Origin of the sequence: Streptomyces sp. NRRL B-1140 (assembly GCF_001280065.1) — a bacterium.
Taxonomy (GTDB): Bacteria; Actinomycetota; Actinomycetes; order Streptomycetales; family Streptomycetaceae; genus Streptomyces.
Genome location: NZ_LGEA01000090.1, coordinates 170,219 through 224,552, shown reverse-complemented (window position 1 = coordinate 224,552; position 54,334 = coordinate 170,219). Strand labels below are relative to the sequence as shown.

The 54,334-nt window shown below is 70.9% G+C and carries 47 protein-coding genes, 3 tRNA genes and 1 pseudogene (1 of these 51 only partly in view); 27 read left to right on the top strand and 24 right to left on the bottom strand.

Features of this window, described 5'->3' with window-relative positions:
* The 7 genes and pseudogenes from ADK65_RS39205 to ADK65_RS11850 form a co-directional block, all read left to right on the top strand.
* Nucleotides 1-248: pseudogene (locus ADK65_RS39205) on the top strand (hypothetical protein); the annotation flags it as partial.
* The gene (locus ADK65_RS11875) at nt 199-1,398 is read left to right on the top strand and encodes a hypothetical protein (RefSeq protein WP_053669947.1); all 1,200 of its coding nucleotides are present in this window, start codon (nt 199-201) and stop codon (nt 1,396-1,398) included. The pseudogene ADK65_RS39205 and the gene ADK65_RS11875, both read left to right, overlap by 50 nt.
* Nucleotides 1,389-2,981 (top strand): hypothetical protein, encoded by a 1,593-nt coding sequence (locus ADK65_RS11870; protein ID WP_053669946.1) that lies wholly within the window; start codon nt 1,389-1,391, stop codon nt 2,979-2,981. The genes ADK65_RS11875 and ADK65_RS11870 overlap by 10 nt, the downstream gene beginning before the upstream one ends.
* Nucleotides 2,978-4,312 carry an AAA domain-containing protein gene (locus ADK65_RS11865; protein WP_053669945.1) on the top strand — a complete coding sequence of 445 codons (1,335 nt, stop codon included), beginning with the start codon at nt 2,978-2,980 and terminating at the stop codon, nt 4,310-4,312. The genes ADK65_RS11870 and ADK65_RS11865 overlap by 4 nt, the downstream gene beginning before the upstream one ends.
* 175 nt (nt 4,313-4,487) lie before the next feature.
* The gene (locus ADK65_RS11860; RefSeq protein ID WP_053669944.1) at nt 4,488-4,856 is read left to right on the top strand and encodes a hypothetical protein; all 369 of its coding nucleotides are present in this window, start codon (nt 4,488-4,490) and stop codon (nt 4,854-4,856) included.
* 134 nt (nt 4,857-4,990) lie between these two features.
* The gene (locus tag ADK65_RS36620; protein WP_063788004.1) at nt 4,991-5,629 is read left to right on the top strand and encodes a bifunctional DNA primase/polymerase; all 639 of its coding nucleotides are present in this window, start codon (nt 4,991-4,993) and stop codon (nt 5,627-5,629) included.
* A tRNA-Lys gene (locus ADK65_RS11850) sits at nt 5,620-5,696 on the top strand. Before ADK65_RS36620 ends, ADK65_RS11850 begins: the two co-directional genes overlap by 10 nt.
* A gap of 55 nt (nt 5,697-5,751) precedes the next feature.
* Here the strand turns inward: ADK65_RS11850 and ADK65_RS11845 are convergent.
* Nucleotides 5,752-7,017 (bottom strand): M6 family metalloprotease domain-containing protein, encoded by a 1,266-nt coding sequence (locus ADK65_RS11845; protein WP_053669942.1) that lies wholly within the window; start codon nt 7,015-7,017, stop codon nt 5,752-5,754.
* Between the two features lie 309 nt (nt 7,018-7,326).
* On the opposite strand from ADK65_RS11845, the gene ADK65_RS11840 reads away from it, so the two are divergent.
* On the top strand, nt 7,327-9,192 hold the full coding sequence (locus ADK65_RS11840) for a putative bifunctional diguanylate cyclase/phosphodiesterase (RefSeq protein WP_053669941.1): 1,866 nt from the start codon (nt 7,327-7,329) through the stop codon (nt 9,190-9,192).
* On the opposite strand, the gene ADK65_RS11835 is transcribed toward ADK65_RS11840, so the two are convergent.
* From ADK65_RS11835 to ADK65_RS11820, 4 genes are all read right to left on the bottom strand, one after another.
* Nucleotides 9,162-10,280: an LLM class flavin-dependent oxidoreductase gene (locus ADK65_RS11835; protein ID WP_053669940.1), complete on the bottom strand. Its 1,119-nt coding sequence runs from the start codon at nt 10,278-10,280 to the stop codon at nt 9,162-9,164. The genes ADK65_RS11840 and ADK65_RS11835 overlap by 31 nt on opposite strands.
* 81 nt (nt 10,281-10,361) lie before the next feature.
* Nucleotides 10,362-10,631 carry a hypothetical protein gene (locus ADK65_RS11830; RefSeq protein WP_053669939.1) on the bottom strand — a complete coding sequence of 90 codons (270 nt, stop codon included), beginning with the start codon at nt 10,629-10,631 and terminating at the stop codon, nt 10,362-10,364.
* A 301-nt stretch (nt 10,632-10,932) separates the two neighbouring features.
* Nucleotides 10,933-11,664, bottom strand: a complete 732-nt coding sequence (locus tag ADK65_RS11825) for an aspartate/glutamate racemase family protein (RefSeq protein ID WP_053669938.1) — start codon at nt 11,662-11,664, stop codon at nt 10,933-10,935.
* The gene (locus ADK65_RS11820) at nt 11,661-12,476 is read right to left on the bottom strand and encodes an aspartate/glutamate racemase family protein (protein ID WP_053669937.1); all 816 of its coding nucleotides are present in this window, start codon (nt 12,474-12,476) and stop codon (nt 11,661-11,663) included. The genes ADK65_RS11825 and ADK65_RS11820 overlap by 4 nt, the downstream gene beginning before the upstream one ends.
* A gap of 197 nt (nt 12,477-12,673) precedes the next feature.
* On the opposite strand from ADK65_RS11820, the gene ADK65_RS11815 reads away from it, so the two are divergent.
* Nucleotides 12,674-13,621: a D-2-hydroxyacid dehydrogenase gene (locus ADK65_RS11815; protein WP_053669936.1), complete on the top strand. Its 948-nt coding sequence runs from the start codon at nt 12,674-12,676 to the stop codon at nt 13,619-13,621.
* A gap of 16 nt (nt 13,622-13,637) precedes the next feature.
* The gene (locus ADK65_RS11810) at nt 13,638-15,047 is read left to right on the top strand and encodes an amidase (RefSeq protein WP_053669935.1); all 1,410 of its coding nucleotides are present in this window, start codon (nt 13,638-13,640) and stop codon (nt 15,045-15,047) included.
* On the opposite strand, the gene ADK65_RS11805 is transcribed toward ADK65_RS11810, so the two are convergent.
* The gene (locus tag ADK65_RS11805; RefSeq protein WP_053669934.1) at nt 15,028-15,522 is read right to left on the bottom strand and encodes a DUF3830 family protein; all 495 of its coding nucleotides are present in this window, start codon (nt 15,520-15,522) and stop codon (nt 15,028-15,030) included. The two genes, ADK65_RS11810 and ADK65_RS11805, sit on opposite strands and share 20 nt — an antisense overlap.
* Nucleotides 15,523-15,628: 106 nt before the next feature.
* Here ADK65_RS11805 and ehuB point away from each other — a divergent pair, with 106 nt between their 5' ends.
* From ehuB to ADK65_RS11775, 6 genes are all read left to right on the top strand, one after another.
* On the top strand, nt 15,629-16,558 hold the full coding sequence (gene ehuB, locus ADK65_RS11800; RefSeq protein ID WP_053669933.1) for an ectoine/hydroxyectoine ABC transporter substrate-binding protein EhuB: 930 nt from the start codon (nt 15,629-15,631) through the stop codon (nt 16,556-16,558).
* Nucleotides 16,555-17,271, top strand: coding sequence for an ectoine/hydroxyectoine ABC transporter permease subunit EhuC (gene ehuC, locus ADK65_RS11795; protein ID WP_053669932.1), 717 nt, complete (start codon nt 16,555-16,557; stop codon nt 17,269-17,271). Before ehuB ends, ehuC begins: the two co-directional genes overlap by 4 nt.
* The gene (ehuD, locus tag ADK65_RS11790; protein WP_053669931.1) at nt 17,268-17,918 is read left to right on the top strand and encodes an ectoine/hydroxyectoine ABC transporter permease subunit EhuD; all 651 of its coding nucleotides are present in this window, start codon (nt 17,268-17,270) and stop codon (nt 17,916-17,918) included. Before ehuC ends, ehuD begins: the two co-directional genes overlap by 4 nt.
* Nucleotides 17,908-18,705 carry an ectoine/hydroxyectoine ABC transporter ATP-binding protein EhuA gene (ehuA, locus tag ADK65_RS11785; RefSeq protein WP_053669930.1) on the top strand — a complete coding sequence of 266 codons (798 nt, stop codon included), beginning with the start codon at nt 17,908-17,910 and terminating at the stop codon, nt 18,703-18,705. The genes ehuD and ehuA overlap by 11 nt, the downstream gene beginning before the upstream one ends.
* Before the next feature lie 208 nt (nt 18,706-18,913).
* Nucleotides 18,914-19,672, top strand: a complete 759-nt coding sequence (locus ADK65_RS11780) for an IclR family transcriptional regulator (protein WP_053669929.1) — start codon at nt 18,914-18,916, stop codon at nt 19,670-19,672.
* Between the two features lie 108 nt (nt 19,673-19,780).
* Nucleotides 19,781-19,854, top strand: a tRNA-Lys gene (locus tag ADK65_RS11775).
* Here the strand turns inward: ADK65_RS11775 and ADK65_RS36615 are convergent.
* The 5 genes from ADK65_RS36615 to ADK65_RS11745 all read right to left on the bottom strand — a co-directional run bounded on the left by ADK65_RS36615 (nt 19,820) and on the right by ADK65_RS11745 (nt 25,402).
* Nucleotides 19,820-21,484 (bottom strand): long-chain-fatty-acid--CoA ligase, encoded by a 1,665-nt coding sequence (locus tag ADK65_RS36615; RefSeq protein ID WP_078955920.1) that lies wholly within the window; start codon nt 21,482-21,484, stop codon nt 19,820-19,822. The genes ADK65_RS11775 and ADK65_RS36615 overlap by 35 nt on opposite strands.
* Before the next feature lie 40 nt (nt 21,485-21,524).
* Entirely contained in the window at nt 21,525-21,989 is a 465-nt protein-coding gene (locus ADK65_RS11760) for a DUF3592 domain-containing protein (RefSeq protein WP_053669926.1), read from the bottom strand.
* 106 nt (nt 21,990-22,095) lie between these two features.
* Nucleotides 22,096-22,701, bottom strand: coding sequence for a lytic polysaccharide monooxygenase auxiliary activity family 9 protein (locus tag ADK65_RS11755; RefSeq protein ID WP_053669925.1), 606 nt, complete (start codon nt 22,699-22,701; stop codon nt 22,096-22,098).
* A gap of 101 nt (nt 22,702-22,802) precedes the next feature.
* The gene (locus tag ADK65_RS11750; RefSeq protein WP_053669924.1) at nt 22,803-23,924 is read right to left on the bottom strand and encodes an SPFH domain-containing protein; all 1,122 of its coding nucleotides are present in this window, start codon (nt 23,922-23,924) and stop codon (nt 22,803-22,805) included.
* A gap of 164 nt (nt 23,925-24,088) precedes the next feature.
* Complete coding sequence (locus ADK65_RS11745; RefSeq protein ID WP_053669923.1) at nt 24,089-25,402, bottom strand: peptidoglycan-binding protein; 1,314 nt, start codon at nt 25,400-25,402, stop codon at nt 24,089-24,091.
* A 198-nt stretch (nt 25,403-25,600) separates the two neighbouring features.
* Between ADK65_RS11745 and ADK65_RS11740 the strand changes: the two genes are divergently transcribed.
* From ADK65_RS11740 to ADK65_RS11730, 3 genes are all read left to right on the top strand, one after another.
* Nucleotides 25,601-25,674 (top strand) — tRNA-Lys (locus tag ADK65_RS11740).
* A gap of 678 nt (nt 25,675-26,352) precedes the next feature.
* Nucleotides 26,353-28,353: a glycosyltransferase family 2 protein gene (locus ADK65_RS11735; protein WP_053669922.1), complete on the top strand. Its 2,001-nt coding sequence runs from the start codon at nt 26,353-26,355 to the stop codon at nt 28,351-28,353.
* Entirely contained in the window at nt 28,350-30,290 is a 1,941-nt protein-coding gene (locus ADK65_RS11730) for a kelch motif-containing protein (RefSeq protein WP_053669921.1), read from the top strand. The genes ADK65_RS11735 and ADK65_RS11730 overlap by 4 nt, the downstream gene beginning before the upstream one ends.
* A gap of 89 nt (nt 30,291-30,379) precedes the next feature.
* Here ADK65_RS11730 and ADK65_RS11725 read toward each other — a convergent pair whose 3' ends face one another.
* The 6 genes from ADK65_RS11725 to ADK65_RS11700 form a co-directional block, all read right to left on the bottom strand.
* Nucleotides 30,380-31,417, bottom strand: a complete 1,038-nt coding sequence (locus ADK65_RS11725) for a glycoside hydrolase family 6 protein (protein WP_053669920.1) — start codon at nt 31,415-31,417, stop codon at nt 30,380-30,382.
* A gap of 237 nt (nt 31,418-31,654) precedes the next feature.
* Complete coding sequence (locus ADK65_RS11720; protein ID WP_053669919.1) at nt 31,655-32,332, bottom strand: class F sortase; 678 nt, start codon at nt 32,330-32,332, stop codon at nt 31,655-31,657.
* A 2-nt stretch (nt 32,333-32,334) separates the two neighbouring features.
* Nucleotides 32,335-33,078, bottom strand: a complete 744-nt coding sequence (locus ADK65_RS11715; RefSeq protein WP_053669918.1) for a hypothetical protein — start codon at nt 33,076-33,078, stop codon at nt 32,335-32,337.
* Nucleotides 33,079-33,202: 124 nt separating this feature from the next.
* The gene (locus tag ADK65_RS11710) at nt 33,203-33,982 is read right to left on the bottom strand and encodes an HAD-IIA family hydrolase (RefSeq protein ID WP_053669917.1); all 780 of its coding nucleotides are present in this window, start codon (nt 33,980-33,982) and stop codon (nt 33,203-33,205) included.
* Between the two features lie 109 nt (nt 33,983-34,091).
* Nucleotides 34,092-34,904, bottom strand: coding sequence for an LPXTG cell wall anchor domain-containing protein (locus ADK65_RS11705; RefSeq protein ID WP_053669916.1), 813 nt, complete (start codon nt 34,902-34,904; stop codon nt 34,092-34,094).
* A 150-nt stretch (nt 34,905-35,054) separates the two neighbouring features.
* Nucleotides 35,055-36,272 (bottom strand): ROK family transcriptional regulator, encoded by a 1,218-nt coding sequence (locus tag ADK65_RS11700; protein WP_078955919.1) that lies wholly within the window; start codon nt 36,270-36,272, stop codon nt 35,055-35,057.
* Nucleotides 36,273-36,368: 96 nt separating this feature from the next.
* On the opposite strand from ADK65_RS11700, the gene ADK65_RS11695 reads away from it, so the two are divergent.
* The 3 genes from ADK65_RS11695 to ADK65_RS11685 all read left to right on the top strand — a co-directional run bounded on the left by ADK65_RS11695 (nt 36,369) and on the right by ADK65_RS11685 (nt 38,935).
* Entirely contained in the window at nt 36,369-37,460 is a 1,092-nt protein-coding gene (locus ADK65_RS11695; RefSeq protein ID WP_053669914.1) for a Gfo/Idh/MocA family oxidoreductase, read from the top strand.
* Nucleotides 37,457-37,978, top strand: coding sequence for a heme-degrading domain-containing protein (locus ADK65_RS11690; protein WP_053669913.1), 522 nt, complete (start codon nt 37,457-37,459; stop codon nt 37,976-37,978). The genes ADK65_RS11695 and ADK65_RS11690 overlap by 4 nt, the downstream gene beginning before the upstream one ends.
* 90 nt (nt 37,979-38,068) lie before the next feature.
* A complete protein-coding gene (locus ADK65_RS11685) occupies nt 38,069-38,935 on the top strand; it encodes an LLM class F420-dependent oxidoreductase (protein ID WP_053669912.1) in 867 nt (288 codons plus the stop codon).
* A 98-nt stretch (nt 38,936-39,033) separates the two neighbouring features.
* On the opposite strand, the gene ADK65_RS11680 is transcribed toward ADK65_RS11685, so the two are convergent.
* The 3 genes from ADK65_RS11680 to ADK65_RS11670 form a co-directional block, all read right to left on the bottom strand.
* Nucleotides 39,034-39,891, bottom strand: coding sequence for a fumarylacetoacetate hydrolase family protein (locus tag ADK65_RS11680; RefSeq protein ID WP_053669911.1), 858 nt, complete (start codon nt 39,889-39,891; stop codon nt 39,034-39,036).
* Nucleotides 39,892-40,036: 145 nt separating this feature from the next.
* The gene (locus ADK65_RS11675) at nt 40,037-40,747 is read right to left on the bottom strand and encodes a YidC/Oxa1 family membrane protein insertase (RefSeq protein ID WP_053669910.1); all 711 of its coding nucleotides are present in this window, start codon (nt 40,745-40,747) and stop codon (nt 40,037-40,039) included.
* A 71-nt stretch (nt 40,748-40,818) separates the two neighbouring features.
* On the bottom strand, nt 40,819-41,148 hold the full coding sequence (locus ADK65_RS11670) for a DUF6412 domain-containing protein (protein WP_053669909.1): 330 nt from the start codon (nt 41,146-41,148) through the stop codon (nt 40,819-40,821).
* 223 nt (nt 41,149-41,371) lie between these two features.
* Between ADK65_RS11670 and ADK65_RS11665 the strand changes: the two genes are divergently transcribed.
* Both ADK65_RS11665 and ADK65_RS11660 read left to right on the top strand, forming a co-directional pair.
* Nucleotides 41,372-42,847: a beta-1,6-galactanase gene (locus ADK65_RS11665; protein WP_107092268.1), complete on the top strand. Its 1,476-nt coding sequence runs from the start codon at nt 41,372-41,374 to the stop codon at nt 42,845-42,847.
* A gap of 141 nt (nt 42,848-42,988) precedes the next feature.
* Nucleotides 42,989-44,005: an SEC-C domain-containing protein gene (locus ADK65_RS11660; RefSeq protein WP_053669907.1), complete on the top strand. Its 1,017-nt coding sequence runs from the start codon at nt 42,989-42,991 to the stop codon at nt 44,003-44,005.
* A 133-nt stretch (nt 44,006-44,138) separates the two neighbouring features.
* Here the strand turns inward: ADK65_RS11660 and ADK65_RS11655 are convergent, their stop codons facing one another.
* Complete coding sequence (locus ADK65_RS11655; RefSeq protein WP_053669906.1) at nt 44,139-45,308, bottom strand: MrcB family domain-containing protein; 1,170 nt, start codon at nt 45,306-45,308, stop codon at nt 44,139-44,141.
* A gap of 118 nt (nt 45,309-45,426) precedes the next feature.
* Here ADK65_RS11655 and ADK65_RS11650 point away from each other — a divergent pair, with 118 nt between their 5' ends.
* Nucleotides 45,427-48,594 carry a DUF3427 domain-containing protein gene (locus ADK65_RS11650; RefSeq protein ID WP_078955926.1) on the top strand — a complete coding sequence of 1,056 codons (3,168 nt, stop codon included), beginning with the start codon at nt 45,427-45,429 and terminating at the stop codon, nt 48,592-48,594.
* Nucleotides 48,595-48,716: 122 nt separating this feature from the next.
* On the opposite strand, the gene ADK65_RS11645 is transcribed toward ADK65_RS11650, so the two are convergent.
* Nucleotides 48,717-49,115, bottom strand: a complete 399-nt coding sequence (locus ADK65_RS11645; protein WP_053669904.1) for a hypothetical protein — start codon at nt 49,113-49,115, stop codon at nt 48,717-48,719.
* A 482-nt stretch (nt 49,116-49,597) separates the two neighbouring features.
* Here ADK65_RS11645 and ADK65_RS11640 point away from each other — a divergent pair, with 482 nt between their 5' ends.
* Nucleotides 49,598-50,353, top strand: a complete 756-nt coding sequence (locus ADK65_RS11640; protein WP_053669903.1) for a DUF5919 domain-containing protein — start codon at nt 49,598-49,600, stop codon at nt 50,351-50,353.
* Complete coding sequence (locus tag ADK65_RS11635; RefSeq protein WP_053669902.1) at nt 50,346-50,813, top strand: NUDIX domain-containing protein; 468 nt, start codon at nt 50,346-50,348, stop codon at nt 50,811-50,813. The genes ADK65_RS11640 and ADK65_RS11635 overlap by 8 nt, the downstream gene beginning before the upstream one ends.
* Nucleotides 50,814-50,823: 10 nt before the next feature.
* On the opposite strand, the gene ADK65_RS11630 is transcribed toward ADK65_RS11635, so the two are convergent.
* On the bottom strand, nt 50,824-53,487 hold the full coding sequence (locus tag ADK65_RS11630; RefSeq protein WP_053669901.1) for a beta-galactosidase: 2,664 nt from the start codon (nt 53,485-53,487) through the stop codon (nt 50,824-50,826).
* Nucleotides 53,484-54,334: the 3' portion of a carbohydrate ABC transporter permease gene (locus ADK65_RS11625; RefSeq protein WP_078955917.1), read on the bottom strand. It continues 67 nt past the right edge of the window; the window shows 851 of its 918 coding nt (coding positions 68-918); its start codon lies beyond the right edge, outside the window; the stop codon is at nt 53,484-53,486. Before ADK65_RS11625 ends, ADK65_RS11630 begins: the two co-directional genes overlap by 4 nt.

The following is a 54,334-nucleotide window of genomic DNA, read 5'->3' as shown; positions in this document are numbered from 1 at the left end:
CCCCCCCCCCCCCCCCCCCCCCCCCCCCGGACCCCCCCGCCCCGTCTCCCACCGGCTCCCCCGCCCCGTCTCCCACCGGCTCCCCCGCAGCCTCTTCCGCCGCGGGTTCCTCGATTGTCAGTGGCGGATGCCAGACTTCCGCGGGTGAGCGAATTCCACGGCAGCGCGAGTCGCGGCTCGGAGCGGGAGCCGAGCCGGGTGCCTCCCCCAAGGACGCGGGGGACGGCGCTCCGGCACCGGCTCGCTGAGCTGCGCGGCCACGACGTACCCGCGAAGGCACTGGACGCGCGCGCTCTGGCGGCGCTGGCCGCCAACCCCGGTTGTGCCCGGCGCGCGATCCTCGACGGCGCGGGGGTGAACAAGGCGGCGCTGGCGAGCGCGCTGGGTTCGCCGTCGGCCTTCGGGCAGTCGCAGTTCGCGCTCACCCGGGGCAACGCCTTCGAGGCGAAGGTCAAGGCCGACGGTGGCGCGGAGCTGCTGCGGCTGGTGCACGACAAGCTCGACCGGTCCGCCGAGCCGCCCGTCGACGCGCGCGTGCCCGACCTGACCGCGACCGGCCCCCGGGGGCGTACGGCCCGTACGGAGCTGGAGCTGCGGGAGGCCACCGCGCACCCCGGCGCCTGGACGCTGCTCGACCATCCGATGCTCGCGCTGGAGGTGGCGGGCTCCCCTGCGTTCCTGGAGCCGGACGCGGTGGTGGTGCACCCGGACGGCAGCTGGACGGTCGTGGAGATCAAGTCCTTCCCGCTGCTGGACGGTTCGGCGGACCCGGCGAAGGTCGGGGCGGCGGCCCGCCAGGCGGCGGTGTACGTGCTGGCCCTGGAGGAGCTCGCCACGCGGCTCGGCGCCGAGCCGGAAGGCGGTGCGGAGCCGGAGGGAGACGGGGAGCCGGAGGGAGACGCCGGTGCCGAGGGGGCGACCGTGCCCACGCCGCGGGTGCGGCACCGGGTCCTGCTGGTCTGCCCCCGCGACTTCTCCAACCAGCCGGCCGCGTCCGCCGTCGACATCCGCAAGCAGCGGGCGGTGACGGCCCGCCAGCTGGCCCGGCTGACCCGCATCGAGGACATCGCCGACGCGCTGCCCAAGGGCACCTGCTTCTCGCCCGAGCTGCCCGCCGAGGCGCTGACGGCGGCCGTGGAATCGGTCCCGGCGACGTACGCGCCCGAGTGTCTGTCCGCGTGCGAGCTGGCCTTCCACTGCCGGACCCGGTCGCGCCAGGAGGGTGCGGTGACCGCGCTCGGGCGTCCCGTACGGGCGGAGCTGGGCGGCCTCACCACCGTCGAGGACGTCCTCGCTGCCGCGCGCGGCGAGGCCGGCGATCCCGACGACCCGGCCGTGGCCGCGCTGCGGCGCGCGGCCGCCCTGCGTGCCGAGGCACTGGAGGCGGCGTGTCGCTGATCTCCACCCTGGCTCGCCTCGAAGCCGTGAGCACGGGCCGCGCGCAGCCCGCCGCCACCGTCCGGCACCGGCATCTCGGCGACCGCCCACTGGTGTTCGTGCCGCTGGCCACCGCCGGTGAGGCCGGTGCCCCGCTCGGCGCGCTGGTCGGCACCGACCGGGACGCGCCGCGTCTGCTGGCCGTCCCGCAGCCCCGGGACCGTGACCTGAGGTTCGCGTTCCTGGCCGAACTGGCCGACGTGGTGCTGCCGTACGTCGACACATACGCCGACGCCGTGGAGGCCGCCGAGCGCACCGAGACCGACCCGGAGACCGGCAAGCGTGTCAAGGTCGAGGTGGATCTGTGCGCGGACGCGCCGCAGCTGATCGTGCCGAGCCGGGCGGGCATCGACCTGGTGCGGCTGCTCGGGCGCTCGATGCGGTTCCGGCGGACCGCCGAGCAGGACCCGGAGGCTCCCTATCCGGCGCCGCCTCGGGTGCCGCTGCTCGGGCGGTGGCTGACGCACTTCGGGGAGCGGGCCCGGGTGCCCGGCTCCTCGCTGCTGCTGGCGATGACCGACGTCCTGGGCCGGCACTGGGTGACCGGGCAGTCCAGCCTGGAGGACCAGCACCTGGGGGCGTTGCTCGCCTGGATCGACCCGCCGGAGGGCGCCGATGGTGCCGAGGCGGCGCTGCGGGCCGAGCTGGAACGGGACGCGCAGGGGCAGCTGACCTGCCCCCCGGCCGGTCCTGCCACCGACCCGGCGTTCGACAACAAGCTGCTCGCCCCGGCCATCGAGCGGTACGACCGGGCCCGCACCGCCCTCGCCGCGGCCGAGGACGGGCTCGAGGCCGACGACCGGCTCGGTGCGCTGGCCGCAGCCGAGCGGGAGATCCGGGACCTGGTGCTCAGCCGCACCCGGCCCACCTGGGACGCGGTGTGGCGGGGCCTCGACCTGCTGCGGGAGCTGCCCGAAGGGGCGCGGGTCGAGGAGCGGTGGACCCGGGACCGCTGGTCGTTCACCGGCCACCGCGACCGTGTGCTGGCCGGTGAGCCGCCGCAGCCGCGCCGCGACGACGCGGTCACCGCGGCGAACAAGCTCGCCACGCGCGAGCGCGAGCAGGCCCGGCTGGAGGCGCAGGAGGCCCTCGACGACCCGCTGGTGATGGCGGGCCGGCGGCTGTCCGGGGAGGCGTTCGCGGGCGAGGTCACCGATGTCGTGATGGCGTACAGCGAGGGCAAGCGGCCGAGCCCCCGCCCCCTGGTCACGGTGCGCACGGACGACCGGCCGTATCTCGGCGAGCGTACGAAGGTGTACCGGTCGCTCGGCGGGAAGCCGCAGTCGGCGGAGTTCGTCGCGGCCGAGGAGGACGGCGCCTGCCTCGTCCTGCGGGTCCTCGACAAGATGGGCCGCGGCAAGGAGCCCGAGCCGGGGTCGGTGCCGGAGAAGGGCGACCGGGTCTGCTTCACGCTCTTCGAGCACGAGCAGCGGGGCGGCGCGAAGCTGCCCGACCCTGAGGAGACGCCGTGGACGCACGGCGGGCCGCCGGGCGAGGCGACCTTGGAGGCGGCGGACCCGGTGACCGAGGAGGATGTGCTGTGACCACGGTGTTCGACCCCTCGGCCGCCGCGGCCCGGGCCACCGACGCGATCCTGCACGACACGCTGCACGGCACCGCGCGCGGTGTCGTCGTGGACTCCCCGCCGGGTGCGGGCAAGTCCACGCTGGTGGTCCGGGCGGCCCTGGAGCTCGCGGAGGCGGGCCACTCCCTGATGGTGGTCGCGCAGACCAACGCCCAGGTCGACGACCTGGTCCTGCGGCTCGCCGAGAAGAGCCCCGAGCTGCCGGTGGGGCGGTTGCACAGCAGCGACTCCGACCCGTACGACAAGGCGCTCGACGACCTGCCGAACGTCCGCACGTCGGCGAAGGCGGCCGACCTCGCCGGACTGGCGGTGGTGCTCTCGACGGCGGCGAAGTGGGCGCACGTGAAGGTGGACGAGCCGTGGCGGCACGCGATCGTCGACGAGGCCTACCAGATGCGCTCGGACGCGCTGCTGGCCGTGGCCGGGCTGTTCGAGCGGGCGTTGTTCGTGGGTGACCCGGGGCAGCTCGATCCGTTCGCGATCGTGGGCAGCGAGCAGTGGGCGGGCCTGGCGTACGACCCGTCGGCATCGGCGGTGACGACGCTGCTCGCGCACAACCCGGACCTGCCCCAGCACCGCCTGCCGGTGTCCTGGCGGCTTCCGGCCTCCGCGGCATCCCTGGTCTCCGACGCGTTCTACCCCTACACGCCGTTCCGCAGCGGGACCGGCCCCGGCGACCGGACCTTGTCCTTCGGTGTGCCGTCGGACGGCTCGGGTCCCGACCGGGTGATCGACGAGGCGGCCGAGTCGGGCTGGGGCCTGCTGGAGCTGCCCGCCCGGCACACGCCACGCACGGACCCGGAGGCGGTCCGGGCGGTGGCGACGGTCGTACGACGCCTGCTGGACCGGGCGGGTACGGCGACCTCGGAACGCTCCTCCGTTCCCTCGCCCCTCACCGCCGACCGGATCGCGGTCGGCACGGCCCACCGGGACCAGGCGGCCGCGATCCGCGCGGCCCTGGCCGACCTGGGCGTCACCGACGTGGTCGTGGACACGGCGAACCGGCTGCAGGGCCGCGAGTACGACGTCACGGTGGTGCTCCACCCCCTCTCCGGCCGCCCCGACGCCACGGCCTTCCACCTGGAGACGGGCCGCCTCTGCGTCCTGGCCTCCCGCCACCGGCACGCCTGCATCGTGGTCTGCCGGGCGGGTGTGACCGGCCTCCTCGACGACTATCCGTCGACGGAGCCGGTCCAGTTGGGGACGGTGGTGAAGTTCCCGGACGGCTGGGAGGCCAACCACGCGGTGCTGGCGCACCTGGCGGAACACCGGGTGGTGTGGCGATCTTGATCCGGCCGATCCGGCCGATCCGGCCGGAAAGCGGTGTATCCCCGAGGCTCGGACGAACAGCGGGGGGTGTGGCGGCCGTACCCACTACCGCGATGCCCACTTGCGCGCCCGCGAGACAATGGACGGTGGCCCACTCCACCGAGAGGGTCAGCGCGACGTACGAGGAGGAGAAGACATGGCGGAGCCCACGCCGCGTCGGAACGAACCGCGGCTACGCCCCGCGCCCCTGCTCTTCGAGCCCGCGGAGGCGGCCTCCGACCCTGAGCACTTCTTCGACCTCGAGTCGATCGACGACCCCCGGGCCCTGCTGGCCCGGGCGACGGAGCTGACGCTGGCGTTCCGGGCCGCGGCGGACCGGGCGCTGGAGTTCCAGGCGATGGCGGCGGCGCAGCTGGCCGATCCGCGCAGGTTCGACCGGCTGACGACGGCCGACATCGCCGAGCGGGCGGAGTGGACCGAGGACTACGCCAAGAAGATGGTCGAGTTCGGGCGGGATCTGATGCGGGGCGGCGTCGAGGGCCAGGGGCCCGGCGGCACCGCCTGAGAGGCCCTGCCGTCCCCCCTTACCGATCACGTGGCATATGCCAGGCGGGCAAGATACTCTCTCCCACCCCCTCCTGTCCCGATTTCGCACAACCCTCGGGAGCCGGACGCTCACGCCGGGTAGACATGTCTGCCATGAGCAGCGCATGGAACGCCTCCGATGTCACCCCGGACGGGGCCGCCTGGCTCGCCTCGGCAGGAACGTATCCGCGAAGCACGCTCGCCCTCTGGGAGGAGCGGCCGGACGCACCGGTCGTGCTGTCCTGCGGCTCGGTCTTCGACGTGGTCAGCGCGCCCGCGATGTTCGGCCGGCGCATGCTCGACCGGCTGTGGGACGACGGCCCCGGCTCGGGGCCGGTCGCGGAGTTCCGGGGCCGGATGCTGCTGTTCGCCGCCCCGGGGACGGCGCAGCGGCTCCCCGTACTGCTGGAGTGGGAGGAGTGGGGCACCCGCGACCGGGGCCGGGACGCCCGTGAGGCCTGCCGCACCAACGCCGTACCGCCCCTGCTGTGCCACGGCACCGGCGACGCGGTGACCGTCCCGGCCCCGTCCGAGAGCACCTCCCCCACCGGCCGGGCCTCCACGGTGACCACCGCCCCCGCCCGCTCCGCCACCCGCTGGCTGGTCGCCCCCGACACCCGTCAGCCCTGGCTTCCCGGGCCCGAGGTACTGCTCTGGGCAGCCGTCCGGGCGGCCCGCTCGGCGGTGCGGATTTCGATTTTTCCTCCCGCCGACCAGGGTGCTAAGGTCTACGACGTCAGCAGGCGCCGCTAGCTCAGTTGGTTAGAGCAGCTGACTCTTAATCAGCGGGTCCGGGGTTCGAGTCCCTGGCGGCGCACCAGACGGTAAGAGGCCCCTCGCGAGAGCGAGGGGCCTCTTGCGTATCCCGCGACACCTCAGCGACCCACCGCGATCTTCACCGTCCACGCCCCCGAAGCCGTACGCCCCTCCACCTTCACCCGCACCCCTTCTCCCGGCACCGTGAAGCTCTCCCCGAGGCCGATCGGGGCGTCGGCGAGGGGCGGGTAGACGGAGTTCTCCCAGCACGCGTCGGTGCGTGGATGGGCGTCGATCACCTCGACGGGTCCGCTCCCGGACTGCGCCCCGCCCCGCACCCGGTACACCAGCACCCCCTGCCGGCACGCGCCCGCGTCGTTGCCCGCCGGCACCCGCGCCTCGAAGGCGAGCACGCTGTCGACCCCCGTCCGCACCACCGCGAGCTTCGCGCCCCGCCCGAGCCCGAAGGCCTGCGCCCCCGCCGCCCCCGTCAGCGGCGTCCCCGGCCCCGCAGTCAGCGGCTCCAGGGTCAGCCGGGCGGGCCCGGCGTCCTGCACGCACCGCACCTGTCGCGAGTCCAGCCAGCCCAGTTTCCACTTGTGCCACGCGAAGAGGTCGGGTGCCAGGCCGAACTGGCTGCCCATCAGGTCCCAGTCGCCGACGTGCGTGTCCCAGTCGCCCTTGCCGTCGGCGGGCCGGTGGTACAGGTCGGGAAGGTCGAAGACGTGCCCGGTCTCGTGGGCGAGGACGAGCCGGTCCGGCGGATGCTGCTCGAACACCGTGACGATCCGGCGCAGCTCGGTGCCGTCGGCCCGCAGCGGGCTCGTCAGGTTCACCACCTTGGTCGCGTCGGAGTCCACGCCGGGCGCGTCCGGGTCGGCGACGAAGTACACGACGTCGTAGCGCGAGAAGTCGACCCGGGGGTCGGCCGCGGCGAGGGCGTCGCGCAGGTAGGCGGCCCGGCGCGCGGGGCTCCAGTCCCGCCTTATGTCGTACGCGGTGGACGGCTTCGGCATCCGGATCCAGTGCCGCAGGGCGTGCGGACGCAGGGTGAAGCGGCCGTAGGAAGCCTGTTCGAAGAAGCGGGTGGTGGCCGGGAAGTGGTCGGCGGTCAGCTCCTGCGGGGTGGTCAGCGGATGGGCGTCCGGGAAGGACAGGAAGACCATGACCGCGTCCAGGGACCGGGCCGGGCGCGGATAGGCGGCGTTCCAGGTGTCCAGGCCCTCCGAGTGATGGGCGTCGGTCCGGGTCAGGGCGCACGGCGCGGCCGAGCCGGGCTCGGCGGCCGAGGGGCCGGCGCCGAGGGAGGTGGCGGCGAGCGCCGACATGGTGGTGAACACGGCCGCGGTGCTGCGCAGTCGGGCGCGCGGAAACGGACGCGGCACGGGTATACCTCCGGGTGCGGATCGCGGGACACCGCACCCAGCCTGTGATGATTTGTCATACTGCGTCCTGTTTGACTGCACCGGTCGGGTGAAGGGGCCGAAAAATCGCGGAAGCCGACATCCCCGAAGCACTCACAGAACGTCACAACTGGTCGGGGGCCTGAAGAAGCCGTCCAGGTGCGCGCAGAAACGATCTGGCAGAAGGGCCGGTTGGCCGGGAAGACTGGACACCGGCTGGAAGGCCCTGGGGCCAGCCTCTATGATCGGCACACTTTCCTGACCTTTCCTGCACGGACAGAGATCGAATACATGCGGGAGCGAGCGGTGAGCGGAACCTCCGAAGGGCCGGCGCCCGCGGCAGACCTGGACCGGCCGGTCGTCACAGAGAGTGAGATCGACACGTCTCCCCGTACCGAGCCGCCGTCCCGGCAGCCCTACCGCTCGGTCTTCACGGCCGCCCCGCTCGCCATGGCGGTCGTGGACCGAGAGGGCACGGTCGTCAGCGCCAACGACGCGCTCGTCGCGCTGCTCGGAACCGGCCCGGACGGGCCGGCCGGGGCCGTCGCCGCCGACCTGGTCGACCTCACGTCCGACGCCCGGACCTGGCACGCCTACCGCGAGGTGCTGCGCGGCCGGCAGTCCCGGCTGCGCTGCACGCGCCGGCTCAAGCACCCCGACGGACACTCGCTGTGGGTGCAGGTGACGGTCACCCCGCTGCCCGACGAGGACAGCGGCGTCCTGCTGTCCGTCGCCGACATCAGCGCCCGCAGGGAACTCCAGGCCCGGCTGCGGCACTTGCAGATGCACGACCCGGTGACCCGGCTGCCCAACCGCACGCTGTTCTTCGAACGGCTGTCGGCCGCGCTGGAGGCGGAGTCCTACGAGGAGAGCGGCACGGGCCGGATCGGGCTGTGCTACCTGGACCTGGACGGCTTCAAGGCCATCAACGACACCCTCGGCCACCGCGTCGGCGACCGGCTGCTGGCCGCCGTCGCCGAGCGCCTCATGCGCTGCGCGGACGAGGCGGGGCACTCACGGACCAGCATCCCGCTGGTGGCCCGGCTCGGCGGTGACGAGTTCGCACTGCTCGTGGAGGACTCCACGGGCACCGAACAGCTGGCCGAGCTGGCCGAGTCGGCGCTGCGCGCGGTCCAGGAGCCGTTCGACATCTCCGGGCAGCGGCTGTCGGTCTCGGCGTCGATCGGGGTCGTGGAGCGGCACGCCGCGGGTACCACCCCCACCGCGCTGATGCAGGCGGCGGACACGACGCTCTACTGGGCGAAGACGGACGGCAAGGCCCGCTGGACGCTGTTCGACCCGGAGCGCAACGCCCACCGCATGACCCGCCAGGCGCTGGCCTCCACGCTCCGGCCGGCCATCGAGCGGGGCGAGTTCCAGCTGGAGTACCAGCCGCTGGTGGGCATGGAGGACGACCGGCTGCACGGGGTCGAGGCACTCGTCCGCTGGAATCATCCTCAGTTCGGCGTACTGACGCCGAATCGGTTCATCGGACTTGCGGAGGAAGACGGGTCGATCGTCCCGCTGGGCCGCTGGGTGCTGCGCACGGCCTGCCGGCAGGCCCGGCGGTGGCAGCTGGACCACCCGGACGAGCCGCCGATCTTCGTCAGCGTGAACGTGGCGGTGCGGCAGGTCTGGGACTCCGACCTGGTGGCCGACGTGGCGGAGACCCTGGGCGGGACGGGCCTCGCGCCGCACCTGCTCCAGCTGGAGCTGACGGAGTCGGCGGTGATGGGCTCGGCGGGCCGTCCGCTGCAGACCCTGAAGGCGCTCAGCGACATGGGGGTGCGGATCGCCATCGACGACTTCGGCACCGGCTACTCGAACCTCGCCTACCTGAGCCGGCTGCCGGTGTCGGTGCTGAAGCTGGACGGATCGTTCGTGCGCGGCTTCCAGTACGACGACCGGGAGGCGGCCGCCCGCGCGAATCCGGCCGACGCGGTCGTCGTCGAGGCGATGATCCAGCTCGCGCACCGGCTCGGGCTGACCGTCACGGCCGAATGCGTCGAGACCTCGGCGCAGGCGACCCGGCTGCGCAGCATCGGCTGCGACACCGGACAGGGCTGGCTCTACTCCCGCCCGGTGCCGCCGGACCGCATCTCCGAGCTGCTGGGGACGCCGGACGTTCAGGCCGAGGCGGGGGTCGGCAACCCGTAGGCGTCGGCGATGAGCTCGTAGGAACGGACACGGACGTCGCCGCCGTGCGCGTTGGCCGTGATCATCAGCTCGTCGGCGCCGGTGCGCTTGGCGAGGTCGTCCAGGCCCGAGCGCACCTCGTCCGGAGTGCCGTGGACGACGTTGGCGTTCCAGGAGTCGACGAATTCGCGCTCCATGGGGCTGAAGTCGTAGGCCTCCGCCTCCTCCGGGGTGGGCACGAGGCCGGGGCGGCCGGTGCGCAGCCGGACCATGCTGAGCGCGGCGGACAGCACCTGCCGGCGGGCCTCCCGCTCCTCGTCGGCGGCGAACGCGGAGACGCCGATGACGGCGTACGGCTCGTCGAGCACGGCGGACGGCCGGAACGACTCCCGGTACAGGTCGAGGGCCGGGATGGTGTTCTGGGCCGAGAAGTGGTGCGCGAAGGCGAAGGGCAGACCCAGGACACCGGCCAGGCGGGCGCTGAAGCCGGAGGAGCCGAGCAGCCAGAGCGGCGGGCGGTGCGGGGACTGGACGCCGCCGGGGGAGGTGGCCTGGACCGGGCCGGGAACCGCGTGGATGCGGCGGTAGGGATGGCCGTCGGGGAAGTCGTCATCGAGGAAGCGGGTCAGTTCGGCGAGCTGCTGGGGGAAGTCGTCGGCACCCTCGTTCAGCCGTTCCGTGCGGCGCAGGGCGGCGGCCGTGGCGCCGTCCGTGCCGGGGGCACGTCCGAGGCCGAGGTCGATCCGGCCCGGGGCCATGGCCTCCAGCGTCCCGAACTGCTCGGCGATGACGAGCGGGGCGTGGTTGGGCAGCATCACGCCGCCCGAGCCGAGCCGGATGCGGTCGGTGTGGGCGGCGAGGTGGGCCAGGATCACGGCCGGGGAGGAGGAGGCCACACCCGGCATGGAGTGGTGCTCGGCGACCCAGTAGCGGTGGAAGCCGCGGTTCTCCGCGAGACGGACCAGGTCGACGCTGGTGCGCAGGGCGTCTGAGGCGGTGCGGCCGGCCCCTACGGTGACCAGGTCCAGTACGGACAGAGGGACAGGGGCGCTGCCCAATGTCGCGCCGCGTATCTCGTCTGCCGCGCCGCGTGTCTCGTCTGCCGCCACGGGGTGTGCCTCCTGCTGTGGGCCGTGTGCTGTCGTCACGGCCGTAACAGGGGACTGTCTCCGGTTATTCCCGGCCGGGGGTCAGGCGGCCCGCTCCCAATCGCTGCGCACGCTGTCCTGCGGGGGTGGACGGTCGGCCTTCTCGCGGGCGCGCAGGACGGCCCACACGAGGGCTGAGGCGCAGACCAGCCACCAGGGCAGCGGCCACACGGACCCCCACCAGCGGACCCGGGGGTGGAGGAAGGCGTCCGCGGCGGCCGAGGCCATGCCCGCGGCCAGGCTCCAGCACATCAGACGCCCGGCCAGCCGGACAGCGCTTGCAGCGGATCTGAACGGGCCCGATTCGGCCATCGGAGGGTCCTTCACGGCACGACTGGCTGTGGACGAGGTCAGTGTGCACGGAATGGACGACAAAGGGGGAATGCGCTTTCGGTCAACCGAAGTTTCGTGCGATGTGGCGGAGTTGAGCATTCCTCAGCACCGGAGGGGGTGTTCGTGCGCGTATGCCCCGGTCCGCACCGAAGAAGGGGTGGGACCGATTCCGGCCCCCATGGAGAGCACGTTCGAGGGCACGGCCCTTTTCCAGCCGCCACCCAGGCCTCCCCGTCGCCCGCGAAGGGCGCCGGGGGCGACGGGGACCTGGCCTCGCGGCTCAGGCCTGGACGATCGGCTCCTTCGTGAACAGCGCTCCCAGTTCCGGCGCGTTCACCCGCCGGTCCGCCAGGCGCAGGCCCTCCCAGACCGTGACCTGGTTGGCGGTGAGGACCGGCTTGCCGAGTTCCTTCTCCAGGGCCTGGATGTGGGCGGCCGTGTGGAGGGCCGTGTCGGGCAGGAGGAGCGCTTCGGCGTCGGGGTGGTCGGAGCCACGGGCCAGGGCGAGGAGTTCGGCCTCGCCCCACGTGCCGACCTCGGCGGCCGTGATGATGCCGGAGCTGTTGACCGACACGACCTCCACGCCGGCCGCACGCAGGAACTCCTCGAAGAGCCGCGCCACGTCCTCCGGGTAGGTCGCACCGATCGCGACCTTGCGTGCCCCGACCTCCCGAACGGCGTGCGCGAACGCGAAGGACGTGGATGACGCCGGCATGCCGGCCGTCTGGGCCAGGGCGCGGACCTGTTCCTGCGCGCCGTCCCAGCCGTAGACGAAGCTGCCGCTGGTGCAGGCCCACACCACGGCGTCCGCACCGGCGTGCCGCAGTTCCTGGACGCCCGCCGCGAGCCGCCCGGCGGAGCCCATCTCGAGCAGCGCGTCCACCCGGTGCGCGTCCTCACCAATGTCGGTGTGCACCAGGTCCACCCGGATGTCGCTGCCCAGCAACTGCTCGATGCGCGGATAGTCGTCCTCGGCGGAGTGGCCCGGGTAGAGAAATCCCAGTGCTGTCATGTCCAGCCTTCCTGCTGCTGCTCTTCTTCCGGCAGTACGGGGCCGGGGTCCACCCCCGGCGCTGCGGGACCGGAACGCGCCGCCGGATTGATCAGCGCTTGGTACGGCCCCACCGCACGGGTACCCAGTCGGCGCAGTGCCGCCCACATCGTCACTTGGTTGGCCGAGATCACGGGGATGCGCAGCTCGGCCTCCAGCTGCGGGATCACGTCGTACGTGGGCAGGTTGGTGCAGCTGATGAACAGCGCGTCGGCGTCGCCGCGGACGGCCTGCCGCGCCATCTCCACCACCTCCCGGTAGGGGACCTTCCAGATGTGCCGGGTCAGCCCCATGAAGGCGCAGCCGGAGATCGTGACACCGGCCTGGGCGACGTAGGCCTCCAGCGACCGCGTCACCGAGACCGTGTACGGCGTCACCAGCGCAACCCGGCGTACGTCCAGCTCCACCAGGGCCTCCAGCAGCGCGCCGGAGGTGGTGATCGCCGGTACGGCACCGGCCCGGCTCATCGCCTCGCACATGGCCCGCTCGCCCATCGTGCCGCCGACGAAGCTGCCCGAGGTGCAGGCGTAGGCCACGACCTCGGGGGCGATGGCGTTGAGCGTGCGGACCGCCTCGCTCAGCGTCTCGTGCTCACTGACCAGCCGGGCCAGGTCGAGACTGACCTCGACCGGCACGTAGGGCGTTCGTGTCATGTGCAGGGAGACTTCGTCCGGCACCCAGCGCCACAGTTCGCGGTCGAGTGCGAAGTCGAAGGGGGCGACGACGCCGACCCCGCGCTGCGGGCTGGGCCCGCCGAGAAATGAGACGTCCATGGCAGGCACCGGCCTCACGCTGGGCAACTAGTGTGCAACGGATCGTGGGAACGCCCGTGTTGACGACGGTAGGTTCGGGTGCGAGCGTGGTCAATCCGCCCGGATCACTCCTTGGTCAACACCGGGTTAACTCGTCGTCACCGGCGGCCGCACCCTGGTCGTCCGGCCCCGCCGCACGGCAGGAGAAACGGCTGCTCATGCCCACCCCCACCCTCCTCGTCCTGGACGCCGAACCCCTCCCCCGCCTCGGCCGCCTCACCGGCCGCGCCCGTATCGAGCACACCGACGCGGCGCACCTGGCCGAACGCCTCCCGCGTGCGGACGTGCTCCTGGTGTGGGACTTCACCTCGCGCGCCGTGCGGGACGCCTGGCCGGGCGGGGGTCCGCGACCACGCTGGGTGCATACGGCGAGCGCCGGTGTGGACCATCTGATGTGTCCGGAACTCGCCGCCTCGGACACGGTGGTGACGAACGCGCGCGGCATCTTCGACCAGCCGATCGCGGAGTACGTCGCCGCGCTCGTGCTGGCGATGGCCAAGGACCTGCCGCGCACGCTGGAGCTCCAGCGGGAACGGACCTGGCGGCACCGCGAGTCGCGCCGGATCGCCGGGACCCGGGCCGTGGTGGTCGGGTCGGGGCCGATCGGGCGAGCGATCGCGCGCACGCTGGGGGCGCTGGACATCACCACCGCGCTCGTGGGCCGCGCCGCGCGCTCCGGGGTGCACGGCCCGGAGGACCTGGACCGGCTGCTGGCCCGCGCCGACTGGGTGATCGCCGCGGCCCCGCTCACGGACGAGACGCACGGGATGTTCGACGCCCGCCGCTTCGGCCTGATGCAGCCCTCCGCCCGGTTCGTCAACATCGGCCGCGGTCAGCTGGTCGTCGAGGACGCGCTCGCCGAGGCCCTGGCCAAGCGCTGGATCGCGGGCGCCGCCCTGGACGTCTTCGAGACCGAACCCCTGCCCTCCGGCAGCCCGTTGTGGCGGGCCCCGGACCTGATCGTGTCCCCGCACATGAGCGGCGACGTCGTCGGCTGGCGCGACGAACTCGGGCAGCAGTTCGTGGAGTTGTACGAGCGGTGGGCCTCGGGTGAGCCACTGAGGAACGTAGTCGACAAGCAGCGTGGGTACGTACCTGGTCACTGACGTTCCTGGAGGGTGCATGACCGAGCTCACCGATCTGACCGCCGTACGGCTGCTCGACGGGTACCGCAGGGGCGAGTGGAGTCCCGTGGAGGCGACCCGGGCGGCGCTGGAGCGGGCCGAGGCGATCCAGCCGGAGGTGAACGCCTTCGTCCGGCTGACCGCCGAGGACGCGCTGGAGCGGGCCGGGGAGTCGGAGGAGCGATGGCGGCGCGGTGAGCCACGCGGGCTGCTGGACGGGGTGCCGGTCACCGTCAAGGACATCCTGCTGCAGCGCGGGGCGCCGACCCTGCGCGGGTCGAGGGCCGTGGATCCGGCGGGGAAGTGGGACGAGGACGCCCCCTCCGTGGCCCGGCTGCGGGAGCACGGGGCGGTCTTCATCGGCAAGACCACGACGCCCGAGTTCGGCTGGAAGGGCGTGACCGACTCGCCGCTCAGCGGTGTGACACGCAACCCGTGCGACCCCTCGCGCACCGCGGGCGGTTCGAGCGGCGGCAGTGCGGCCGCCGTGGCGCTCGGCGCGGGACCGCTGTCGCTGGGCACGGACGGCGGCGGCAGTGTGCGCATCCCGGCGTCGTTCTGCGGGATCTTCGCGCTGAAGCCGACGTACGGGCGGGTGCCGCTCTACCCGGCGAGCGCGTTCGGCACGCTGGCGCACGTCGGGCCGATGACCCGGGACGCGGGCGACGCGGCCCTGCTGATGGACGTCATCGGCCATCCGGACTCGCGCGACTGGTCAGCCCTCTCCGCCCCGGCAGGCCCGTACACGGACGGCCTGGCGGGCGGGGTGCGCGGGCTGCGGGTGGCGTTCTCGCCGTCGCTGGGCGGGCAGGTGGCGGTGCAGCCGGCGGTCGCGCGGGCGGTGCGGCGGGCGGTGGAGCGGCTGGCGGAACTCGGCGCGTACGTCACGGAGACCGACCCGGACCTCACCGACCCGGTGGAGGCCTTCCACACCCTGTGGTTCAGCGGGGCGGCCCGGGTGACCCAGCATCTGGGCCCGCACCAGCGGGAGCTGCTGGACCCCGGTCTGCGGGAGATCTGTGCGCGGGGTGCCCGGTACTCGGCGCTGGACTATCTGGCCGCGGTGGACGTCCGGATGGACCTGGGCCGCCGGATGGGCCGTTTCCACGACACCTACGACCTGCTCGTCACACCGACCATGCCGCTCACGGCCTTCGAGGCGGGCGCCGAGGTGCCGAAGGGTTCCGGCCATCGGCGGTGGACGGGCTGGACCCCGTTCACCTACCCGTTCAACATGACGCAGCAGCCCGCGGCGAGCGTGCCGGTCGGCTCGGACGCGGACGGTCTGCCGGTCGGTCTGCAGCTCGTGGCCGCCCGGCACCGGGACGATCTGGTGCTGCGGGCGGCCCACGCGCTGTACGAGGCGGGGGTGGCCTCGGCCGGCCGGCCTACGCCCTCCGGAAGCTGAGCGACTCCCCCGCCGCTCCCGACCTCCACAGGTCGTTGCATGCCTCGGCCATGGTCTCCAGGCCGTCGACGACCTGGCCCCAGACGATGCCGGGCACCCAGCCGACGTCGCCGTTCAGCAGCAGGTTGTTGCGCTCGTAGAACAGGGCCAGGTCGACGAGGGTGGTCCCGGCGCGGACCTCGCGGTCGTAGCCGTACGCCTTGGTCCCCAACTCCGCCCCGGCGAAGGTGAAATAGCACAGATCGCCGGGGATGGGGGTGATGGTCGGGTTTTCCAGGGGTGGTTCGGTTTCGGCGAAGGGCGGGAAAAGGGCATAGATCTCGTTGCGTGCGTACTTCGCGTGGTAGACGTCGCCGGCCAGCGGAAGCGAATCCCAGACGGCCGCGCAGGTGAGGGGCGCGCGGTCGTCCAGCAGCTTGGCCGTGCAGGTCACGTCGCGCTTGACCAGCGAGACTTCGATATAGCGATCAGCCATGCCTCCATAGGAGTGCCCGCCGCCGCTGCGGTCAAGGGTGCACGGCGTGCGTGCGGGGCTTGAAAAGATCGGCATAACTCGGAGGCGGTCGGGTAGCCGCGCGCCCATGGCTCCACCACAGAGAAGCCCCTTCAGACGTCCCGAACCCATACCCCGGCCCGTCCCCGGGCCCACACGCCGGTCGCTGCTCGCGGGGGTGGCGGCGCTCGGCGCGCTGGGCGCCGCAGGATGCAGCCGGGTCGCCACCGCGTCGGACGCCAAGGGCGGTGACCTGCTCGGCCGGCTCCGGGCGGCGGGCGTCGTCCGGCTCGGCATCGCCGGAGAGATCCCCTTCGGCTTCATCGACAAGAACGGCGAACTGACCGGCGAGGCGCCGGAACTGGCCAAGGTGATCTTCAAGCGGCTCGGCGTCGACCGGGTGCAGCCCGTGCCGACCGAGTTCGGTTCCCTCATCCCGGGCCTGAACTCCCAGCAGTTCGACGTCGTGGCCGCCGGGATGTACGTGAACCCCGAGCGCTGCGAGCAGGTCATCTTCGCCGACCCCGACTACCAGATGCTCGACGCGTTCATCGTGCGCAAGGGGAACCCGAAGGGGTTGCGCAGCTACCAGGACGTCGTGGAGAAGAAGGCGAAGTTCGCCACCGGGACCGGCTACGCCGAGATCCAGTACGCCGTGGACGCCGGGTACGAGGAGAGCGACATCCTCATCGTCCCGGACCAGGTGGCGGGGCTGAACGCCGTCGAGGCGGGGCGCGTGGACGTGTTCGCCGGCACGGCGCTCACCGTGCGCGAGGTGGTGAAGAAGTCCGCCAAGGCGGAGGCCACCGATCCGTTCAAGCCGATCGTCGACGGCAAGCCGCACGTCGACGGAGGCGCCTTCGCGTTCCGGCCGACCGAGACGAAACTGCGCGACGCCTTCAACGTGGAGCTGCGCAAGCTCAAGAAGAGCGGCGAACTGCTCCGCATCCTCAAGCCGTTCGGTTTCACCGAGGCCGAGATGACGGATCTGACCGCGAAGGAGCTCTGCGGCGGATGACCTCGGGACTCTGGGAACTCGTACTCAAGGGCGTCTGGGTCACGGTCCAGCTGCTCGTCTGCAGCGCCCTGCTGGCCGCCGCGGTGTCCTTCGCCGTCGGCGTCGCGCGCACCCACCGGCTGTGGATCGTCCGCTTCCTCGCGGGCGTCTACACGGAGGTGTTCCGCGGCACCTCGGCGCTGGTCATGATCTTCTGGGTGTACTTCGTACTGCCCATCGCCTTCGGCTGGCAGCTCGTGCCGCTGTGGGCGGGCACCCTGGCGCTGGGCCTGACCTACGGCGCGTACGGCTCCGAGATCGTGCGCGGCGCGCTGAACGCGGTCGACCCGGCGCAGAAGGAGGGCGGGATCGCGCTCAGCTTCACGCCCTGGCAGCGGCTGCGGCTGATCCTGCTGCCGCAGGCCGTGCCGGAGATGATCCCGCCGTTCTCCAACCTGCTGGTCGAACTGCTCAAGGGCACCGCCCTGGTGTCCATCATGGGCATGGGCGACCTGGCGTTCAGCGGCAACCTGGTGCGCCTGGCGCTCCAGGAGAGCGCGGAGATCTACACGATCGTGCTGCTGATCTACTTCGTGATCGCCTTCGCGCTGACCCGCGGTATGCGCGGCCTGGAGCGCAAGCTGAAGGCCGGCACCGGTAAGCCCGTCGGGAGCACGCCCGACCAGGAGCTGGACCGTCCGAAGACGACGGGGATCGGAGGTGCCGTCGCATGAAGTGGGACTGGAGCGCTGTCAGCGGCTTCATGCCGCATTTCTGGGACGGTCTGCTGGTCACTGTGCAGATCCTGGCCCTCGGTTCGCTGATCTCGTTCGCGCTGGGCCTGGTGTGGGCGCTGCTGATGCGGGTGCCCTCGCGCTGGGTGACCTGGCCGGTCGGCGTGGTCACGGAGTTCGTCCGCAACACCCCGCTGCTGGTGCAGCTGTTCTTCCTCTTCTACGTGCTGCCCGAGTGGGGTCTGACCTTCTCGGCGCTGACCACCGGTGTCTTCGCGATCGGACTGCACTACTCGACGTACACGATGCAGGTCTACCGGGCCGGCATCGAGGCCGTGCCGGCCGGCCAGTGGGAGGCGGCGACGGCACTGAACCTGCCGCTGCGCCGGACGTGGACCGCGGTGATCCTGCCGCAGGCGGTGCGCCGCGTCGTCCCGGCACTCGGCAACTACGTCATCTCCATGCTCAAGGACACGCCGATGGTCATGGCGATCACCGTGCTGGAGATGCTCGGCCAGGCGCGCCTGTACTCGCAGGAGCACTTCCAGTTCACCGAGCCCCTGACGGTGATCGGCGTGGCCTTCATCGTCATGTCCTACCTGGCCTCCCTTGCCCTGCGAGCCTTGGAGCGACGCCTTGCCCACTGACACTCTCCCCCAGCCCGAGACCAATCCGGAGAAGGACCCCGCCGGCAGCGCGGGCGAGCTGATCCGGCTGGAGCAGGTCACCAAGCGGTTCGGGAACAACACGGTCCTGGACCACCTGGACTTCTCGGTCGACGCCGGCAAGCACGTCACCCTGATCGGGCCGTCCGGGTCCGGCAAGACGACGATCCTCCGGCTGCTGATGACCCTGCTCAAGCCCGACGAGGGCACGATCACGGTCGACGGGCAGCAGCTGTTCCCGGCCTCCGACAAGCAGGTCCGTGAGGTCCGCAAGAAGATCGGGATGGTGTTCCAGCAGTTCAACCTGTTCCCGAACATGACGGTGCTGCGGAACATCACCGAGGCGCCGGTCACCGTCCTCGGCCTGTCGAAGGACGAGGCCGTGGAGCGGGCCAAGGGCCTGCTCGACCTGGTGGGCCTGGCCGACAAGTGCGACGCCCACCCGGCCCAGCTCTCCGGCGGCCAGCAGCAGCGGGTGGCGATCGCCCGGGCTCTGGCGATGCGCCCGCAGGTGCTGCTGCTGGACGAGGTGACCTCCGCGCTCGACCCCGAGCTGGTCGCGGGAGTCCTCGACGTCCTCAGGGACATCGCCCGCTCCACCGACATCACGATGCTGTGTGTGACCCACGAGATGAACTTCGCCCGGGACATCTCCGACCAGGTACTGATGTTCGACCACGGCCGGATCATCGAGTCGGGCACACCCGAAAAGATCTTCAGTGACCCGGAGCTGGACCGGACACGGGAGTTCCTCAGCGCAGTGCTGTGACTACGGCACGTGAGCAGGCCGAACGCCCGGCCTGTCGACCGGGACCCGACTGGGGCATGCTTCTGGCACATGCCAGAGTGCCATTGCCCCAGTCCGGGGCCCCGGGAATCTTGCCGACCCCCGCTCCTGACAAGCCCCTTGCCGGTTAACCTGACAGAGGTTCACTGACCGGATTACGGCCCAACAGCAAGCGCAGGGGGAGACCACCGTGGCGCTGAAGCACGAGCCGACCACCCCGTACCACTCGGCCCAGGAAGCCCTGCGCGTCCTCGACACGGTGGCGCGCGGCACCAGCGGTGTCACCGACGCCGAGATAGCCCTGCACACCCGCGTCGCGCCGGAGCGGCTGACCGCGCTCCTGCGCATGCTGCGCCGCGAGGGCTACATCGAGCAGATCTCCGACGGCGCCTACGTCACGGGCGAGACCCTGGCCCGCCTCGGCTCCGCCCACCACCGCGACCAGGCACTGCGCGACAAGCTCCAGCGCACCCTGGACCGGCTGCGGGACTCGGTCGGCGCCGCGGTCTACATGAGCCGGTACATCGACGGCGAGATCAGCGTCACCCACTACGCCGACAGCCCCTCCACGCCCGCGGTCAACGAGTGGGTCGACTTCCGCTCCTCGGCCCACGCCACCGCCATCGGCAAGAGCCTGCTCACCCAGCTCGACCACGCCGGCCGCCGCGACCACCTCGCCCGGCACAGGATGGCCCGCCTCACCTCGCGCACCATCACCAGCGACCGGCTGCTGCTCTCCCGCCTGGAGGCGCAGCCGCCCACCGTCCCCGTCCTGGACCTGCAGGAGTACGCGATCGGCACCGTCTGCGCGGCCGTCCCGATCACGGCCGGCTCCTCCGTCGGCTGCCTGGCTCTGTCCCTCCCGGTCGAGCACGCCCACCGCCTGCGCCAGGCCGCGGACACCCTCAACCGTCACGCCGCACCGGTGCTGCTCTCGCTGGCGATCTAGGGGGCTTCTGATCCCCGTGCCGGGTGGTCAAAAGCACCCCCCGGCATTGGGTAGTATTTTCCCCGTCGCCCGCCGCGGAACACGATTCCGATGGCAGGCGGGAGTCATGCGCCGCTAGCTCAGTTGGTTAGAGCAGCTGACTCTTAATCAGCGGGTCCGGGGTTCGAGTCCCTGGCGGCGCACGGATGAGGGGCCTCTCGTGGGAGCGAGGGGCCCCTCAGCGCGTCTCCGGTCCCCCTCGGTCAGCCTGCGGTACGCCCGCTCACCGGGCGGCCGCCACCACACGGGGCCGGCGCACTCCACCCCCTCCCCGCGCAGCTCCGCCCGGCGGATCTTGTTCGTCGCCGTCACCGGCATCCGCTCCACGACCCGTACGAACCGGGGCGCCATCTTCGTCCCCAGATCGGGCTGGGCGGCGAGGAACGCCGCGAAGCTCTCCGGATCGAACGACCCGGCGATCGTGGCCATCACCTGGTCCCCGGTCACCGGGTCCGGCACGGCGTACACACAGACCGCCTCCGCCCCCTCGTACCGCGCGAGGATGTTCTCGATCATCGCCGCGGCCAGGTTCTCCCCGTCCACGCGGAGGCGGTCGTCGGTGCGGCCGGCGAAGTAGAGGTAGCCGTCGGTGTCGCGGTAGAAGAGGTCGCCCGTCCAGTACCAGCCTCCCGCACAGCGTTCCGCCTCGGCCGGAGGGTTGCGCCAGTAGCCCTCGAAGGGGCTGGGCCCCTGGTTGACGAGCTCGCCGATCGCCTCGTCCCCGTTGAGCAGCCGTCCCGCCCCGTCGAAGACGGCCGCCTCGCACTCCGCGCGGGTCTCCCGGTCGAGGACGACGAGCCCGGGTGCGGCCCGGCCGACCGCGCCCGGCGGTGTGCCCGGGGTCCACGTGACCGCCGCCCCGCCCTCGGACGAGCCGTAGCCCTCCACCAGCCGCACCCCGAAGCGCCGCTGGAAGGCGGCCGCGTCCACCGCGCCCGCCTCCGTGCCGAAGCCCAGCCGCAGGGAGTGGTCGCGGTCGTCCGGCCGCGGGCCGGTGGCCAGGACGTACTGGATCGCCCGGCCCACGTACGTGAAGTACGTCGCCCCGTAGCGGCGTACGTCCGGCAGGAACGCGGACGCCGAGAAGCGGCGGCGCAGCGCCACCGCCGCGCCGGTCACCAGTGCGGGTGCCCAGTCGGCGATCACCGCGTTGCCGTGGAACATCGGCATGCAGACGTAGTGGACGTCGTCCCGGGTGAGGGAGAACTGGTCCGCCAGGGAGCGGCCGGCTGCTGTCAGCCGTCCTTGAGAGCAGAGCGCGGCCTTGGGGGCGCCGGTCGAGCCGGAGGTGAAGCAGAGCAGGAAACGGTCGCCGGGGGTGGCGCTGCGAGGGTCGGGGCGGGCGTCGGCGTAGGGGGTGAGGAGCTCGGTGTACTCCGGGGTGTCCGTCACCAGCAGGCGGACTCCCGGCAGGTCCAGGCCTGTGAGCAGCGGCAGGTGGGCCCGTTCGGTGATCAGGACGCGGCACTCGGTGTGGAGGATGTCGCGGGCGAGCTCGGCCCCGCGCCGGGTGGGGTTGATCCCGGCGACGGCCGCCCCGGCCAGGGCCGCGGCGCCCAGCCAGAGCGGGAACTCGGGGGTGTTGCCGAGCAGTACCCCGAGGTGGGGTTCGGCGGCCGGCGGCAGGAGGTCCGTGAGGAGTGCCGCCCGGGCCGCGGCGCCCGCCGCCACCTCGTGGTGCGTGAGGCTCCGGTCCTCGTACCGCAGGCCGGGGCGGTGGTCGCCCCACCGGGCGGCGATGAGTTCCGCGACCGTGCTCGCCCTGGAGTCCATGGGCAGGCACGGTAGTTGACGTACCGTCAGATGTGGAGCGCTACGGCTGCGGGAAGTCGCCCGCGGCGGAGAACATCGCGTATGTCACCACCATGAAGCCGACGGCGAAGAGGATGAACGTGCCGAGGAAGGCGAGCAGGCATCCCGTGCCCGCGGCGAGCTTCCCGTGCGCCGGGGGCCTGGCCGTGGCGTGCTCCGGGCGGTCCGCCGGGTAGTGCACGGTGACGATGTCGCCCTCGAGGACCGTCCCCGGCCCGCCCTGCTCCTCGAAGCGGACGCCGCGGCCGTCGCGCGTGGTGAACTCGTACACGTGGTGCAGCGTGGTGCGCACCATGGTGTCGCCGCCCCCACTCGTCGTGATGTACGTCCGCAGGCAGCGGGCCTCGGCGGTCAGGCCGCTGTTCCAGGCGCGGCTGACCCGCACGGAGCGCCGGATCACCACGACCACGGCACAGGAGGCGACCGCGATCATGAGCGTGGGCACGATGTAGAACAAGATCTCCATGAGCTCCCCCGAGGCCCTGGGCGGCCTTCGAGCGGCCGGTGTGGCAGGAACCTACCCACACCGGCCGCACCGGTGACTCAAGGGAAGCTCAGAGGTTCGGAAGGGTTCAGAAGGTGACGTCCGAACAGGCGTAGAACGCGTTGGCCGTGTCGGCGATCGTCCACACGGCCACGATGACGTGCCGGCCGCTGAGCCCGGTCGGCAGCCTGCCGCTGTGGGAGAGCGTGGACGGCGGGCGCTGCCCGTTGTACGGCACCGTGAAGAACGGCGTGAGGTTGAGGTCGGACCGGGCCAGGTTGTGGTTCTGGTTCCAGCCCGGCTTGGTGACGTAGTACTTGAAGTCGGTCGTGGCGTGCATGGCCGTGAACTGCCAGCGGAACGTGTAGTTCTGCCCGCCCGTCACCTTGGTGGCCGGCCAGGCGCCGCCGGACGGGGTCCGCGGTGCGCTGAGCTGACCGAACTGGCCGAGTCCTGCGTTGCAGATCTGCCCGTCGGCGGGGCCGGAGGCCGGGAAGCCCTTCGGGCCCTCGACGCTCTGCGGTTCCCACTGGATGGATCCGCAGTTGGTCACGGTGCCGTTCTGGCAGAGCTTCTGCCGGCTGATGGGGAGGTCGGTGTAGCCGTGGCCGCTGGCACCGCCGGAGGAGAGCACGAGAGCTCCGGTCGTGGCCAGTCCCACCGCGGCTGCGGACACCTTGGTCCTGGTTCGCATGCTGCCGCTCCTGGTGAACGTGGGGGAGGTTCGATGAGGCGTGCATGTAGGTCTAGACCAAGTTCGAGATTATGGCCGTTAGTTGAACATGTCCATACCAATCACGGGGCTGTTTCTCCCCGGCCGGCGCAGAACGCCACCGTCAGGTCCTTCACCAGCACCTTCCGCTCGTAGTCGTCGAGTTCGACCAGCCCCCGCGTCGTCAGCCGGGTCACCGTGTCCTCCACCGAGTCCACGACCGAGGAGAGCACGCTCGCCCGGTGCCGGGCGTCCAGCTGCGCGATCCGGCGGCGGTGCATCGCGGCGGCGATCTCGGGGGCGTACTCCACGCGGACCGGCTGCACGGAGAACACCTCCAGGCCGACCGGGGCGGCGTCCGCCGCCACCAGGCCGGTCAGCGCCTCGGCCGCGGCGTCCCCGGCGCCCCGCGGCCCGCCCGGCATCTCCACCGGCACCCGGGCCAGCGCCGCCTCGACGCACTCCCGCAGATACGTCTCATGGTCCTCCACGCCCAGCACGGCCCGGGCGGTGTCCCGCACCCGCCACACCACCAGGACGACCACCCGCAGCGCGACGCCGCTCCCGTCGGCCGCGGGCAGGGGCTCACTGCGCCAGTGCCGCAGGCGTACGTCCACCCGGCGGCGCAGCAGCAGCGGGTTGACCCACAGCAGGCCGGAGCGCCGGACCGTTCCCCGGTAGCGGCCGAACAGGCCCAGCACCCAGGCCCGCCCGGTGCGGCCCCGGGCCAGCCCGCCGAACCCGAACAGCCCGAGCGCCCCGGCGCCCGCGTACGCCGCCCACTGGGCGGGGCCGAGCCCGGCCCCGGTGTACGCGGGCAGCCGCAGCGCCTCCAGTACCAGCGGCGGCAGCACCCCGGCCCACCAGGACGTGGCCACGCACCCGGCCCCGCCACAGGCACCGGCCAGTACGCCCACCGCGCCGGGCAGCACCCGCGCGGGCCGCTCCACGAGGCCGGGGTCCGTCTCGGGCACCGGGCGCTTCGGGGCGGCCGCCGGGCGCCTGAGGCGCGGCTGCTCCCCCGTGCCCTGCCTGCGGCCGACGACCGCCGGCTTCACCGGCACCGGCGCGGGGTCGGGGTCGTCACGGAACAGCAGATGGACGGGGATCTCGGTGGTGGACTCGTTCTGGATGAGCCGGGCGGACCGGGCCGGTCCGTCGGCCGGCCCGTCGGACTCGGACGTGTGGGAAGTGGTCGTACTCATGCGTGCCTCCAGCCTCCGCGCCAGATGCGTCACAACGGTGGTCCGGATACGGACCCCTCGGGGCCGACCGGGATTCGGGGCCCGCCCGGAGGGGGCCGAAGGGGCTTTGGAGCCCTCCACTAAGGAGGCCTTCGAGCCCCGCGAGAGGGGGGTGCCTCGGTGTTCTACGAGAAGAGGCGCCGCCAGGTTTCCGGGCCCGGGTAGCCGTCCGCCGCGCCGCCCCGCCAGCCCTGGGTGCGCTGGAAGGCCTCGACGCCACGCCGGTCCGCCTCGCTCCAGGCCGGTCCCGGTCCGGTCCGGTAGAACCTGCCGAACCCCTTCCGCACGAGCTGCTCGCCCAGCCGGGTGACATAGGGGTTGTTCGCGCCGGGGCGGAACATCGCCCGCCCCGGGTAGCCGGGGACGCCGTGGGAGGCGGGCGGCGGACCGGTCACGTCGTCCTTCACGTCCTCGCCCTGGCCGGTGACCAGCAGCTCCCAGGTGCGCGCATCGGGCAGCCCGTCGGCCTCCACGCCGGTCCAGCCCTGGGCGAGCTGGAACGCCCGGGTCGCCCGCCGGTCGGCGCCGGTCCAGCGCGGCCCCGGGCCCGAGACGTACACGCTGCCGGCACCGCGATCGACGAGCATGCGGCCGAGCTGCGTGACGTACTCGTTGTTCGCCCCGGGGCCGAAGTACACCGCTCCCGGGTACGGCGTGGAGGCCGGGGCACCCGCCTGGCCGCCGTCCTTGCCGGGGGCCGGCTCCTGCGCGGTGACGCCCTTGTAGCGGTAGGGCACGTACCGGCTGGAGTTGTCCCAGTAGGCGTAGGGGGTGGACTGCCGGCGGGTGTGCGGGGGCGTCTGCTCGTAGGCGGTGTAGTGGGTGTGTGAGCTGTCCGTCCAGCCGCCGAAAATGGTGACGTGCGAACCCTTCTCGGGGTCGGACGCATTGTGGAACAGCAGAATGTCGCCCGGCTGGAGTTCCTTCTTGGAAATCTTCTCCCCGTACGCCGCGAGACTGCCCGTCCATTCGTTCCGGGGCAGCCGCCAGGCCATCGACACATAGCCGGAGCAGTCCTGCCGATAACCGTCGGACCAGTAGGCGCTCATGCTGTACGGCACCTTCGCCGCGACCCAGGTTTTGGCCCTGTTGATGATCTCCGTGCGCGTGATGGCGCTGGCCTCGGGGGCGACGGAGGACTCCGTCTGGCTGCCCGCGGGACCGTGCAGCGGAGACATGGCACCCTGCGGGGTGTCAGGCTCGTCACCTGCGGGAACACCCGGGCGGTGCGGGGCATGGGGGGCCGCTGCGGCCGGTACGGCGTGGCCCGCGCCGAGGGCGGCGGAGGCCGCGGCGGCCAGGGCGAGGGCCCGGTGCGCCGCCGGGTGGGCGCCGGCGCGGCCGGACCAGGAATGCGGGAGGGCGCGGCGCCAGTGGACGCATCCCGGGCAGTCGCAGTCGCTCGCGGGGTCGATTTCCTCGAATACCGGCGACTCCATGCGATTCCCCTCACACTTCCGGCGGAAAATACGGCGCCCGGGCACCGGAGGGGCGCGCGTGGCCAGTTTCGCAACTGTCTTCCGCACGCGCATGCTGACGGTCCGAATGATGTACACGGCCGCCTTGCCGGGGTCCCGTGCGCCCGGGAGGTGGTCAGGAGCACCTCCGGGCGTCCTGTAGGGTTACGACGTCAGCAGGCGCCGCTAGCTCAGTTGGTTAGAGCAGCTGACTCTTAATCAGCGGGTCCGGGGTTCGAGTCCCTGGCGGCGCACGTTGCCGGTGGCGGTTTGTGTTCGCGGAGACGCGAACACAAACCGCCACTGTTGTTTCCACGCGGCTCGCGCGGCGGGTGCTTCCGCCGCCCACACCCTCTTCGAGCTCTTCATCGACCGCCGGCCGGCCTGCGGGTCATCGCTGCGGCTCCCGCGGGCGGGACCTCGTTGAACTGAACGCCCTCGTCGGCCGTAAGGAAGAGCAGGCAGCGCGGGGAGCCGCCCCCGCCGGGACCGACCGCGATCCGATGCGGGCGGAGGAGACCATGAGAGAGCACTTCGGCACTCTTCGCGCCCGTCTACCGGCAACGTCTCCACACGGCCCCCACACGCGTCACAATGAACGCCTATGACCGTAACCAACGTGTTTCGCGTCTTGCGATCATGATGAGCGCCGTAGAATCTTGGCTTTCCGGTTTTACAGGATGCCGCGATTACACGGCAGTTGGGGGGATTCGGAGCCGGTTGCGCGCCGGGCGGGGATAGGGGCCCCGTTCATGAACCGATGCCGTGGGGGGCATCATGCAACCGGAAGGTCGCATTACCGTGTCTATAGGGTGTGGATGACGTGGTGACTGCGATCCACCACTGATACGTCTGTGAAGGTCGAGGGGGACCAGCAGCAGGCGGTAGGAAGCTACGAAACACGCGGCTGTCCGCGTGTGGGGGGATGATTCATGACGTCGAGGCCCACGGGTGCCCGGCAGGAGAACGACCCGTCCCAGACCACCCAGCTGAGGGTGCCGGCTCACCGGATGAGCACGACGGGGACGTTCCGGCGGATCAAGAAGACGCTGCCGAGATACGACTACGAGCACTACAGCCGGCTCGCCGGTCCCCTCACCCAGCCGGATCCGAACAAGCCGTACAAGGTGCAGTACCGCTCGCTCATCTCGCAGGAGCCGCACCGCATCCGCGTCGCCCTGATGCTGGCCGCGGCCCCGGTGCTGTCCCTGGTCCTGCTGTTCTGGCTGCTCCAGCCCGAGCACTGGACCGAGCGCGACTACCCGGCCTTCGACTGGCTGCCCGCGCTGGACATGGTCATGCTCGTCTCGATCGGCCTGATCGAGTTCTTCCGCTGCATGAACGTGCTGTCGAACGCGCACGCCACGCTGGTGGCCCGCGACCCTGTCCCGGTGGTGCCCGAGACCGGCACGAGAGTGGCCTTCCTCACCTCCTTCGTGCCCGGCAAGGAGCCGCTGGAGATGGTGACGAAGACCCTGGAGGCGGCCGTCCGGATCCGCCACCGGGGCCTGATGCACGTATGGCTGCTCGACGAGGGCGACGACCCCGATGTGAAGGCGGTCTGCGAGCGGCTCGGCGTGCACCACTTCTCCCGCAAGGGCGTCGCCAAGTGGAACCAGGCCAAGGGCCCGCACCGCGCCAAGACCAAGCACGGCAACTACAACGCCTGGCTCGAGGCGCACGGCGACGACTACGACTTCTTCGCCTCGGTCGACACCGACCACGTGCCGCTGCCCAACTACCTGGAGCGGATGCTCGGCTTCTTCCGCGACCCGGACGTCGGCTTCGTCATCGGCCCGCAGGTCTACGGCAACTACGACAACCCCATCACCAAGGCCGCCGAGTCGCAGCAGTTCCTCTTCCACGCGCTGATCCAGCGCGCCGGCAACCGCTACGGCTCGCCGATGTTCGTCGGCACGTCCAACGCCGTGCGCATCAAGGCGCTGAAGCAGATCGGCGGTCTGTACGACTCGATCACCGAGGACATGGCGACCGGCTTCGAGATGCACCGCCACAAGAACCCGGCGACGGGGAAGAAGTGGCGCTCGGTGTACACGCCGGACGTGCTCGCGGTCGGTGAGGGCCCGAGCGCCTGGACGGACTTCTTCACCCAGCAGATGCGCTGGTCGCGCGGGACGTACGAGACGATCCTGGGGCAGTACTGGAAGGGCTGGTACTCGCTGCCGCCGAGCAAGCTCTTCAATTACACGATGATGATCATCTTCTACCCGATGTCGGCCCTCAACTGGATCCTGGCGGCGCTGAGCTGCTGCCTGTTCCTGGGCCTGGGCGCCTCGGGTGTGAACATCGACCCGGCCGTGTGGCTGATGCTCTACGGCAACGCCTCCGCCCTGCAGATCGGGCTGTACGTCTGGAACCGCCGGCACAACGTCTCGCCGCACGAGCCGGAGGGCTCCGGCGGGGTGGCCGGCATGGTGATGTCCGCGCTGTCGGCGCCGCTGTACGCCAAGGCGCTGATCGACGCCGTGCTGCGGCGCAAGAGCAAGTTCGTGGTGACGCCCAAGGGCGACTCGGCGAGCCCGGACCGCTGGTTCGGCACGTTCCGCTACCACTGGTACTTCGTCGCGATCTTCGGTGGGTCGATCACGGCCGGCTTCGTCTTCGGTCACTCCCACCCCGCGATGATCATCTGGGCGACGTTCGCGCTGCTGATCACCGCCTCGCCGGTGTTCGCCTGGCGCTGGCAGCTGCGGCAGGACGCCAAGAAGCCCGCCGCCCCCGCCTCCGGAGAGCCGCAGGACCCTGCGGGACCGCCGCGGACGCAGCCGCTGCCCATCCCGCAGCAGCCGTCGGGCCACACCCCGCAGCGCAAGCCCTCGTGGGCCGCCACCCCGGGCGCACACGGGGAGGTCGGGGGATCCGACCAGACCATGCAGATCGCCCTTGGTGGACTTGGGGGACGTAAGGAATGAACGACCGTGCAGGCCGCCGCCGGGCCCGTCGACTCGCGATCGGCACGGCGGTGGTACTCGCGCTGGCCGGGATGAACGGGCCGTGGCTCTACCGCTTCAGCACCGAGAAATACCACCAGTACACAATCAACAAGCCGGAGTACAAGGCCGCCAACGGCAAGTGGGAGATAGTCGACTTCCCCGAGGAGTACCGGCAGAACACGATCCACGCGGCGCTGCTGCGCACCGGTAAGGTGCTGCTCGTCGCGGGGTCCGGCAACAACCAGGACAACTTCGACGCGAAGAAGTTCGACACCCGGATCTGGGATCCGGTCAGGGGCACCATCAAGAAGGTGCCCACGCCGGCCGACCTGTTCTGCACCGGCCACACCCAGCTCGCCAACGGCAATCTGCTGATCGCGGGCGGCACCAAGCGCTACGAGAAGCTCCAGGGTGACGTCACCAAGGCCGGCGGCCTGATGATCGTCCACAACGAGAACCCGGACGCGCCGATCACCCTGCCCGCGGGCACCACGTTCACCGGCAAGAAGAACGGCAAGACCTTCGTCTCCAAGGACCCGGTCCTCGTGCCGCGCGCCAAGAAGGTCTTCGACAAGGCGACCGGCAGGTTCCTGCGCAACGACCCCGGTCTCGGCCGGATCTACGTCGAGGCGCAGAAGCGGGGCAAGAAGTTCGAGACGGGCACGCAGGACAACTACCGCGTGCACGGCCTGAAGGGCGCCGACGCCAAGAACACCTACGGCATCGCCCAGAAGCTCGCCCTCGACAAGAAGGACTTCCAGGGCATCCGGGACGCCTTCGAGTTCGACCCGGTCGCCGAGAAGTACATCAAGGTCGACCCGATGAAGGAGGCCCGCTGGTACCCGACGCTCACCACCCTGAGCGACGGGAAGATCCTCAGCGTCTCCGGCCTCGACGACATCGGCCAGCTGGTCCCCGGCAAGAACGAGGTCTTCGACCCGAAGACGAAGAAGTGGACCTACACCGGCAAGGTTCGGCAGTTCCCGACCTACCCGGCGCTGTTCCTCATGCAGAACGGCAAGGTCTTCTACTCGGGGTCCAACGCGGGCTACGGGCCGGACAACGTGGGCCGTGAGCCGGGCGTGTGGGACGTCGACACCAACAAGTTCTCGAAGATCCCCGGCCTGAGCGACCCCACCCTGATGGAGACGTCGGGCACGGTGCTGCTGCCGCCGGCGCAGGACGAGAAGTACATGGTGGTCGGCGGCGGCGGTGTCGGCGAGTCCGAGAAGTCCAGCGAGAAGACCCGGATCGTCGACCTGAAGAAGCCGAACCCGCGCTTCGTGGACGGCCCGTCCCTGGACAAGGGCACCCGCTACCCGAACGCCTCGGTCCTGCCCGACGACAGCGTGCTGATCTCCGGCGGCTCGGAGGACTACCGCGGCCGCGGCGACTCCAACATCTTCGAGGCGCGGCTCTACGACGCGGAGAAGAACGAGCTGCGGCGGGTCGCCGACCCGCTGGTCGGCCGCAACTACCACTCCGGGTCGATCCTGCTGCCCGACGGCCGCGTCATGGTCTTCGGCTCCGACTCGCTGTACGCCGACAAGGCCAACACCAAGCCGGGCGTGTTCGAGCAGCGCATCGAGATCTACACGCCGCCCTACCTGTACGGCGACAAGGACCGGCCCGCGCTGTCGGGCGGTCCGCAGACCATCGAGCGGGGCTCCACGGGGACGTTCACCTCGTCGGACGCGGCGAAGGTCAAGAAGGTCCGGCTGATCCGGCCGAGCGCCGCCACGCATGTCACGGACATCGACCAGCGGTCGATCGCCCTGGACTTCAAGGCGTCCGGCGACAAGCTGACGGTGACCGTGCCGAAGAACCGCAACCTGGTCCAGGCGGGCTGGTACATGCTGTTCGTGACGGACGCCGACGGCACGCCGAGCAAGGCGCAGTGGGTCAAGGTGCCCTGACCGCCGACGGCACGACGAAGGGGCGCCCTCCGCGAGGAGGGCGCCCCTTGTCCTTGGGCCGGTGCGTCAGCCGCCCGGGCCGGGCCGGGTCAGGCGGTGGCCCTCGCCAGCTTCAGCGCGTAGTCGGCCCACCACTGGCCGGCCTTCGGGCCGCCCTTGCACTCGCCGTCGGACTCGCCCGGCCGCTTCACCCACAGGTAGGCGTCGACCAGCGGGTCCGCCGTCTTCGTCGTCGGGGTCTCGCCCAGGGAGCGGCCCGGCGGGTTGCACCAGCGCTCGTCGGGCTTGCCGTCGCTGTAAGGGCCCTTGCCGTTGCGGCTGGTGTCGATGACGAAGTGCTTGCCGCCGACCTTGGCGGAGAGCTGCTTGCCGTAGGCGATGGAGTCCTCGGTGGAGTAGAAGTTGGAGACGTTGACCGCGAAGCCGTCGGCCTGGGCGATGCCCGCGCGGTTCAGGGATTCGAAGATCTGGTCGGGTTTCTGCCAGCCGGCGTTGCCCGCGTCCAGGTAGACCTTCGTGTGCTTCAGCGACGTCAGCTTGGCGACGGCGCCCTTGAGGAGGTCGTAGCGCTCCTCGTGGAACTGCTCCGGGGTGCAGCCGTCGACCAGGTGGAGCAGGGCGTCCGGCTCCAGGACGACCGTGGCGGGCCGGTCGCCGATGCCCTCGGCGACGCCGTCGATCCAGTCCCGGTAGGCGTTGCCGTCGGCGGCGCCGCCCTGCGAGTACTGGCCGCAGTCGCGGTGCGGGATGTTGTAGAGGACGAGCAGGGCCGTGCGGCCGGCCTTGCCTGCGGCCTCGGTGAAGCCCCGGACCTGCTCCTGCGGGTCGTCCGGGACGACCCACTCGGCGACCGGCTGCTCGGCGATCTTGCGGATCTGCTCGGCGTCCTGCTTCTTGCCGGACTTCTCCAGGGCCGCGACCTCCCGGGCCGCCGTCCCGTCAGGATTGACCCAGAAGGGGGCCTTTTCCTTGGGCTGTTGGGTGATCCCGGCGCCCGCGTCGCCGCGCTCGTCCGATCCGTCTCCTCCGTCGGAGGAGGAACACCCCGTCACCAGCAGTGCCGCCCCCAGCACCACTGCGGACATCCGCCTCCCGGCGAACGCCCCGGCCCCCCTGCTGCCGTACATCCAACTCCCCCTTGGGTGCACCGTTCCAAGTCTCAATCCTGACATACGTCCCGCGACGCCCACGAGGCGAACCCGTCGGCGCGATGACGCAGCGCCACCGCGGAGGGACGTGATGTGATCCGGCCGCCGGGCCGGGGCGGCCCTTCGGTCCTGAAGCCTCCACAGCACATGCCCGGCCTCCGGCCGGAGATTCACCCACCGTGGCCGCCGTGTCCTGCCGCGCGGCTCACCGGGTCGCTACGGGCCGGTTCCCGTCAGGTACGCCGAGACGACCACGTTCGCCGTGTAGCTGCGGGTCGTACGGTCGAAGCTGCCGCCGCAGGTGATCAGACGCAGCTCCGCCCGCCCCGACTCGCGGGGGCCGTACGCCTGGTGGGCGTCGAAGCGGTCGCGGGTGAGGACCTGGACGGACTCGACCGTGAACTCGGCGATCCTGGCGTCGGCCCGGACCACCCGGATCGTCTGGCCCGGCCGCATGGCACTGACCTTGTAGAAGACGGCAGGCCGGGACTCGGTGTCGGCATGACCGACCATCAGCGCGGTACCGGGCGCCCCGGGTGCGACCCCGCCGGCGTACCAGCCGACCACGCCCGGCTGGTCGTACGGCGGCGGATCGAGCGCCCCGCGTGCGTCGAGACCGCGCGCGACCACGGGTGCCTGGACGCCGAGGCCGGGAATGTCGACCCGCTGCGGCAGCGCGTCGCCCAGCGGGCGGTGCTCCGGCGGCAGCTTGATGTCCGGGGGCCGTCCGGCCGCCGCCATGTCACCCGTGGCGGGTGCCGCGATGCCGTGCCGCATCTCCGTGACCTCGCGGCCCCACAGCCACAGTCCGAGCAGCAGCACGACCCAGGCCATGCCGGTCAGCAGACGGCCGGTACCCGGGAAACGTCTCTGTACGTGATCGCGCTCGTCCATGGTCAGTCCGTCCCGCGGCCCCGGCGGGCCCCGCGCAGCGCGAGGACCACCGCGGCGGCCGCCCCGGCGAGCACGAGTCCGGTCACCCCCTGTGCCGTACCGGGACCGGCGCCGCGCCCCTCGGCGGCGAGGGAGTCGGCGGCACCGCCACCACCCGCCCGGACGGGGGCGACGGGCGAGGCGGGCGCGCCGGGCCGGTGAGAGGAGAGCGCCTCCTCCTCGTCGGTGCCGGGTGCGGACGGCTGCCCGCCCTTGCCGGGCACGGCGGGCTGTCCGCCCTTCCCGGGGGCGGGGGGCTGCCCGCCCTTGCCGGGGGCGGGTGGCCGGCCACCGGCCCCGGGCACCACGGCGGGCGGGGCGCCTGGCACGGCAGCCCGCGGGGCCCCGGACTGTCCCGCCCCATGTCCCGGTTGGCGGTCCTGGACGGTGAACGTGCCGGTCCGCCGCGTGGCACCGCAGGTGACCCGCACGGCGTACGAACCCGCCTTGAGGGTGGAGCGGACGCGGCTGTCGCCGACGAGCTCGCCGGCGCCGGCGAGAGTGAGCCGCGCGTCCGCGACGAACGCCGCGGAGGCGGCCACCGCCGTCCGCTGGGCGCAGCCGGTCACGCGGAGCGTGACGTCACTGCCGGGGGCGGGGCGCGCCGGGGTCACCGACACGCTCCCCGTGTCCGCCGCGTACGCCGCCGGTGCGAGGGCGACGACGGCCAGGACGCTCGTACAGACAGTGACTCTCAGGGAACCCATCGTGAACCTCCAGACGCCTGGAGCCTCCCCCGCCCGGTGGGCCGCCGCATCCTCAGGGACGCGGCGGCTGCGCCGTACGGGTGACCGAGGGTTTGAGCCCCGCCCGCCTACCGGGCCCGGGGTGTCAGACCCGGTCGACGAGGTCCGCGATCGAGTCCACGACCTGCGAGGGCCGGTACGGGAAGTCCTCGACCTGTTCGGGCCGGGTCAGGCCGGTGAGCACGAGGAACGTCTGCATCCCGGCCTCCATGCCGGCCAGCACGTCGGTGTCCATACGGTCGCCGATCATCGCGCTGGTCTCGGAGTGCGCCCCGATGGCGTTCAGCCCGGTCCGCATCATCAGCGGGTTGGGCTTGCCCGCGAAGTACGGCTTCTTGCCGGTCGCCTGCGTGATCAGGGCGGCCACGGCGCCGGTCGCGGGCAGCGGGCCCTCGGTGGAGGGCCCGGTCTCGTCGGGGTTGGTGCAGATGAACCGGGCGCCGCCGAGGATGAGCCGCACGGCCTTCGTCATCGCCTCGAAGGAGTACGTGCGGGTCTCGCCGAGGACGACGTAGTCCGGCTCGTGGTCGGTCAGGATGTAGCCGATGTCGTGCAGCGCGGTGGTCAGCCCGGCCTCGCCGATGACGTACGCCGACCCGCCCGGCCGCTGGTCGTCCAGGAACTGGGCGGTGGCCAGGGCCGAGGTCCAGATGCTCTCGATCGGCACCTCCAGGCCCATGCGGCGCAGCCGGGCGTGCAGGTCGCGCGGGGTGTAGATCGAGTTGTTGGTGAGGACCAGGAAGGGCTTCCCGGACTCGCGGAGCTTCTTCAGGAAGGCGTCGGCGCCGGGGATCGGAACGCCCTCGTGGATGAGCACACCGTCCATGTCGGTGAGCCACGATTCGATGGGCTTGCGGTCTGCCATGTGCGGGATCTCCTGCCGTACGCGGTCCAGCGTGCGACCCAGCCTAAACAGTGCCGGGATCTTGCGGAACGCCCCGTGTACGACGTCCCGACTGGCGGGACGGGCCTGGCTACGGTCCTTCCGGTGGGTCTCCGCGGCGGCGGCGTGCGACGAGCAGTGCCGCGCCGCCGGCGAGCAGCAGGACCGCGGAGGCCGCGGCGACCCGGGTGCCGGTGCCGGTGCGGGCCAGTTCCTCCGCGAACGGGAAACGGTCCTCGCGGGGCGGGACGGACGCCTCGGAGTCGGGGCGGGGCTCCCTGTCCGTGTCCGTACCCGTATCCGTATCGGTGTCGGTGCCGGTCCCCGGCTCGCCGGCGTCGATCCGGAACCGGTAGTCGTCCGACTGCCCGACCCAGTCGCCGTCGTCGTCGTGCCGCTGCACGACCGCGGCGTTGGCCGTGACCTCGTTGGGCACGGCGTCCGAGGTGAGCGTGAGCCGCACCTTCACGGTGACGGTGTCGCCCGGTCCGACGGTGAACCCGGCGAAGCCGTCCTCCTCACCGGTGAACGCCCCGACGAGTTCGTCCTCGTCCGTCTTCTCGAAGCGCACGGTGCGGGCGTGCGGCCCGTCGAAGAATTCGAGGCGCGGCTGGGACGGCTCCAGGGCCCGTTCGGCGTCGACGAGCACCACGACGGGGTGGATCCCCGCGCAGGTCCGGTCGGTCGTGTTGGTCAGGTCGACGGAGAAGGTCCCGAACCCACCACCGGCCGTGTAGGAGTCCGGGCCGCCGTGGATGCGGGTGGTGAGCGGGAAGGTGTGATCGTCGGGCGCGGCACAGGCGGGCGCCGGGGCCTCCGCGTGCGCCGAAGGTGCACCGGGAAGCAGGACGGCAGCCGCCGCTGCCGCCGCCAGGCAGAAGTGAGCGGGCGTGCAGAGTCGCATGATGATGTGACATTCCGAGCGGAGGGGCTCACGAGACACCACCACCGCGAACCGGCCCCGAACGGCGGCTCGGATCCGCCCGGTCGGCGGACAGCCGTTCCTGCCGCCCGTCGGACGACGCGCCTTACCGACCCCGGGTCCCAGCCCGTCTCAGACTCCACCCCGCCCGAACACCGGCCCCAGCACCAGCTGAGCCGCCCCCACCGCCACGGCCCCGTCTCCCCCGGCGGTGACGCGTACCGGTACGGCGCCCTGGCCCGTTCGCCGGGCCCGGGCCTCCAGCACCGCGCCGACCCCGCCCGCGAAGGCCTCCGGCGCCGCCGCCACCGTACGGCCGCCGAGCAGGACGACGTCGATGTCGAGGAGCCCGACGAGGTTCGCCGCGCCGGCCCCCAGCACCCGCGCCGCCTCAGCCAGGTCGCCGCGTGCCACGGCACCGAGGCACAGGGCCTCGACACAGCCCCGGTCCCCGCAGGTGCAGGGCGGACCGTCGAGCTGGATCACCTGGTGGCCGAACTCCCCGGCCCCGGTCCTGGCCCCCCGGTGCACGCTGCCGCCGATGACCAGACCGGCCCCCAGCCCCGTACCGAGGTGCAGGTAGGCGAAGGAGCCGCACTCCCCTCCGGCGGCGAGGCCCAGCGCCGCCGCGTTGGTGTCCTTGTCGACCACGACCGGCACCCCGAGCCGCTCCTCCAGCGCCTCACGCAGCGGGAAGCCGTCCCACTCGGGGAATCCGGTCACCCGGTGCAGCACCCCCCGGCCGTGATCGAGGGGCCCGGGCAACGCGGCCCCGACCCCGAGCAGGGACGGGTCGAGCACGGAGAGTCCGTGCCGGGGGACCGGGTCGCGCCCGACCGGCAACACCCCCGCCACCGCCTCCCGCACCGCGGCCAGTACGGCCTCCGACCCCGCCCCCAGATCCAGCGCGGCCCGCCGCTCCGCCACCACGGTCCCCCGCAGGTCGACGCGCACGACCCGCACCTCGTCCCGGTCCAGATGGACCCCGACCGCGTGTCCGGCCTCCGGCACCAGCCGCAGCACCGTGCGCGGCTTGCCCCCGGTCGACGCCCGGCGTCCGGCCTCCGCCGCGAGCCCGTCCTCCCGCAGCCGTGCCGTGATCTTGCTGACGGCCTGCGGCGTGAGCCCGGTCCGCTCGGCGAGTTCGAGACGGCTGATGCCCCCGTCCCCGGCGGTCCGCAGCAGGTCGAGCACCAGCGCGGCGTTGTGGCTGCGCAGGGAGAGCAGGTTCACCCCGCCGCCGCTCCCCGCCACGGCCGTACCGGCCGCTCCCGCAACTCCGGACCCGGCCGTACCGGCCGCTCCCGCCCGGGCTGTACCGGCCGCTCCCGCAGCTCCCGCCCCGCGCATCCCGCCCACTCCGCCCGTACGGTCGTCCGCCCTGTCCACGCCCCCCATTGTCCCCGGCGCTTGCACTTTCGCAACAGCGTTGCGAAAGTGGGTGGCATGACTGGCACCCCCCTCGGCACAGCCCCCGGTTCGCCCCTTCGCGTCGGCCTCGTCGGCTACGGCCTCGCCGGCTCCGTCTTCCACGCCCCGCTGATCGCCGCCACGGAGGGCCTGACCCTCGACACGGTGGTCACCTCCAGCCCGGAGCGGCAGCGGCAGGCCCGGGGCGAGTTCCCGGACGTACGCCTCGCGGCCACACCGGACGAGTTGTTCGCCCGGGCCGCCGAGCTGGACCTGGTCGTCGTCGCGTCCCCCAACAAGACGCACGTGCCGCTCGCGACGACCGCGCTGCAGGCCGGCCTGCCGGTCGTCGTCGACAAGCCCGTCGCGGGGACGGCGGCCGAGGCCCGCGCGCTCGCCGCCCTCGCCGAGGAGCGCGGCCTGCTCCTCTCCGTCTTCCAGAACCGCCGCTGGGACAACGACTTCCTGACCCTGCGCAAGCTGCTGGCCGAGGGCGAGCTGGGCGACGTGTGGCGGTTCGAGTCCCGCTTCGAGCGCTGGCGGCCGAAGCCGAAGGGCGGCTGGCGGGAGTCCGGCGACCCTGCGGAGATCGGAGGTCTGCTCTACGACCTCGGCAGTCATGTCGTCGACCAGGCCCTGGTCCTGTTCGGCCCGGCGGCCTCCGTGTACGCGGAGACGGACATCCGCCGCCCGGGCGCCGAGACCGACGACGACACCTTCATCGCGATCACGCACGCCGGCGGCGTCCGCTCCCACCTCCACGTCTCCGCGACGACCGCCCAACTGGGCCCCCGCTTCCGCGTCCTGGGCTCCAGCGCCGGATACGTCAAGTACGGCCTCGACCCCCAGGAGGCGGCGCTCCGGGACGGCCTGCGTCCCGGCCCCGGCTGGGGCGTGGAGCCCGAGTCGCTGTGGGGCCGTGTGGGCTCGGGCGAGTCCCCGGTCACCGGCGGCGGCCGCGCCGAACCCACCCTCCCGGGCGACTACCCGGCTTACTATGCGGCCGTGGCGAAGGCCCTGCTGGAGGGCGCCCCGAACCCGGTGACCGCGCGGGAGGCGGCCGCCGCCCTGGACGTCCTGGAGGCCGCTCGTCGTTCGGCCCTCGAGAAGGTGACGGTGACCCTGTGACCCACAAGAACACCCCCTCCCACAGCCAGGGGCTCACCCCGAAGTTCCACCCGGAACTCACCCCGAGCCTGGAAGAGCTGGAGAAGCAGGAACGCATCCTGGTGTTCCGCCAGTTCACGCACGACGACGCCTGGGCGCTCGGCTCGCTCCTCGTCGAGATGGCCCGGGAACGCCAGGCCCCCGTCGCCATCGACATCCACCGCTCCGGCCAGCAGCTCTTCCACGCGGCACTGGCGGGCTCCACTGCGGACAACGACGCCTGGATCGCCCGCAAGCGCCGGGTGGTCGAGCGCTACGGCTCCGCCTCCTACCTGGTCGGCGCCCGCTTCCGCGCCAAGGGCAGCACGTTCGAGGAGTCCTCGCGCCTCGACCCCGACACCTACGCGGCCCACGGCGGCTCCTTCCCGATCACCGTCGAGGGCGTGGGCGTGATCGGCGCGGTGACGGTCTCGGGACTGCCGCAACTCGACGATCACCGCATGGTGGTGGAGGCACTGGAGCGGTTCCTGGACCGCTAGGCCGTTCATGGAATGAGCGGAGATTCCCTCCGGTTGGCACCCGTGTACGCGTGATCAAGCATGGCGCCCCTACCGGAGGGAACCCCACCGATGACCACCCCCCTGAAGGAGACGCTCGGCCGGTACGGCATCTGGAGCGTGGGCCTGCGCTCCGAGGACCCGGACCGCCGTGGCGAACTCGCCGAGACCGCCGCCGAACTGGAGGAACTCGGCTACGGCGCCCTCTGGCTGGGCGGCAACAGCTCCGCCGCCAACGCCGCCCCGCTCATCGAGGCGACCTCGAAGATCAGGGTCGGCACCAGCATCCAGAGCATCTGGCAGCACGAGCCGGACGCCTCCGCGTCGGCCTTCGCGGACCTGGAGTCGTCCCACCCCGGGCGTTTCCTGCTGGGCCTCGGAGTGAGCCACGCCAAGCGGGTGGAGCAGTACGCGCGCCCCTACTCGGCCCTGGTCGCCCACCTCGACGGTCTGGACGCCGCCGGAGTGCCGGAGGACCGCCGCCTGCTGGCCGCCCTGGGCCCCAAGTCGCTGCGGCTGGCGCGCGACCGGGCGGCGGGCTCGATCCCGTACCTGGTCACCCCGGAGCACACGGCGCACGCCCGCGAGATCCTGGGCAAGGCCCCGCTGCTGGCCCCGGAGCTGGGCGTCGTCCCGGAGACGGATCCGGCCCGCGCCCGCGCCCTGGCCCGCGAGTTCCTCGAGATCTACCTCCCGCTGCCGAACTACACCAACAACTTCCTGCGGCACGGCTTCACCGAGGACGATCTGAAGGACGGCGGCAGCGACCGCCTGGTCGACGCCCTGTTCGCCTGGGGCGACGACACCGCGATCCGCACGAGGATCGACGCCTTCTTCGAGGCCGGCGCGGACCACGTCGCCCTCCAGGTCCTGACCGGCGAGCCCCGCGACGCCCTGCCGAGGAAGGCGTGGCGCGACCTGGCGTCCGTACTGGCGTGAGGGGAGCGCCCTGAGGGGCGCGGGGAACTGCGCGACCAGCCACGGACGGCCCGCGGCCGCCAGCGGACCGCAGTCCCCCGCCCCTCCCAGCGGAGCGCCTACGCGTCCTTGAACTCCTGCCGCTGCCGCCCGAGCCCCTCGATCTCCAGCTCCACGACATCCCCGGCCCGCAGGAACGGCTTCGGCTCGGGTGCCCCCAGCGCCACGCCCGCAGGCGTCCCGGTGTTGATCACATCGCCCGGGTACAGCGTCATGAACCGGCTGAGGTAGCGCACGACCTCCCCGACGGGGAAGATCTGCTCGGCAGTCGTCCCGTCCTGCTTCAACTCCCCGTTGACCCACAACTTGAGGGACAGATTCTGCGGGTCCGGCACCTCGTCCGCCGTCACCAGCCACGGCCCGAGCGGGTTGAACGTCTCGCAGTTCTTCCCCTTGTCCCAGGTCCCGCCGCGCTCGATCTGGAACTCCCGCTCGGACACGTCATGCGCCACGGCGTACCCGGCGACATGCGCGAGCGCCTCCTCCACGGTCTCCAGATACCTGGCCGTACGCCCGATGACGACGGCCAGCTCGACCTCCCAGTCGGTCTTGAGGGACCGGCGCGGCACGAGGACGGTGTCGTACGGCCCGACCACGGTGTCCGGCGCCTTCATGAAGAGGACCGGCTCGGCGGGCGGCTCGGCACCGGTCTCGCGCGCGTGGTCGTGGTAGTTCAGCCCGATGCAGACGATCTTGCCGATGCGCCCCAGCGGCGGCCCGACCCGCAGCCCGGTGGCGTCCAGTACGGGCAGGTCACCGGCGTCGGCGGCGGCCCGGACCCGGCCGAGCGCCTCCTCGTCGGCGAGCAGCGTGCCGTCGATGTCCGCGACGACGCCCGACAGGTCCCGCAGGGCCCCCTCGGCGTCGAGCAGCGCGGGCCGCTCCGCCCCGGCCGTACCGACTCGCAGCAGCTTCATGATCAGTCTCCCTCGATCGCGGGCGCCCGGCCGATGCGCGCGGCCCGGATGCGGCGGGGCGGACCCATCGGAGGACTGGTCGATCGTCCAAGCTCCCCGTGCACTCCGCAATACCCCGTTCACGTACTGGACCGGGCCCGCCGGGTCACCGGTACAGCACGGCCCGCTCCACGGCACTCCACGTCGTACTGGTGACGACGTACAGTGCGGCGGCCAGCGGTACGACGGCCACGGTGACCAGCGTGAAGAACGACATGAACGGCATCACCCGGCTCACCGCCCCCAGCCCGGGCAGCTGCTCCCCGTCACCGGCCGGGGCGACCGGGTTGGCGGCCATCATGCGCTTGCTGAGCCCGTAGCTGAACGCGGCGACGCAGGCCACGACCACGAACAGCCCGGCGTAGACCAGCCCCGCGCCACTGAGAAGACCGCCGTCGAGCGCGTCCGTCCACCGCTCCCCGAGCGGAGCCGCGAACAGACGGTGGCCGAGCAGCGCGTTGGCCTCGCCGCCGATCGTGTCGCTGGAGAACAGGTGGTAGAGCAGGAAGAAGGCCGGGATCTGGAGCATCCCCGGCAGGCAGCCGGCCAGCGGCGACACCTTCTCCTCGGCGTGCAGCTCCAGCACGGCCTTCTGGAGCCTCTCGGGATTCCTGCCGTGCTTCCTCCGCAGCTCGGCGATCTTCGGCTGGAGCGCGGCCCTCGCCTTCTGGCCGCGCGCGGCGGCCCGGGACAGGGGGTGGACGAGGAGGCGTACGAGCGCGGTGAACAGGACGATCGCAGCGGCGGCGGCCGAGGCGCCGCACAGCGGCTGGAGCAGGTCGGCAAGGTGCTCGACCAGGCTGGCGAAGACGGACATGGGTGAGCCCTCCGGGGGTCTCGTCGTGCCGGAACAGATCAGGGCGGCATGACGACCCGCGCGGGGTCACTTCAGGTGGAGAGGTACCCCAGCGCGACGGTCGCCCGGAGGGCGTGACCGGGTGCCCGGGGCCGGGTGCGCCCCCGGGCGTCGGGATCGCGTTGTGGCAGGAACGCCGTACGCCGGTCCCGGTCGCGGATGGCCGTACGCACCCGGGTGCGCGGCACGGCGGGCGCGCAGCGCGAAGCGGCGACGGCGCAGAGCGCGAAGGCGGCCGAAGCGGCGGCGGTGGCGGCGAGGGCGACGGTGGCGGAGAGGCTGCCGGTGTCGAGCAGGGCCACTTCGACGAGCAGGAAGAGCAGCGCGAGGGCGGGACGCAGCGTCGCCCAGCTCCGGTTCACCGGCCGCCCCTCCCGCTCGTACGTGTGTATGTCCTCTCGTTCGTTATACAGGATCACTCTCCCGAGCAGACCGGCGACTTCTTAAACGGGTTTGAAGAAGGTTCGTCAGAACTCTCGACAACCCACACGCCACACCCGATGCTTCTCGTCACCCGACAACGGGCCCCCTCGCGACGCCGGGCCGGGGACCGGCGTGCGCCCTCATCTCCCTTACGGAGGAGCCGTGATACGACGCAGAAGTCTGCTGGCCGCAGCAGGCGGAACGTTCCTCGGCAGCGCCCTGGCGACAGGCACCGCGCACGCGGACGCCACGATCGCCGTCAACCCGTCGACGACGTACGGCACCTGGGAGGGCTGGGGCACCTCCCTCGCCTGGTGGGCCAACGTCTTCGGCGCCCGGGACGACTTCGCCGACCTGTTCTTCACCACCAAGTCCGTCACGTACAACGGCCGTTCCCTGCCCGGCCTGGGCCTCAACATCGCCCGGTACAACCTCGGCGCGTGCAGCTGGAACAGCGTCGGCGGCGAGACGATGGTGAAGTCGCCCAACATCCCCGCCTTCAAGCAGATCGAGGGCTTCTGGCAGGACTGGAACAACGAGGACCCCACCTCCTCCGCCTGGAAGTGGACGGCGGACGCCAACCAGCGCGCGATGCTGGTGAAGGCGACGCAGCGGGGGGCGATCACCGAACTGTTCGCCAACTCCCCGATGTGGTGGATGTGCTCCAACCACAACCCCTCGGGCGCCTCGGGCGGCGGCAACAACCTCCAGACGTGGAACTACCGCCAGCACGCCTCCCACTTGGCGGCGACGGCGCTGTACGCGAAGTCGAACTGGGGCGTGAACTTCGCGACGGTCGACCCCTTCAACGAGCCGGCCTCCACCTGGTGGACCGCGACCGGCACCCAGGAGGGCTGCCACATGGACCCGGCGGTCCAGGCCGCCGTACTCCCCTACATGCGCAGCGAGCTGGACAAGCGCGGCCTCACCGGCCTGCGCATCGCCGCGTCGGACGAGACGAACTACGACACGGCCCGCTCCACGTGGTCGTCCTTCAACGCGACGACCAAGGGCCTGGTCTCCCAGGTCAACGTGCACGGCTACCAGGGCTCGGGCGGCCGCCGCGACCTGCTCTACACGGACGTGGTGACCACCTCCCGCAAGAAGCTGTGGAACTCCGAGACGGGCGACAGCGACGGCACGGGCCTGACGATGGCCTCCAACCTCTGCCTGGACTTCCGCTGGCTGCACCCGACGGCCTGGTGCTACTGGCAGGTCATGGACCCGTCCACGGGCTGGGCGATGATCGCCTACGACGCGAGCACCCTCCAGCCGACCACCGTCCAGACCAAGCACTATGTGATGGCCCAGTTCAGCCGCCACATCCGCCCCGGCATGACGATCCTGGACACGGGCGTGGACTACGCGGTGGCGGCGTACGACGCGACGGCCCGACGCCTGGTGATCGTGGCGGTGAACACCTCCACCTCCGCCCAGACCCTGACCTTCGACCTCTCCCGCTTCTCGACGGTGACGGGCAGCACCGGGGGCGTGGTCCCGCGCTGGAACACGCTCACGACGGGCGGCGGCGACCTCTACACGGCACGCTCGGACATCCGCCTGAACGGCAAGTCGGTCAGCGTGCCATTCGCGGCGAAGTCGGTCCAAACCTTGCAAATCGACGGCGTGACCCTCTAGTCCTGGGGTCGACGGGCCGGCGACGGCGGTTCGGGACGAGTCGTGAAGCCGGGGTGGCGAGCGGAGGGAAAGTCGGGAGGCCGAGTGGTCTGGCCTGCGCATCTCTCACGCTCGTCACCTCCCGGCAGTACGGTGTCCCCCATGCGCCCCGACACGCCTGCCGAAAACGTCGACCACACCGCCGAGGCGGCACGCCTGGAGCGGACCGCCGGCCTGTATCCCGAGGACGCCGAGGCCCTGCTGCTGCGGGCGGCGGCCCACCTGGAGCTCTCCGGCGACCGCCCCACCGCGACCACCCTCTACGACCGCCTGCTGTCCTCCCCCGACGGCCTGGAGAACCCCCACCTGGTGCGGGCGCTCAAGGCCTCGAACCTGTGGGAGTACGGCCACGAGGCCGAGGCCCGCGCGATCATCGAAGGTGTCCGGGCAGCGTCCCCCAAGGACCCGGCCCCCTGGGTGATCGTCGCGGAGTCCCTGGAATCCCACGACGAACTGGAAGCGGCCCACGAGACGTTCACGGAGGCCGTGCACCGCCTCCTGACGGACGTCGAGGAGCCCCCCTACGCCACCCATCCCCTCCTCTTCGGCCGCCACCGCGTACGGCGCATGCTCGGCAGGTCCCACGACGAGTGGGACGCCCTGGCGGACTCGGTCCACTCCCTCCCGATCACCCTGGACGAACTCCACGACCCCAAGCGCGTGTGGTCCCTGGGCTCGGAGAACCCGGCGGAACTGGAGGCGGAGATCCTCCGCCTCCGAGCAGAACTGGGCGCGTACCGGGAGGCCCTCTCCCGCCCGTTCCCGGTGGCGATCCTGCACTGGCCGGCGAACGAGCTGACGGAACTCCTGGAGGCCTATCCGTCCCTGTCGACGGAGTACCCGTCCCACGCCGACCACCTGGTCTCGATAGAGCAGTCGCTGCGCGAACTGTCCTCCTCCGGCACCCCGAACCTGGGCATCGTCACGGGCACGGTCCCGTCGTACGAGGCCTTCGCGGCGTCGGAGCTTTCGTCTCCGACGGATGCGACGCTGCTGCCGCAGTACGCGACGACACTGGCGGCTCGGGGGCGGGCGGTGGCTTGGCCGCCGCAGTCGGGGGCGGGTTGCTGGTGTGGGTCGGGCCGGCCCTACGGCCAGTGCCACGGCGGTACGGCCTGACACGGGCAGAAGCCACCGGCAGGCAGCCGCTAAACCAACCCGGCGTGGCGACCCCGCAGACGCGCCCGCCACGCCGGGCATCTGCCCAGCGCACGGCGGCGCTCCCCATCGCCAGAGTAGGAAAGCGTCCTGCTCAGGCTCCCACGGCCAGATCCCACGAGACGGCCGTAGGAGAACCCGCCCAGCCCCCGCCCTCAGTCCTCCAGATTGAGGCGATGCCGTGTTCCTCTAGGTACTCGGCGTAGTGCCCTATGTCTTCCGTGAAGAGGGCTACAAGGTGCGGCTTCGGCTCACCGCGCTTCAGGTGCCAGTAATAGCTGTACTCAAACAGCTGCCCCACTGCCTCACGGACGGCTTGCGTTGTGTTGCCCTTCTTGACGGCTTTGCCCTCCACAAGCCAACAGCGCCGCTGATCCACGGCGGGACGGCGCAGAACTAGGTCCCTGGGATACATGCCGAGCGTGATCGGCTGATACCCGCGCATCACCACGTGAAGGCCGAAGTCTTTGATGAGCTCTTCGTGGTGCCGTTCTCTGCGCCGACGGCCGCCCTTGATGTGGACGTAGTAGTCGCTGCTGTCGTTCGGGCGAAAGCCGTCGAGGGGGTCATCAGCGGGGGAAGGGAGATGGCCCTGCCCTTCGTAGACGATGGGCTCGTCATCCGGTGGCTGCTGGAGCCAGACGCGATGGCTTGCGGCGGCGTCGCGGAGCAACAGAGATGCCACTCGGAGTTCCTCTGCGAGGACTTCCTCCGCTGGCAGGTTCGCGATCTCGTACCGCCGTGCCGCCACGCTGGCGGCCTCGTACGCGCGGGGGCGTTCGAGCCTGGAGTTGAAGGTCGGCGTGTCAGCCCAACGCGCGGCTAACTCGGGTTCCAAGCCCGCTCTGAGGTGCCTTGCCCGCCGCTTCAGTTCCCTCAGCCGGTCGCCCAGCTTGGGGTATGCGTCCGAAAGCCTTGTCACACCCTGCTGCAACGTGAGGGTCACGGAGGTTCGGGTCGAGTCGAAGATGTAGGCGAGATACAAACCCTCCTGGGCCTGCGTATTGATCGACTCGCCAAACACGCCGATCCACGGGGTGCTACTCGCAGACCCCTGCCCTCCCTTCCCTGACGCGACGAAGCCATGAGGTAAGGGCAGATCGGACATCCTCTCCACCTCCCGAAGGAGGTCTTGGGCTGGAACCCCCCTGCCTATACCAGCCTCGGGATCGTAGGTCTCTGCTATGCGTATGAGCAGGTCACGTAAGTGCACGCTCAAAACGTAGCCCGCCGCGATCAGTTGCGCCTCCAAAAAGATCGACATCGCGCATATCGACGACCGAACCTGTCCAGCGGGAGGCCGCTGTGTGCCCACACTCACTGCTCTGTCAGTGCCTCTTGATAGAACGGCCTCATCGATCGACGCGATCAATCGGGGGAGCCTGCCTGTGTCTGAGAGCCGCACTGACCTCTCTGCCCCAGCCGATGGACTGTACGAGCAGCTGATCACGCTCCGCTTCGAGCAGCAGTTGAAGGAGCTGGCCAGCTTCGGATGGCATCCCATCAGCGAGTCCGTGGGGCCTGAATCTGTGCCGCACGTCCTCGCGCGACACATCGGGGGAACGGTTCGGCAGGTATTGCAGAACCTTCCGGCAGAGGAGCGGGTCTTCGCGGCGAACCACATCCTGGAGTCGGTCAGCACTCTGCACGGCGCCAAGGAGTGGGTGGACTTGGTCGCAGACGGACCGCGCCAGCTCCTCGCGATCACCCAGCAAGAAGCGCCCGGTGTCTTCGCCGTACGCCCAGGCATCCCGCTCTCCGACGCTGCTCTGATCACCAACTCGCCAGAAGATCCGAGCCTCGGCTTCGAGCTGCGCGCGGAGCTCGCAACCGCCGATCGCGTGGACCTCCTGTGCGCCTTCGTGAAGTGGCATGGGCTGCGCATCATTGAGCAGTCACTCAAGGCCGCCCATGCACGAGGCGTGCCGATACGGGTCATCACAACGACCTACATCGGTGCCACCGAGCGGCGCGCGTTGGATCGGCTCGTGGAAGAGTTCAACGCGCAGGTCAAGGTCAACTACGAGACCCGCTCGACCCGACTACACGCCAAGGCATGGCTGTTTCGCCGCAAGAGCGGATACGACACGGCGTACGTGGGCAGTTCCAACTTGTCCAAGGCAGCGCTTCTCGATGGCCTGGAGTGGAACGTCCGCCTCTCCTCCGTCGCCACGCCTGACGTGATGCGCAAGTTCGAGGCGACCTTCGACGCCTACTGGAGTGACCCGTCCTTCGAGGTGTACGACCCGCAGGCCGATGGCGAGCGCCTCCAGGAAGCCCTGGCGATCGCAGGCGGAACATCCTCGACGTCCGCGGCTCAGCGTGGAATCACCTTGTCAGGGCTGGAGGTACGGCCCTATCCCCACCAGCGCGACATGCTGGAGCGGCTCGAAGTCGAGCGGGAGGTGCATGACAGGCACCGGAACCTGCTGGTGGCAGCCACTGGCACGGGCAAGACCGTGATGGCAGCGCTGGACTACAAGCAACTTCGTAAGAAGCATGGCCGTGACCTGCGGCTCCTCTTCGTCGCCCACCGCAAGGAAATCCTCGATCAGTCGATGAGGACCTACCAAGACGTCTTGGTGGACGCGAACTTCGGCGAATCGCTACACAGCGGTGAAATCCCGGAACGCTGGTCACATGTCTTCGCCAGCGTGCAGTCGCTCAGCACCAAGGGCCTGGTCCGTCTCGCTCCGGATCACTTCGATGTGATCGTCATCGACGAGTTCCACCACGGAACCTCACCGACGTACCGAAAGATCCTCGATCACTTCCAACCGCTGGAACTCCTAGGGCTCACGGCCACACCTGAGCGCATGGACGGCAAGAACATTCAAGACGAGTTCTTTAACGGCCGGATTGCAGCCGAAATGCGCCTGTGGGAGGCGCTGGAAAATGATCTACTCAGCCCCTTCCACTATTTCGGCATCAGCGACACCACAGACCTCAGCACGGTGGAGTGGAAGCGCGGAGCGTATGACCCGACCGCGCTGAGCAATGTGTTGTCGAGCAACGCCAGGCGTGCCCGGCTGGTGGTGAAGGCCGTTCGGGAAAAGCTGTCCGACCCCAGCACCATGCGGGCGTTGGGGTTCTGTGTGTCAGTAGCCCACGCTCACTTCATGGCCGAGGTCTTCCGGACGGCTGGCCTTGAGGCCATCGCGCTATCTGGGGAGACGCCGGCCAGGCAGCGCAAGCAGGCACTGAGCGACCTGGCGTCGGGCAGGCTCCAGGTGATCTTCTCGGTCGACCTCTTCAACGAAGGCCTCGACATCCCGGATGTAGACACCCTGCTGCTTCTGCGTCCCACGTCCAGCGCCACGGTGTTCTTGCAGCAGCTTGGCCGTGGACTCCGCCGATCTGAAGGCAAGGCGGTGCTGACCGTCCTGGACTTCATCGGGCAGCATCGCAAGGAATTCCGCTTTGAGAACCAGTTCCGAGCACTCACCAACTTGACCCGCAAACGACTGCTCGACCACATCGAGCATGACTTCCCCCAGCTGCCCTCGGGCTGTCAAATCATCCTTGAGGAGAAGGCGAGGAAGGCGATCATCGCCAACATCAAGGATCAGATCGGGGTCAACGTCACTGCGCTAGCGCGCGAAGTTGCGGACTACGGAGAGTCCACGCTCAGCCACTACCTGGAAGAGAGCGGCCGTGAGCTGAAGGAGATCTATCGAGGAAACGGAAATTCCTGGACCGGCCTTCTACGCCGCGCAGGACTCCTCAAGGGCGAGGCGCCTGAAGGCGAAGCAGCGCTTCTCAAGCGCGTCCCTGCATTCCTACACGTGGACGATCCACTGCGTGTAGCCGCATACACCCGGATGCTGGCAGATGACGCGCCTTCCTATGGCGAGCTCGATGAGCAGGGGCAGGCGTATGCCCGCATGCTCTTCTTCCAGCTCTGGCCGCTCGGCGGTGTGACCCGCAAGGGCTTCGCCAGCTACGACTCCGGTTTCGCGGCGCTCCGCAAACAGCGAGCCGTGCGAAGTGAACTCCGCGAGGTGTTGGCATACAACCTGGCCCACACGGAGCACGTCCCCATTCCACTGCTCGGGCTCGGGGGCGACACGGGGATCCCACTGACCGTCCACGCCTCGTATAGCCGCGAGGAGATCCTGCCTGCTCTGGGGCAGTCCGCTATCGGCGGCTTCATGCCCGGCGATTTCCGTGAGGGCGTGAAATGGTGCGAGTCTGTGAAGACCGACGCCCTTCTCATCACCCTGGAGAAGGATGAGAAGGACTTCTCCCCCCAGACCCGCTACCACGACTATGCCCTCAGCGAGACCCGCTTCCACTGGGAGTCGCAGAACCAGACTTCGGAGACATCTCCCACCGGCCTTCGGTACCAGCGTCACGCCGCTGAGGGTAGCCACGTCCTGCTCTTCGTGCGCCGCTACAAAAACACAGACATCGGCGGCGCTCAACCATGGATGTTGCTCGGCCCTGCCGAGTATGTGGAGCACACGGGCAGCAAGCCGATGGCCATCACATGGCAGCTGAAGCACTCGATCCCGGCGGACGTCTGGACGTACTCAGCTATCGCCGGGTGATGCCCGTCGATAGCCTGCCGCCGCATGTGAGGCACTTACCGAAATGGCGCAGTGCCATGTTCGGCGCAGCTCCCAGGGCCCATTCCGCGAACCGGCACCGATGGCGCACGCTCTCGTTGTCCTCACTCATCCAACCTGTTTGCCTGCACCTGTGGCCCGTCCTCTCCCGTGTCGTCGTCCCGGCCGCGATCGCCGTCATCGTCGTCGTCTGTCGACCGCGGCAAACGGGCCCCTCGGCTGTCAGCGATCCGCAAGACATCGCCAAGGCACTGCGTGGCGGCGCGGAGCGCACGGCGTACCGCGTCCTCCCCGGACTTCTGGTCCTCCAAGACGGCTTGAGCGCCCTTGAGCACGAGGGCGCCGTCTTGCAACTGGTCCGCTTCGATCTCGTCCGCGAGGCGTGCCAGTGGGCCAGGAGCGCCGTGGGTGGACAGGAAGCACGGCTTGCCGGAGTCGTTCTCCCATGGCAGCAGCCGCAGTCCGGGAGTGACCGCGAGAACGCTGTCCCGGTCGTAGCTCATCAGGCTGCCACCTCCGCACAGTGGGTCCAGCGTGGAGCGATATCGACTCCGCACGTGACGACCACGAGCGTTCGCCGCCGCGATCGCCGTCGACGTTCCTTCTCACGGCGCTCGTGGGCGACGAGGTAGGGGCGGACGAGGCCGATGTCCTCGCCCCGGAGCGCAGGCGGGTATCGGTGAGAGGCAAGCGCTGTGTCCTGCGATCGCGTCACGCGACGTGAACCAGGGGCTCTGTGGCGCCCTGAAGCACGAAACAAGAACCGCAGCAATGGTTCGAGGAGTCCGGCGATACCGTGGGCCATGTCATCAACCCTTCTCGTTGGTGGCCGCGCCCCCGGACCGTCGCCACGGTCGCGGGGGTCTGCTCGTCATGCGTCCACCACACTTCCGCCCCCGATGGTGCGTTCCTACTCCGTCCCCTGACCGTTAGACACGAAGTTGGCTCACCTTTGAGAACGTCCCTAGCGTCCCCGGGAGCACTCGTGAACGAAGCGCTACGCCGTGCCATGCTTCAAGCCCGAATGACAGACCGGCAGTTAGCCGAGAAGTGCGGAGTCGACATCAAGACCGTCGGCCGATGGATCACCCAAGCCGGGCGCATCCCCCATGCCCGGCATCGGTGGGACGTCTGCGAGGCGCTCGGGGAGGATGAGGCAGTGTTGTGGCCTGCCGCCGCGAAGAAGGCGATCAAGGTCGGCCCGGACCGAGAGGTCGTGTCCGTGTACCCGTACCGGTCCGGTTGTCCGGCTTCACTGTGGCGATCGTTGATTACCAAGGCCGAGCGGGAACTGACGTTCGCCGGTTACACCAATTACTTCCTGTGGCTGGAGCAGGCCCGACTCGGCGTGGCATTACAGCGCAAAGCCGCTCAGGGGTGTCGAGTGCGCTTCTTGCTGGGCGAGCCTGACAGCGAGCTCACCCGGTCCCGGGAACAAGACGAGGCTGTTGCGCTCACACTGTCCACGAGAATCCGCGTGACACTCTCCGAGTTGGAGAAGATCAGAAGTCAGCCGGGGATCGACGCAAGGTACAGCGATGGGCACGCGCACCTGTCCGTCTTCCGCTTCGATGACGACATGATTGTGACGCCCCTGCTGACGCACAGTGTCGGCCACGATGCTCCTACGCTGCATCTGCGTCGTCACCAGGACGACGGCATGTTCGACCGTTTCGCTTCACACGTCGAAGAACTGTGGGCCCGAGGCACTCCGGTATGGGGAGAGGAACGCAATGGGTAGGCGCGACTACGAGGACGCCCCGGATGCCCCCGCTGCGAACAGCCTGGTTCCGGCCGCTTCCGTCGTCGTTGTCGACGACGACGGGCGCATCCTGCTTCAACGTCGACGCGACAACGGCATGTGGGCGCTCCCAGGTGGCGCGATGCACATCGGTGAGTCGTTGCCTGAGTGCGCGGTACGAGAGACCCGCGAGGAGACCGGCTTCGATGTCGAGATCATCGGCATCGTCGGGACCTACACCAATCCCCGCCACGTCTTCGCCTACGACGACGGCGAGGTGCGGCAGGAGTTCTCCATCTGCTTCCTAGCTCGCCCCGTGTCCGGGCAATTGGCAGTGTCCGAGGAGTCCACCGACGTCCGCTGGTTCGATCCCGCAGAAGTCGACGGACTCCCCATGGTCGCCGGCATCCGCAAGCGCGTAACCGACTGGCGCGACGGCAACATGCCCGCAGCCCGGTGACCGGCCTGCTTTACGGCCTGCCTTCCGAGTCGGACGACTCCAACCGCAGCACGCGCAGCTCCGGATCCCTCGCTCCCGCGGCTCCCCGCACCAGCAGGCTCAGCCCCGACCAGCCCGGCGGGATCCACAGGGCATCCGCGTCGCCGCCCGAGAAGTCCGGGCGGTCGCCGACCCAGACCCTGCCCACGCACTCCCCGCCCGCCCATCCGGTCACCCGGAGCTGTGTGCCGTCCGGGCGCAGGAGGAGGCCGTCGTGGGAGGGCGGCAGGTCGACGTCGAGCCATGCCTCCTCCCCTGGTGCCAGGGTCAGCGGCAGCTGAACCTCCTGCCCGGGTGCTGCGTCGGTAGCGAACGCGGTCAGCAGGTCGTCGTCCTGCGCGGCGCACGTCCAGTCCGTGACCGGGTCCAGGCCGAGCAATTCGGCGCGGAGGCCGCCGCCGCTGGGGTGGTGCGGCAGCGTGACCGAGATGCGGTGGGTGCCTGCGGGCAGCGTGACCCACGGGTCCTCGGCGTGGACGGTGTGGACGGTGGCTGCGCTGGGCGGCTCGTGGGCGGCGTCTGCTGTGTGCGGCTCGCCGTCTGCCACGGTGACCCGTACCGGCTCGACGACCCCCTTGAGGTGCAGGGCTGCTGCGGTGGCCGTTCGGATCTCTCGCGTGTACGTGACGGGGATTCCGACGCGGGTGCTGCTCCAGCCGCCGAGTTCGCGCAGGGGTGCCGGGCGGCCCGCCCAGTGGCCGTGGACCTCCCACAGCGCCGACACGTCCGTCGTCTCCCGGACCGTCCACATCGTGCCGAGCCCCCGCAGCGCGCCGAGGCGGAGCGCCGGCAGGCGTGCGTCGTCGAAGTTCGCGTGGCCCCAGATCTCCACGACTGCCTCGACGTCGACGACACCGGTCGCCTCGCGGACGTCGATCCGCCGGGTGGCTCCGAAGTCGGCGATCGTCGGGCGTGGCCGGCCGGCGACGGCCAGGTCGACGATGTCCGCCGCCCCGACGAGCAGCAGCGCGTCGACGTCTGTGAGGTCCGTCGTGGTCCGGTAGGTGCCGCGCCCCCGGTACACGCCGAGCGACTCCAGCGTCGGCGGCAGCTCGTGCCGGCCGGACGGCCGCTCGGGGGCGGTGTTCGTACGTCGCCGCGCGCGCCGTACCGCGACGGGGTCCGGTGCGGCGGGCCGTGCGGGTGCCGGTGCGTCGAGATGTACGGTGCCGTCGCTGTCCGTGGCGCGCAGGCGTACGGCGTCTGCCGGGGTCAGCGCGACGACGGTCAGCCCCGCGACCGTCTCCCGCTGCGGCGCTCCGGCCTCCGGCGCCGGTATTTCGACCCGGGTGTCCCCGACGACGGCGGTGACCGGCACCTCGGAGGAGAACACCAGCACGCCCGCCCCCGCCGCCACCAGGTCCGCGGACGCCAGAGTGAGCGTTCCTTCGCGGCCCCACGGCTCCAGGGGCACGTCCACCAGCATCAACGGGCACGAGTCCGCCGCTACCGCGACCGGCACCCCGTTCACCACCGCCGTTCCCGTTCCCGTCTCCGCCCCCGTCCGGCTCCCGAGATGCGGTACGGCGAGGAGCAGCCCGCCTCCCTCGAGCCGCAAGGCCGACGGTGACGAGCTGGTCGGGAAGTCGGTGGTGAGGGGCGTAGGCGGGGTGGTCGGGGTGGCGAGCGCCAGGCGTGGGCCCAGGGTGTCGATGACGCGGGCGAGGATCTGGGCCTCGGCGTACTCGGGGCGTTCGGTGCCGGTGGAGGAGACGTAGCCGCCGAAGTCGTAGCCGTGGCTCATGAGGTTGCCGGGCCTGCCCCAGTTGCCGGCGGACGGGGTGTAGCCGAAGTTCCAGCCGGAGGACTGGAGGTAGGGGGCGATCAGCGAGGCGCCGCTGGCCAGGAGCCTGCGCAGGGTGCGGTGGCGGCGGTTGGTCTCGGTGATCAGCAGGGGCAGGTCGCGCTCCGCCAGCAGGTCGGCGTAACGGCGCACTTCGGGTTCGATGTGCGGGGAGTCGTCGTCCGGGTAGAAGTTGCACGCCGGTACGACACCGGGGACGTCGCCGGTGGCGCCTTCGAGGTCGCCCTGTCCGGAGCAGGCGATCAGCGGCACGGTGATGCCGTGGCGGATCGCCTGGTCGCGCAGGGCGGTCACGTACCCCGTGCGGTCCTCGCAGTCGAAGAAGTCCAGCTCGTTCTCCAGCTGCACCATGATGACGGTGCCGCCCGCCGGGTACTGGCGCTCGGCGAGCAGGGGCAGCACCTGGTCGAACCAGGCGGTGACCCCGGCGAGGAAGCGTGGCTCGTTCTGCCGGATCCGCAACTCCGGGTCCAGGCCGAGCCATGCGGGCAGTGCGCCGCCGTCCCACTCGGAGCAGATGTAGGGGCCCGGCCGCGCGATGACGTACAGCCCCTCCTCCTGCGCGAGGTCGAGGAAGGCGGCGACGTCCCGCCGGCCCTCGAAGGACCAGCGGCCGGGGGCCGTCTCGTGGAAGTTCCACGGCAGGTAGACGTCCACGCAGGTGTATCCCGAGTCCCGTACCTGCTGGAGACGGGCACGCCACTGCTCGCGCGGAATGCGGAAGTAGAACAGGGACGCGCACAGCACGGCACGCGGACCGCCCTCGATCCGGGTGCCCCGGGCGTCGAGCTCGATGGCGCTGTTGACCACTGTGGTCGGACTGCTGCTCACTTGACCCCCGCGCTTCCGCCGCTGATGTCCATTTCGTACAGGTACTTCTGGCCGAGGTAGTAGACGAGGATCATCGGCAGGGCGAGCAGGATCGAGCCGACCATCACCAGGTTCCAGGGCGGAGCCTGGCCCGCCTGCGAGGTGGCGGTGATGTACTGCACGCCCAGGGCGAGCGGCATCTTCGTCTCGTCGTTGAGGTAGATCAGGGGGCCCATGAAGTCGCCCCAGGTGTGGGTCAGGGTGAAGATGCCGATGGCGATCAGGACGGGCCGGAGCATCGGGAACATGATCCGCCGGTAGACGCCGAAGAAGCCCAGGCCGTCCATCATGGCGGCCTCGTCGAGCTCGCTGGGCAGCCGGGAGACGAACTGCCGTACCAGGAAGACGTTGAAGGCGTTGGAGAAGAAGTTCGGCACGATCAGCGGCAGGAAGGTGTTCACCCAGCCCAGGTCCCGGAACAGGATGAACTGGGGGATCATCGTGATCTGCGTCGGGATCATCATCGTCGCGATGACGATGAGGAACATCGTGTTCTTGCCGGGTGCCCGCAGCCGGGCGAAGGCGTAGCCGACCAGGCCGCTGGAGAGGACCTGCCCCACCACCGAGAACAGCGAGATGAGCACCGAGTTGAGCAGGAAGGTGCCCACCGGCAGTTCGGTGCTGAACACCCGGGAGAAATTGTCCCAGTGGAATTCGCGCGGGATGATCGTGAACGCGCCGTTGTTCACGGTGGCGTCGCCGGACAGGGCGATCGAGCCGACGAAGACCAGCGGGGTGGTCAGGATCGCCGCGACGATCAGCAGGGTGCCGTAGGTGAACGGGGTCGCACGGAACGCCCGTACGGCGG

What these genes read in the sequence shown, in the direction of transcription:
- ADK65_RS11860 (WP_053669944.1), top strand. Translation starts at nt 4,488, where the DNA reads ATGGCGGAGCCCACGCCGCGTCGGAACGAACCGCGGCTACGCCCCGCG.
- ADK65_RS36620 (WP_063788004.1), top strand. Translation starts at nt 4,991, where the DNA reads ATGAGCAGCGCATGGAACGCCTCCGATGTCACCCCGGACGGGGCCGCC.
- ADK65_RS11840 (WP_053669941.1), top strand. Translation starts at nt 7,327, where the DNA reads ATGCGGGAGCGAGCGGTGAGCGGAACCTCCGAAGGGCCGGCGCCCGCG.
- ADK65_RS11830 (WP_053669939.1), bottom strand. Translation starts at nt 10,631, where the DNA reads ATGGCCGAATCGGGCCCGTTCAGATCCGCTGCAAGCGCTGTCCGGCTG.
- ADK65_RS11825 (WP_053669938.1), bottom strand. Translation starts at nt 11,664, where the DNA reads ATGACAGCACTGGGATTTCTCTACCCGGGCCACTCCGCCGAGGACGAC.
- ADK65_RS11820 (WP_053669937.1), bottom strand. Translation starts at nt 12,476, where the DNA reads ATGGACGTCTCATTTCTCGGCGGGCCCAGCCCGCAGCGCGGGGTCGGC.
- ADK65_RS11815 (WP_053669936.1), top strand. Translation starts at nt 12,674, where the DNA reads ATGCCCACCCCCACCCTCCTCGTCCTGGACGCCGAACCCCTCCCCCGC.
- ADK65_RS11810 (WP_053669935.1), top strand. Translation starts at nt 13,638, where the DNA reads ATGACCGAGCTCACCGATCTGACCGCCGTACGGCTGCTCGACGGGTAC.
- ADK65_RS11805 (WP_053669934.1), bottom strand. Translation starts at nt 15,522, where the DNA reads ATGGCTGATCGCTATATCGAAGTCTCGCTGGTCAAGCGCGACGTGACC.
- ehuB (WP_053669933.1), top strand. Translation starts at nt 15,629, where the DNA reads ATGGCTCCACCACAGAGAAGCCCCTTCAGACGTCCCGAACCCATACCC.
- ehuC (WP_053669932.1), top strand. Translation starts at nt 16,555, where the DNA reads ATGACCTCGGGACTCTGGGAACTCGTACTCAAGGGCGTCTGGGTCACG.
- ehuD (WP_053669931.1), top strand. Translation starts at nt 17,268, where the DNA reads ATGAAGTGGGACTGGAGCGCTGTCAGCGGCTTCATGCCGCATTTCTGG.
- ADK65_RS36615 (WP_078955920.1), bottom strand. Translation starts at nt 21,484, where the DNA reads ATGGACTCCAGGGCGAGCACGGTCGCGGAACTCATCGCCGCCCGGTGG.
- ADK65_RS11760 (WP_053669926.1), bottom strand. Translation starts at nt 21,989, where the DNA reads ATGGAGATCTTGTTCTACATCGTGCCCACGCTCATGATCGCGGTCGCC.
- ADK65_RS11755 (WP_053669925.1), bottom strand. Translation starts at nt 22,701, where the DNA reads ATGCGAACCAGGACCAAGGTGTCCGCAGCCGCGGTGGGACTGGCCACG.
- ADK65_RS11750 (WP_053669924.1), bottom strand. Translation starts at nt 23,924, where the DNA reads ATGAGTACGACCACTTCCCACACGTCCGAGTCCGACGGGCCGGCCGAC.
- ADK65_RS11745 (WP_053669923.1), bottom strand. Translation starts at nt 25,402, where the DNA reads ATGGAGTCGCCGGTATTCGAGGAAATCGACCCCGCGAGCGACTGCGAC.
- ADK65_RS11735 (WP_053669922.1), top strand. Translation starts at nt 26,353, where the DNA reads ATGACGTCGAGGCCCACGGGTGCCCGGCAGGAGAACGACCCGTCCCAG.
- ADK65_RS11730 (WP_053669921.1), top strand. Translation starts at nt 28,350, where the DNA reads ATGAACGACCGTGCAGGCCGCCGCCGGGCCCGTCGACTCGCGATCGGC.
- ADK65_RS11725 (WP_053669920.1), bottom strand. Translation starts at nt 31,417, where the DNA reads ATGTACGGCAGCAGGGGGGCCGGGGCGTTCGCCGGGAGGCGGATGTCC.
- ADK65_RS11720 (WP_053669919.1), bottom strand. Translation starts at nt 32,332, where the DNA reads ATGGACGAGCGCGATCACGTACAGAGACGTTTCCCGGGTACCGGCCGT.
- ADK65_RS11715 (WP_053669918.1), bottom strand. Translation starts at nt 33,078, where the DNA reads ATGGGTTCCCTGAGAGTCACTGTCTGTACGAGCGTCCTGGCCGTCGTC.
- ADK65_RS11710 (WP_053669917.1), bottom strand. Translation starts at nt 33,982, where the DNA reads ATGGCAGACCGCAAGCCCATCGAATCGTGGCTCACCGACATGGACGGT.
- ADK65_RS11705 (WP_053669916.1), bottom strand. Translation starts at nt 34,904, where the DNA reads ATGCGACTCTGCACGCCCGCTCACTTCTGCCTGGCGGCGGCAGCGGCG.
- ADK65_RS11700 (WP_078955919.1), bottom strand. Translation starts at nt 36,272, where the DNA reads ATGCGCGGGGCGGGAGCTGCGGGAGCGGCCGGTACAGCCCGGGCGGGA.
- ADK65_RS11695 (WP_053669914.1), top strand. Translation starts at nt 36,369, where the DNA reads ATGACTGGCACCCCCCTCGGCACAGCCCCCGGTTCGCCCCTTCGCGTC.
- ADK65_RS11685 (WP_053669912.1), top strand. Translation starts at nt 38,069, where the DNA reads ATGACCACCCCCCTGAAGGAGACGCTCGGCCGGTACGGCATCTGGAGC.
- ADK65_RS11680 (WP_053669911.1), bottom strand. Translation starts at nt 39,891, where the DNA reads ATGAAGCTGCTGCGAGTCGGTACGGCCGGGGCGGAGCGGCCCGCGCTG.
- ADK65_RS11675 (WP_053669910.1), bottom strand. Translation starts at nt 40,747, where the DNA reads ATGTCCGTCTTCGCCAGCCTGGTCGAGCACCTTGCCGACCTGCTCCAG.
- ADK65_RS11660 (WP_053669907.1), top strand. Translation starts at nt 42,989, where the DNA reads ATGCGCCCCGACACGCCTGCCGAAAACGTCGACCACACCGCCGAGGCG.
- ADK65_RS11655 (WP_053669906.1), bottom strand. Translation starts at nt 45,308, where the DNA reads ATGTCGATCTTTTTGGAGGCGCAACTGATCGCGGCGGGCTACGTTTTG.
- ADK65_RS11645 (WP_053669904.1), bottom strand. Translation starts at nt 49,115, where the DNA reads ATGAGCTACGACCGGGACAGCGTTCTCGCGGTCACTCCCGGACTGCGG.
- ADK65_RS11635 (WP_053669902.1), top strand. Translation starts at nt 50,346, where the DNA reads ATGGGTAGGCGCGACTACGAGGACGCCCCGGATGCCCCCGCTGCGAAC.